Annotated in this window: 57 protein-coding genes and 1 pseudogene (2 of these 58 cut by a window edge); 29 read left to right on the top strand and 29 right to left on the bottom strand. The window is 39.7% G+C overall.

Annotation, left to right across the window (positions count from 1 at the left end):
• Window positions 1–528, top strand: partial view of a shufflon system plasmid conjugative transfer pilus tip adhesin PilV gene (pilV, locus tag ABJD64_RS03980; protein WP_348177642.1) — the 3' portion only. The gene continues 1,128 nt to the left of window position 1, outside the view; 528 of the gene's 1,656 nt are visible here — the last part of the coding sequence; its start codon lies off the left edge, out of view; it ends in the stop codon at window positions 526–528.
• Window positions 529–553: 25 nt separating this feature from the next.
• On the top strand, window positions 554–2,863 hold the full coding sequence (locus ABJD64_RS03985; RefSeq protein WP_348177644.1) for a T9SS type A sorting domain-containing protein: 2,310 nt from the start codon (window positions 554–556) through the stop codon (window positions 2,861–2,863).
• A gap of 61 nt (window positions 2,864–2,924) precedes the next feature.
• Here ABJD64_RS03985 and ade read toward each other — a convergent pair whose 3' ends face one another.
• Complete coding sequence (gene ade, locus ABJD64_RS03990; RefSeq protein ID WP_348177646.1) at window positions 2,925–4,550, bottom strand: adenine deaminase; 1,626 nt, start codon at window positions 4,548–4,550, stop codon at window positions 2,925–2,927.
• Window positions 4,551–4,793: 243 nt separating this feature from the next.
• On the opposite strand from ade, the gene nadC reads away from it, so the two are divergent.
• The 8 genes from nadC to ABJD64_RS04030 all read left to right on the top strand — a co-directional run bounded on the left by nadC (window position 4,794) and on the right by ABJD64_RS04030 (window position 12,133).
• Window positions 4,794–5,654 carry a carboxylating nicotinate-nucleotide diphosphorylase gene (gene nadC / locus ABJD64_RS03995; protein WP_348177648.1) on the top strand — a complete coding sequence of 287 codons (861 nt, stop codon included), beginning with the start codon at window positions 4,794–4,796 and terminating at the stop codon, window positions 5,652–5,654.
• 7 nt (window positions 5,655–5,661) lie between these two features.
• Window positions 5,662–6,138, top strand: coding sequence for a YcxB family protein (locus tag ABJD64_RS04000; protein ID WP_348177650.1), 477 nt, complete (start codon window positions 5,662–5,664; stop codon window positions 6,136–6,138).
• 105 nt (window positions 6,139–6,243) lie between these two features.
• The gene (locus ABJD64_RS04005; RefSeq protein ID WP_348177652.1) at window positions 6,244–6,726 is read left to right on the top strand and encodes a regulatory protein RecX; all 483 of its coding nucleotides are present in this window, start codon (window positions 6,244–6,246) and stop codon (window positions 6,724–6,726) included.
• Between the two features lie 96 nt (window positions 6,727–6,822).
• Window positions 6,823–7,341, top strand: a complete 519-nt coding sequence (locus ABJD64_RS04010) for a DinB family protein (RefSeq protein WP_348177654.1) — start codon at window positions 6,823–6,825, stop codon at window positions 7,339–7,341.
• 9 nt (window positions 7,342–7,350) lie between these two features.
• The gene (locus tag ABJD64_RS04015; RefSeq protein WP_348177656.1) at window positions 7,351–8,460 is read left to right on the top strand and encodes a hypothetical protein; all 1,110 of its coding nucleotides are present in this window, start codon (window positions 7,351–7,353) and stop codon (window positions 8,458–8,460) included.
• The gene (locus ABJD64_RS04020) at window positions 8,457–9,059 is read left to right on the top strand and encodes a LysE family transporter (RefSeq protein WP_348177658.1); all 603 of its coding nucleotides are present in this window, start codon (window positions 8,457–8,459) and stop codon (window positions 9,057–9,059) included. The genes ABJD64_RS04015 and ABJD64_RS04020 overlap by 4 nt, the downstream gene beginning before the upstream one ends.
• A gap of 114 nt (window positions 9,060–9,173) precedes the next feature.
• On the top strand, window positions 9,174–9,512 hold the full coding sequence (locus ABJD64_RS04025) for a PadR family transcriptional regulator (protein WP_348177660.1): 339 nt from the start codon (window positions 9,174–9,176) through the stop codon (window positions 9,510–9,512).
• Complete coding sequence (locus tag ABJD64_RS04030; protein ID WP_348177662.1) at window positions 9,509–12,133, top strand: ABC transporter permease; 2,625 nt, start codon at window positions 9,509–9,511, stop codon at window positions 12,131–12,133. The genes ABJD64_RS04025 and ABJD64_RS04030 overlap by 4 nt, the downstream gene beginning before the upstream one ends.
• A 23-nt stretch (window positions 12,134–12,156) precedes the next feature.
• On the opposite strand, the gene ABJD64_RS04035 is transcribed toward ABJD64_RS04030, so the two are convergent.
• A complete protein-coding gene (locus tag ABJD64_RS04035; protein ID WP_348177664.1) occupies window positions 12,157–12,495 on the bottom strand; it encodes a hypothetical protein in 339 nt (112 codons plus the stop codon).
• A 74-nt stretch (window positions 12,496–12,569) separates the two neighbouring features.
• A complete protein-coding gene (locus tag ABJD64_RS04040; protein ID WP_348177666.1) occupies window positions 12,570–13,769 on the bottom strand; it encodes a DUF4105 domain-containing protein in 1,200 nt (399 codons plus the stop codon).
• A 99-nt stretch (window positions 13,770–13,868) separates the two neighbouring features.
• Between ABJD64_RS04040 and ABJD64_RS04045 the strand changes: the two genes are divergently transcribed.
• The gene (locus ABJD64_RS04045) at window positions 13,869–14,894 is read left to right on the top strand and encodes a radical SAM/SPASM domain-containing protein (protein ID WP_348177668.1); all 1,026 of its coding nucleotides are present in this window, start codon (window positions 13,869–13,871) and stop codon (window positions 14,892–14,894) included.
• On the top strand, window positions 14,887–15,432 hold the full coding sequence (locus ABJD64_RS04050) for a 2'-5' RNA ligase family protein (RefSeq protein ID WP_348177670.1): 546 nt from the start codon (window positions 14,887–14,889) through the stop codon (window positions 15,430–15,432). The genes ABJD64_RS04045 and ABJD64_RS04050 overlap by 8 nt, the downstream gene beginning before the upstream one ends.
• Here the strand turns inward: ABJD64_RS04050 and ABJD64_RS04055 are convergent.
• Window positions 15,429–15,920 carry a DUF6702 family protein gene (locus ABJD64_RS04055; protein WP_348177672.1) on the bottom strand — a complete coding sequence of 164 codons (492 nt, stop codon included), beginning with the start codon at window positions 15,918–15,920 and terminating at the stop codon, window positions 15,429–15,431. The genes ABJD64_RS04050 and ABJD64_RS04055 overlap by 4 nt on opposite strands.
• 115 nt (window positions 15,921–16,035) lie before the next feature.
• On the opposite strand from ABJD64_RS04055, the gene ABJD64_RS04060 reads away from it, so the two are divergent.
• The 6 genes from ABJD64_RS04060 (at window position 16,036) to ABJD64_RS04085 (ending at window position 23,046) form a co-directional block, all read left to right on the top strand.
• A complete protein-coding gene (locus ABJD64_RS04060; RefSeq protein ID WP_348177674.1) occupies window positions 16,036–16,620 on the top strand; it encodes a HupE/UreJ family protein in 585 nt (194 codons plus the stop codon).
• A gap of 17 nt (window positions 16,621–16,637) precedes the next feature.
• A complete protein-coding gene (locus tag ABJD64_RS04065) occupies window positions 16,638–18,869 on the top strand; it encodes a M1 family metallopeptidase (RefSeq protein ID WP_348177676.1) in 2,232 nt (743 codons plus the stop codon).
• A 120-nt stretch (window positions 18,870–18,989) separates the two neighbouring features.
• Complete coding sequence (locus ABJD64_RS04070) at window positions 18,990–19,694, top strand: response regulator transcription factor (protein WP_348177678.1); 705 nt, start codon at window positions 18,990–18,992, stop codon at window positions 19,692–19,694.
• Between the two features lie 17 nt (window positions 19,695–19,711).
• The gene (locus tag ABJD64_RS04075; protein WP_348177680.1) at window positions 19,712–21,190 is read left to right on the top strand and encodes an ATP-binding protein; all 1,479 of its coding nucleotides are present in this window, start codon (window positions 19,712–19,714) and stop codon (window positions 21,188–21,190) included.
• Between the two features lie 100 nt (window positions 21,191–21,290).
• A complete protein-coding gene (locus tag ABJD64_RS04080) occupies window positions 21,291–22,184 on the top strand; it encodes an anti-sigma factor (RefSeq protein ID WP_348177682.1) in 894 nt (297 codons plus the stop codon).
• A 190-nt stretch (window positions 22,185–22,374) separates the two neighbouring features.
• Entirely contained in the window at window positions 22,375–23,046 is a 672-nt protein-coding gene (locus tag ABJD64_RS04085; RefSeq protein WP_348177684.1) for a hypothetical protein, read from the top strand.
• 15 nt (window positions 23,047–23,061) lie between these two features.
• Here ABJD64_RS04085 and ABJD64_RS04090 read toward each other — a convergent pair whose 3' ends face one another.
• The gene (locus tag ABJD64_RS04090; RefSeq protein ID WP_348177686.1) at window positions 23,062–24,168 is read right to left on the bottom strand and encodes an adenylate/guanylate cyclase domain-containing protein; all 1,107 of its coding nucleotides are present in this window, start codon (window positions 24,166–24,168) and stop codon (window positions 23,062–23,064) included.
• The gene (locus tag ABJD64_RS04095) at window positions 24,165–25,070 is read right to left on the bottom strand and encodes a pyridoxal-phosphate dependent enzyme (RefSeq protein WP_348177688.1); all 906 of its coding nucleotides are present in this window, start codon (window positions 25,068–25,070) and stop codon (window positions 24,165–24,167) included. Before ABJD64_RS04095 ends, ABJD64_RS04090 begins: the two co-directional genes overlap by 4 nt.
• A gap of 157 nt (window positions 25,071–25,227) precedes the next feature.
• On the opposite strand from ABJD64_RS04095, the gene ABJD64_RS04100 reads away from it, so the two are divergent.
• Window positions 25,228–26,154 carry a hypothetical protein gene (locus ABJD64_RS04100; RefSeq protein WP_348177690.1) on the top strand — a complete coding sequence of 309 codons (927 nt, stop codon included), beginning with the start codon at window positions 25,228–25,230 and terminating at the stop codon, window positions 26,152–26,154.
• 33 nt (window positions 26,155–26,187) lie between these two features.
• On the opposite strand, the gene ABJD64_RS04105 is transcribed toward ABJD64_RS04100, so the two are convergent.
• The 3 genes from ABJD64_RS04105 to ABJD64_RS04115 are packed head-to-tail and all read right to left on the bottom strand — an operon-like array spanning window position 26,188 to window position 28,160.
• Window positions 26,188–26,634 (bottom strand): response regulator, encoded by a 447-nt coding sequence (locus ABJD64_RS04105; RefSeq protein WP_348177692.1) that lies wholly within the window; start codon window positions 26,632–26,634, stop codon window positions 26,188–26,190.
• A 6-nt stretch (window positions 26,635–26,640) separates the two neighbouring features.
• Entirely contained in the window at window positions 26,641–27,591 is a 951-nt protein-coding gene (locus ABJD64_RS04110; protein ID WP_348177694.1) for a HAMP domain-containing sensor histidine kinase, read from the bottom strand.
• Between the two features lie 23 nt (window positions 27,592–27,614).
• Window positions 27,615–28,160 (bottom strand): hypothetical protein, encoded by a 546-nt coding sequence (locus tag ABJD64_RS04115; RefSeq protein WP_348177696.1) that lies wholly within the window; start codon window positions 28,158–28,160, stop codon window positions 27,615–27,617.
• A gap of 80 nt (window positions 28,161–28,240) precedes the next feature.
• Here ABJD64_RS04115 and ABJD64_RS04120 point away from each other — a divergent pair, with 80 nt between their 5' ends.
• Window positions 28,241–29,260 (top strand): RluA family pseudouridine synthase, encoded by a 1,020-nt coding sequence (locus ABJD64_RS04120; RefSeq protein ID WP_348177698.1) that lies wholly within the window; start codon window positions 28,241–28,243, stop codon window positions 29,258–29,260.
• On the top strand, window positions 29,261–30,493 hold the full coding sequence (locus ABJD64_RS04125) for a lysophospholipid acyltransferase family protein (protein WP_348177700.1): 1,233 nt from the start codon (window positions 29,261–29,263) through the stop codon (window positions 30,491–30,493).
• On the opposite strand, the gene prmC is transcribed toward ABJD64_RS04125, so the two are convergent.
• Complete coding sequence (gene prmC, locus ABJD64_RS04130) at window positions 30,485–31,339, bottom strand: peptide chain release factor N(5)-glutamine methyltransferase (RefSeq protein WP_348177702.1); 855 nt, start codon at window positions 31,337–31,339, stop codon at window positions 30,485–30,487. The two genes, ABJD64_RS04125 and prmC, sit on opposite strands and share 9 nt — an antisense overlap.
• Before the next feature lie 104 nt (window positions 31,340–31,443).
• Here prmC and ribD point away from each other — a divergent pair, with 104 nt between their 5' ends.
• Window positions 31,444–32,475, top strand: coding sequence for a bifunctional diaminohydroxyphosphoribosylaminopyrimidine deaminase/5-amino-6-(5-phosphoribosylamino)uracil reductase RibD (ribD, locus tag ABJD64_RS04135; RefSeq protein WP_348177704.1), 1,032 nt, complete (start codon window positions 31,444–31,446; stop codon window positions 32,473–32,475).
• Between the two features lie 35 nt (window positions 32,476–32,510).
• Here ribD and ABJD64_RS04140 read toward each other — a convergent pair whose 3' ends face one another.
• The 3 genes from ABJD64_RS04140 to ABJD64_RS04150 all read right to left on the bottom strand — a co-directional run bounded on the left by ABJD64_RS04140 (window position 32,511) and on the right by ABJD64_RS04150 (window position 36,794).
• Entirely contained in the window at window positions 32,511–33,209 is a 699-nt protein-coding gene (locus ABJD64_RS04140) for a hypothetical protein (protein ID WP_348177706.1), read from the bottom strand.
• Between the two features lie 206 nt (window positions 33,210–33,415).
• A complete protein-coding gene (locus ABJD64_RS04145; protein ID WP_348177708.1) occupies window positions 33,416–35,761 on the bottom strand; it encodes a ribonucleoside-diphosphate reductase subunit alpha in 2,346 nt (781 codons plus the stop codon).
• 43 nt (window positions 35,762–35,804) lie between these two features.
• Window positions 35,805–36,794 carry a ribonucleoside-diphosphate reductase small subunit gene (locus tag ABJD64_RS04150; protein ID WP_348177710.1) on the bottom strand — a complete coding sequence of 330 codons (990 nt, stop codon included), beginning with the start codon at window positions 36,792–36,794 and terminating at the stop codon, window positions 35,805–35,807.
• A gap of 459 nt (window positions 36,795–37,253) precedes the next feature.
• On the opposite strand from ABJD64_RS04150, the gene rplU reads away from it, so the two are divergent.
• Window positions 37,254–37,562 carry a 50S ribosomal protein L21 gene (gene rplU / locus ABJD64_RS04155; RefSeq protein ID WP_348118801.1) on the top strand — a complete coding sequence of 103 codons (309 nt, stop codon included), beginning with the start codon at window positions 37,254–37,256 and terminating at the stop codon, window positions 37,560–37,562.
• A gap of 9 nt (window positions 37,563–37,571) precedes the next feature.
• Window positions 37,572–37,838 carry a 50S ribosomal protein L27 gene (rpmA, locus tag ABJD64_RS04160; RefSeq protein WP_348177712.1) on the top strand — a complete coding sequence of 89 codons (267 nt, stop codon included), beginning with the start codon at window positions 37,572–37,574 and terminating at the stop codon, window positions 37,836–37,838.
• Between the two features lie 77 nt (window positions 37,839–37,915).
• On the opposite strand, the gene ABJD64_RS04165 is transcribed toward rpmA, so the two are convergent.
• Window positions 37,916–38,845, bottom strand: a complete 930-nt coding sequence (locus ABJD64_RS04165; protein ID WP_348177714.1) for a hypothetical protein — start codon at window positions 38,843–38,845, stop codon at window positions 37,916–37,918.
• Window positions 38,846–39,257: 412 nt separating this feature from the next.
• Here ABJD64_RS04165 and ABJD64_RS04170 point away from each other — a divergent pair, with 412 nt between their 5' ends.
• Complete coding sequence (locus ABJD64_RS04170) at window positions 39,258–40,265, top strand: tetratricopeptide repeat protein (RefSeq protein ID WP_348177716.1); 1,008 nt, start codon at window positions 39,258–39,260, stop codon at window positions 40,263–40,265.
• Here ABJD64_RS04170 and ABJD64_RS04175 read toward each other — a convergent pair.
• The 4 genes from ABJD64_RS04175 to ABJD64_RS04190 form a co-directional block, all read right to left on the bottom strand.
• Window positions 40,262–41,359 carry a ferredoxin--NADP reductase gene (locus ABJD64_RS04175; protein ID WP_348177718.1) on the bottom strand — a complete coding sequence of 366 codons (1,098 nt, stop codon included), beginning with the start codon at window positions 41,357–41,359 and terminating at the stop codon, window positions 40,262–40,264. The genes ABJD64_RS04170 and ABJD64_RS04175 overlap by 4 nt on opposite strands.
• A gap of 277 nt (window positions 41,360–41,636) precedes the next feature.
• Complete coding sequence (locus ABJD64_RS04180; protein WP_348177720.1) at window positions 41,637–42,422, bottom strand: inositol monophosphatase family protein; 786 nt, start codon at window positions 42,420–42,422, stop codon at window positions 41,637–41,639.
• The gene (gene rsmI / locus ABJD64_RS04185) at window positions 42,419–43,096 is read right to left on the bottom strand and encodes a 16S rRNA (cytidine(1402)-2'-O)-methyltransferase (protein ID WP_348177722.1); all 678 of its coding nucleotides are present in this window, start codon (window positions 43,094–43,096) and stop codon (window positions 42,419–42,421) included. Before rsmI ends, ABJD64_RS04180 begins: the two co-directional genes overlap by 4 nt.
• Entirely contained in the window at window positions 43,096–43,329 is a 234-nt protein-coding gene (locus ABJD64_RS04190) for a 4a-hydroxytetrahydrobiopterin dehydratase (protein ID WP_348177987.1), read from the bottom strand. The genes rsmI and ABJD64_RS04190 overlap by 1 nt, the downstream gene beginning before the upstream one ends.
• A 100-nt stretch (window positions 43,330–43,429) precedes the next feature.
• Here ABJD64_RS04190 and ABJD64_RS04195 point away from each other — a divergent pair, with 100 nt between their 5' ends.
• Window positions 43,430–44,107 (top strand): hypothetical protein, encoded by a 678-nt coding sequence (locus ABJD64_RS04195; protein ID WP_348177724.1) that lies wholly within the window; start codon window positions 43,430–43,432, stop codon window positions 44,105–44,107.
• Here ABJD64_RS04195 and ABJD64_RS04200 read toward each other — a convergent pair.
• The 4 genes from ABJD64_RS04200 to ABJD64_RS04215 form a co-directional block, all read right to left on the bottom strand.
• Window positions 44,104–45,426, bottom strand: a complete 1,323-nt coding sequence (locus ABJD64_RS04200; protein ID WP_348177726.1) for a TRAP transporter large permease subunit — start codon at window positions 45,424–45,426, stop codon at window positions 44,104–44,106. The genes ABJD64_RS04195 and ABJD64_RS04200 overlap by 4 nt on opposite strands.
• Window positions 45,423–45,929 carry a TRAP transporter small permease subunit gene (locus tag ABJD64_RS04205; protein WP_348177728.1) on the bottom strand — a complete coding sequence of 169 codons (507 nt, stop codon included), beginning with the start codon at window positions 45,927–45,929 and terminating at the stop codon, window positions 45,423–45,425. Before ABJD64_RS04205 ends, ABJD64_RS04200 begins: the two co-directional genes overlap by 4 nt.
• 168 nt (window positions 45,930–46,097) lie before the next feature.
• Window positions 46,098–47,234, bottom strand: coding sequence for an FtsX-like permease family protein (locus ABJD64_RS04210; protein ID WP_348195263.1), 1,137 nt, complete (start codon window positions 47,232–47,234; stop codon window positions 46,098–46,100).
• An 87-nt stretch (window positions 47,235–47,321) separates the two neighbouring features.
• On the bottom strand, window positions 47,322–47,702 hold the full coding sequence (locus ABJD64_RS04215) for a ribosome-binding factor A (RefSeq protein ID WP_348177732.1): 381 nt from the start codon (window positions 47,700–47,702) through the stop codon (window positions 47,322–47,324).
• Window positions 47,703–47,838: 136 nt separating this feature from the next.
• Between ABJD64_RS04215 and ABJD64_RS04220 the strand changes: the two genes are divergently transcribed.
• A complete protein-coding gene (locus ABJD64_RS04220) occupies window positions 47,839–49,254 on the top strand; it encodes a hypothetical protein (protein WP_348177734.1) in 1,416 nt (471 codons plus the stop codon).
• Window positions 49,255–49,334: 80 nt separating this feature from the next.
• Here the strand turns inward: ABJD64_RS04220 and rpiB are convergent, their stop codons facing one another.
• Genes rpiB through glyA form a run of 3 tightly spaced genes read right to left on the bottom strand, consistent with a single transcriptional unit; the run spans window position 49,335 to window position 51,927 of the window.
• Window positions 49,335–49,763, bottom strand: coding sequence for a ribose 5-phosphate isomerase B (rpiB, locus tag ABJD64_RS04225; RefSeq protein ID WP_348177736.1), 429 nt, complete (start codon window positions 49,761–49,763; stop codon window positions 49,335–49,337).
• A 31-nt stretch (window positions 49,764–49,794) separates the two neighbouring features.
• Complete coding sequence (tatC, locus tag ABJD64_RS04230) at window positions 49,795–50,631, bottom strand: twin-arginine translocase subunit TatC (RefSeq protein ID WP_348177738.1); 837 nt, start codon at window positions 50,629–50,631, stop codon at window positions 49,795–49,797.
• 6 nt (window positions 50,632–50,637) lie between these two features.
• A complete protein-coding gene (gene glyA, locus ABJD64_RS04235; protein WP_348177740.1) occupies window positions 50,638–51,927 on the bottom strand; it encodes a serine hydroxymethyltransferase in 1,290 nt (429 codons plus the stop codon).
• 276 nt (window positions 51,928–52,203) lie between these two features.
• Between glyA and ABJD64_RS04240 the strand changes: the two genes are divergently transcribed.
• Both ABJD64_RS04240 and ABJD64_RS04245 read left to right on the top strand, forming a co-directional pair.
• Complete coding sequence (locus ABJD64_RS04240; protein WP_348177741.1) at window positions 52,204–54,537, top strand: PAS domain S-box protein; 2,334 nt, start codon at window positions 52,204–52,206, stop codon at window positions 54,535–54,537.
• Window positions 54,538–54,593: 56 nt separating this feature from the next.
• Entirely contained in the window at window positions 54,594–54,995 is a 402-nt protein-coding gene (locus ABJD64_RS04245) for a response regulator (protein ID WP_348177742.1), read from the top strand.
• Between the two features lie 53 nt (window positions 54,996–55,048).
• Here the strand turns inward: ABJD64_RS04245 and ABJD64_RS04250 are convergent, their stop codons facing one another.
• The 4 genes and pseudogenes from ABJD64_RS04250 to ABJD64_RS04265 form a co-directional block, all read right to left on the bottom strand.
• The gene (locus tag ABJD64_RS04250; RefSeq protein ID WP_348177744.1) at window positions 55,049–56,077 is read right to left on the bottom strand and encodes a nucleoid-associated protein; all 1,029 of its coding nucleotides are present in this window, start codon (window positions 56,075–56,077) and stop codon (window positions 55,049–55,051) included.
• 79 nt (window positions 56,078–56,156) lie between these two features.
• Window positions 56,157–56,629, bottom strand: a pseudogene (locus ABJD64_RS04255) (GDP-mannose 4,6-dehydratase).
• An 18-nt stretch (window positions 56,630–56,647) separates the two neighbouring features.
• A complete protein-coding gene (galE, locus tag ABJD64_RS04260) occupies window positions 56,648–57,661 on the bottom strand; it encodes a UDP-glucose 4-epimerase GalE (protein WP_348177745.1) in 1,014 nt (337 codons plus the stop codon).
• Window position 57,662: 1 nt separating this feature from the next.
• A protein-coding gene (locus ABJD64_RS04265; protein ID WP_348177747.1) for a UDP-glucose/GDP-mannose dehydrogenase family protein crosses the window boundary here: on the bottom strand, window positions 57,663–57,671 show its 3' portion. 1,305 nt of this gene lie beyond the right edge of the window; only the last 9 of its 1,314 coding nucleotides appear in the window; its start codon lies beyond the right edge, outside the window; its stop codon occupies window positions 57,663–57,665.

Below are 57,671 nucleotides of genomic sequence, written 5' to 3' on the forward strand. Positions count from 1 at the left end.
GGATATTTAATTTCAGAAACAGACGACCAAACAGCCGTCGAAGTAACTTATGACAATACTACCTCAGGTTTAACAGCTGCAAACACGCAAGACGCAGTTGATGAGGTGGTTAATTTGATCAACTCCAAACAAGGTAGCCGGTGGACAGAAACCAATGGAAATATTTCTTATGCGGATAGTGTGAGCATTGGTACGACAGATGTGGCGAAAGGCTATCTGCTTTCTGTTGCTGGTAATGCCATCATGGAAGAGGTTAACGTAAAACTAAAGATAGAATGGCCAGATTATGTATTCGAAGAGAGCTATGAACTTCAATCTCTGGAAGAAACAGAAAATTACATCTCAAAAAATAAGCATCTTCCCAATGTCCCATCCGCACAAGAAGTAGAGGATGAAGGAATCAACCTGGGTGCTATGAACGCTGCTTTGCTTAAAAAAGTGGAAGAGTTAACGCTTCACCTCATCGATCAGAATAAGAAAATTGAAACATTGCTGGAGCGTGTGGATGAGCTGGAAGCCGGAAATTAATTGATCATTTCTAAACCTTAGAAAAATGAAAAAGATACAATTAATTCTAGTCCTTAGTTTGCTCTATGCAGTGGGTTTCGGACAAATCGTGGAAACTCACCTGTCAGGAGATAAAAGTGCTTATGAAGGCAAGTCCTATGATGTTGTGCATGACTTGAAGTTGCTTCCAGGTTTCCAGGCTCGGGCAGCCATCGAGGGTGATTTTAGGGCGAGGTATCATGACTATTACGTAAACCCCGAGCCAGGAGAAACAGTAGATATAAATGCCTCTAACATTACTATTACCTTGAAGGATATTGCGGATGTAACCACAGTTCCGGATGGGATTACCATAATAGGGAGTGTCTCTGGAGCGATATCTGGAACCTGGAGTCAGGTTGGAAGAACCTTGACTTTTACAGCAGATAGCTATTATGCCTCAGGAGAGCAGATTAGCGTTACTGTGAACGGTCAGCTTCTTAATCTGGTCGGACAGACTATTCATTCAGGTTTCAGCACACAGTTTGATATTCATCGTGTAACCTATGTGCCAGATGATAATTTCGAATTGGCACTGGCAGCCTACGATAATTTTCCTCTTGAGAATTATGTGTATACATCTGATATTGAATCAGAAGCAACACTAGATGTACGATCAAAAGGTATTCAGGATCTTCGGGGTATTGAAGGGTTTAGTAATTTACAAATACTAAGATGCTCTAATAATTCACTAACAAATTTGGACTTAACGTCTAATTTAAATTTGATAAAATTGGAATGTGAACAAAATCAGCTCACAGATATTAATCTATCTACTAATGCGGTGTTGAATGAGTTAAATTGTTCGGATAATCAATTGTCCAATATAGATTTAACCATCAACACGGATTTAACAAGACTTGTCTGTAGTCAAAATCAATTGACGAATTTGAATTTGTCACTCAACACAGCGTTAAATTATATTAGATGTCAGAATAACTTAATAACTACTCTGGATCTATCTAATATTTCTGACCTCACCTCACTGTATGGGGATTATAACCTAAATTTAGGCTGTATTCAAGTCAGTGCTGCACAACTCGCCAGTATTCCAACAGGCTGGAGAAAAGATGACGGTGTAATTTATAACTTGGACTGCAACGGCCTTGCCAAAACCTATATCCCTGATGATAACTTTGAGCAGTACTTTATTGATCTAAATCTGGATAGGTCATTGGATGACTCTATATACACTGTCAATATTCAGGATTTTACTACGCTTGATATTAGAAATGCCAATATTGCAGATTTAACAGGAATTGAAGACTTTGTCTCATTAAAAAATCTGGATTGCGCGAGTAACCAATTAGCGAGTTTAGATGTTTCATTTAACACAGCTTTGGAAGACCTTGATTGCGCTTATAACAATGGTTTGACGAGCTTGAATTTATCAAACAATTTGGCCCTAACTACGATGAATGCAATCGGGAGCAATTTGAGTTGCATTGAGGTAACCCCAGCTCATTTAGCAGCAATTCCTTTAGGTTGGAATAAGGACCCCGGAACAATCTATAGTTCAGATTGTAATGGCATAGCCAGAACTTATGTGCCGGATGATAACTTTGAGTTGAGATTGATAGAGTTGGGATACGATTGGGGCTTGGATGATTATGTGATTACGCAAAACGTAAGCAATATTACAAGCTTTGCTGTTTCGAATAGAAATGTTCAGAGTCTTACTGGAATTGAAGACTTCATGGCCTTAACATATTTGTATTGTGGAGGTAATCAAATAACACATCTGGATCTCTCCTCCAACGTAAATTTGGATACTTTATACAGTCAGGGGAATCAATTAACTAGTCTTGATCTGTCAGCTAATTTAGCCTTGGAAACACTATATTGTAACGCTAATGATTTAACTAGCCTGACTTTATCCAACAACGCCAATTTGACAAGAGTGAGATGTGATAACAATACCAACCTTCTATGCATAGAAGTAAATCAGGATCAGCTTAATGATGCTCCTACTAATACATATTGGCAGAAGGATGCCGGAGCCTCTTACAATTTAGATTGTAGTACACCATCTGCTAGATTAGGAGAAGACCGGGAGGAATCAGAAGAAGTTGAAATCTTTAAGACTAATATTGCCCTCTATCCCAACCCCGCTCAGGACTATTTTATCCTGGACATGGGTGAATTGGGGTACTCTCAGCTAGAAATTTTTGACCTGATAGGCAACAGAATCATGAAGCCTATAAAACTAACGGCTGGTGAAAATATGATTATGACCGAAAAGCTACCAACCGGATTTGTATTACTAAGAGTAAGTGGTCAGGATCATACGCAAACGATCAAACTTCTCGTTGAATGATCAATTAAGAATAGATTATAGATTATGTGAAAGGCATCTACTGATAAAGGGATGCCTTTTTTTATTCCCCAAACACCTCCAAAAATTTGAATTCCTCCCCATCAAAAAAGCCCAGGTCGCTCATTTTGGCTTTTGGGATCACGAGCAAAGCCATAAAGGATAAAGTCATAAATGGTGAATTCAGAGGCGACCCAAGAGATTTAGCAAAAGCGTCAATAGTAGAATATTCCTCTGCGACTTCGTATCCATCCTTCTCGGACATGATGCCTGCCACGGGTAATTCGAGCAGCATTTCTTTATCGTTTCCAACAGCCGAAACCCCTCCTTTGGCTTCAATGATCAGATTGACCGCTTTGGCAATAGATTCATCATCTACACCCACAGCGATGATGTTGTGTGAGTCATGGCCAACTGAAGAGGCAATCGCGCCGGATTGAAGTCCAATATTCTGGATGAACCCGACGGCAGGTGCGGCCTCCAGATAGCGATTAACGACAGTGATTTTTAGAATGTCCTGGTCAATGTTGGTTTGATTGGAATTGTCAATCAAAGCAGCGTCAAAAGACAGCAGGTTTGTGATCAATTGGCCATCCAGTGCTTCCATCACTTTCATTTTTTGCCCGGCAATAGCTACTTTGAACTGCTCTGTCGTTTTAGGGTTGCAATCGAAGTTATTGACAATCTTATTTTCGCTACTATGAATTTTGGTTTCTCCTTTTTCAGCCACAAGTTCTCCATTGATTCGGGTTTGAAGAATATTGAACTCTTCCAGATTATCGATTACAATAAAATCAGCCGGATCACCTTCTTGAAGGAGTCCTACATTCATGCTGTAGTGTTTAACCGGATTGATGCAAGCAGCTTGCAACACTTTGTACAAATCATTACCCTTGGCTAAAGCTCGTTTGACGAGTAGATTGATATGTCCATCTACCAGATTATCCGGATGCTTGTCGTCCGAGCAAAACATGATGTTTTCGAAATACTCATCGAGCAGGAGAATCAAAGCTTCAAAATTTTTGGCGGCACTCCCTTCTCTGATCAATATTTTCATGCCGCACTTCAATTTGTCCAACGCTTCTTCTGAAGTGAAACATTCGTGATCCGTACTGATACCGGCGGCAACGTAAGTTTTTGCCTGTTCCCCTTTCAGCCCGGGCGCATGACCATCAACTGGCTTACCTTGAGCCTTGGCCTTTGCTATTTTGGCGAATACAGTTTCATCATTAAATAAAACACCAGGCCAGTTCATCATTTCGGCCAAATAATTGATTTCGGGCTTTTTAAGTAAATATTCTACGTCATCGACATCGATTTCCGCACCAGCGGTCTCGAAAGTAGTTGCAGGCACACATGATGGGGCCCCAAAATGAAATTTGAAATTGACCTGCTTGCCGTTGTCTATCATGTATTCAACACCTTCTACTCCCAAAACATTGCCAATTTCATGAGGATCAGAGATAGTACCGACCGTACCGTGAACTACCGCCAATCGAGCAAATTCGGAAGGTACAAGCATGGAGCTTTCTACATGCACATGTGCATCTACAAATCCTGGCAAGATATATTGATCCGGGGCTGACACAACCTTTTCTATTTTATTAACAATGCCGTTTTCAAAATGGATAGTGGCAGGATAAATCTCTTGATTGAGTATGTCTATATACTGTCCGGATACCTGGGTCATTTTTTAGTTTTATTTTTCAAGAATGAAGTCAATTCACCATTAACTCATTGAACCAATGAATCATTGAATCATTGAATCCTTAAATTAAGGAAACAATGAGTCAATAAATGGATATCTGCCTAATTGATTGATTCCTTAATTCATTAAACCACTAATTCATTGTCTCAATAAGTCTCAGTTGTATATTTTTGCGGCAAGTTTGCTGCCGGCTATAAGCACAGACCGCTGAAAACGTAAAAACAGATGAAAATTAAGTATCTGACAAAACAGGCTATTTTAAAATTTATTGATGCCGCACTGAAGGAGGACATCGGGGATGGGGATCATAGTACATTAGCGGCGATCCCGGAAGAGTTGCAACAGGAAGCGAAGCTTTTGATCAAGAGTGATGGAGTGATTGCTGGATTGCAACTGGCAGAATGGATTTTCAAAAGATTTGATGCTGAGTTAGAAGTGGATTTGCTCAAAGAAGACGGAGACATAGTTTCAGAAGGAGAAATTGGACTTATAGTCAAAGGAAAGGCCAGGTCAATTCTTTCTACAGAGCGGTTGGTACTCAACTGTATGCAGCGAATGAGTGGCATAGCTACCTATACCCGAGATTTAGCTGATATGATCAAACATACGCATGCCAAATTACTCGATACGCGAAAGACAGGACCTAACTTCAGAATTTGCGAGAAGTGGGCTGTGAGTATTGGAGGAGGTGAGAACCATCGATTTGGATTGTACGATATGGTGATGTTGAAGGATAATCATGTAGACTATGCCGGAGGAATCAAAGAGGCCGTAAAACGAACAAAAAAGTATCTGGCCGAAAAGGACAAAGACCTGAAAATAGAAGTAGAAACGAGAAACCTTGACGAAGTGAAGGACGCATTAGAGGCTGGTGGAGTAGATGTGATTATGCTGGACAATATGCTGCCGTCCGCCATGCGAGAAGCAATTCAGCTGATCGGTGGTAAATGTAAGACAGAGGCTTCGGGAGGGATCACGGAAAAGAATATTAAGGAGATGGCAGAGACGGGAGTAGATTACATTTCGGTAGGGGCCCTCACCCACTCCTATACCAGTTTAGATATTAGTTTGAAAGCAGTAAAGTAGAATAGGAATGAACGTTAAGACTAAGAAGTATCAAATGACCACCGGGACTTATGTAAAGTTGGCATTTGGCAATTTGATTAAAGACCAGTGGTGGGTTCTATTGATTTATTTGGCGATTTGTGCAGGTTATTTTTGGATACCTAATCATTGGTGGATTACAGGAGCGAGTATTGCTTTGACTTTGTATATTTTGTTTTGGCTGATCCAATTTGCCGGTATTTCTCAATTAGAACAAGGTAAGTTTATGTTTGAGAAACTGAGCTATGAAATCAATAGTCAACAGATTCTGATCAAACTCAATAGCAAACAAGGTATGCCGATGAAGTGGGACACCATAAAAAGAGCCAAGGCAGCCAAGGACTATTTTCTGTTCACAGTCAACAAGGCGCAACATATTCATCTTCCACACCGAATCTTTAATTCAAATAACGAAATCAAATTCGTAGAGACCATCTTGAAAAGAAAAGGGTATATCAAGGAGTAATTCGGATACGAAGGAATAAGAAACCACATTAGCTACCTAATGTGGTTTTTTTGTGGTAAGGAAATCAATTCAGTATTTTTTAATTTCACTTCAAAGAAATACTCTTTGCAAGAACATAAAAAACCAAAGCGTCATACCCCAAAAGAAGCCAAACTAAAGGCTGCGAATTTCTGTGCCTACCAGGAACGGTCCCAAAAAGAAGTACGAAACAAACTTTATGATCTGGGCCTATACCCAAACGAGGTAGAAGAGGTTTTGTCCGAGCTAATTACTGATAACTTCATCAATGAAGAGAGATTTGCCAAGGCCTATGTTGGGGGGAAATTTCGTGTAAAGAAGTGGGGCCGAAAAAAAATACTAATCGGGCTTGGGCCGCATCAATTATCACCTTATTGCATTAAAAAGGGCCTGGCCGAAATAGATGAAGAAGAGTATATCCAAACACTAGAAGAGCTAATTACCAAAAAGGCTGAATCGCTGCGTGAATCGGATAGTTTTAAAAAGAGGAACAAAGTAGCCTCACACGCTATGTACAAAGGCTTTGAGGCTGATTTGGTTTGGGATGTCGTGAAGCGAATTGTGGACTGAACTTTTAGGACAAAAATAAAGTTTACACAAAAAGCACATCATCCAATTGTTGACTATTTACTATCTTAACACGCCAAATTAGAAGTCTAAATTTTAATGGATATAAAACCAGCAGTTCTTCAGATTTTTGATCAATTGACCTTAGTCCTTGAAAACCTGAGCAACGACGAATATAGCAAAGCCTCCGAAGTGCTTCATGACAATTCCATCGGTCAGCATATGCGTCACACCTTAGAATTCTTCACCTGTTTATTCAAGGGATTGTCAACGGGCGTGGTCAACTATGACCGCAGAGAACGTGATGTTTTTCTGGAGAATAATACGCTTGAAGCCGTTCGGGCAATCAAAAGTCTTGGCGAACTATTGGAACACCTGAATGAAAATCAGCCATTGAAATTGGTTCGCAATGCCTACGATCAATCCTCAGACCTCACGATGGAGGTATCTACAAATTTATATCGAGAATTGATCTACAACGTAGAACATGCTGTCCATCACATGGCTCTTATTAAGATTGGTTTAAAAGAAATCAAACCGGAACTTGTTCTACCAGTCGATTTTGGAGTAGCCAGTTCTACCATGAAGCATCGTCAAGCGCAGCAGGCCAACGCTTAAAATTAAGATATGAATATTGCCGTCGAATCCAGCAATAAGGTCCGGGAGCAATCGGCTCAGGGGGAAACACTCTATGGGAAGTTGAGCACAAGCGTAGTTTGGGCAAAAATTTCTCGTTGGGAATTCTGGCCATTTTCGGTTTTCTACTTTCCAGTCATGTTTTATTGGGCCTGGCTTTCATTGAGGGCGAGATCTTTCTTCTTTTTTACGGCATCTAATCCGACCATTGAGTTTGGTGGTATGCTTGGTGAATCTAAAGACAAGATATTTAAGCTCATACCCAATCAGTACATTCCAAAGACCTATCTCTTAGATTGCGCCGTCGACCAGGCAAGTTTCCTTGAAAGGTTGCAAATTGAGGGACTTGATTTTCCATTTATACTGAAGCCGGATATAGGAGAGAGAGGCTGGATGGTAGAGCTGATAAAAGATCAAGAGGAACTGAGCGATTATTTAGCACGTATCAAGGTTGATTTTCTAGTTCAGGAATATGTGCCCTATGAAGTAGAACTAGGAGTGTTTTATTATCGCTATCCGAATTGCGATCACGGCACTGTAAGTTCCATTGTGTTGAAAGATATGCTCAGCGTAATCGGAGACGGGCGTCGAAACATCGAGGCACTGATGGACGATGATGTAAGAGCAAAAATGCATATCGAAAACCTGAAAAGGAAAAATCCCGAATTGCTGGCGGAGGTACCCAGCCGCGGAGAAAAGGTCGAGCTCAATTCGATTGGCAACCATTGCCTTGGTACCACATTTCTCAATGGCAACCACCTCATCAATGATCGATTGATCCAATTATTTGACAAAGTAAGCAATCAAATCGATGGGTTTTATTTTGGACGCTATGACTTGCGCTGCAAGTCGATAGAGGATTTGTACAACGGAAAACATTTTAAAATACTTGAACTTAATGGAGCCGGAGCCGAGCCTGCTCACATTTACCATCCGGGCTTTTCATTGATTCAGGCATATAAGGATATTATACATCACCTAAAAGTTCTGGCAGATATAAGCATACTCAATCGAAAAAAAGGTAATCCCTATTACAGTTTTCAAGAAGGCATTAGGGAAATTATAAAAATTAAAAAATACAATCAGCAAAAGGTGTCATGAGTTTGATGATCCTTTTTGGCATTGCTTTCTTCTTTAGTTTTATTGGGTCCATTCCTCCCGGTAGTATTAACATCACCACGCTGCAATACGCTCTGCAAGGGAAAAAAAAAGCTGCACTCTCGTTTGCGTTTGCCTCGGGACTAACAGAATATCTTTATGCGGGTATCGCGGTACGGTTCCAGATTTATCTCACCACAGACACGAACATTTCTCAATACTTTCAAATCATTTCGGGCTCTGTTTTGCTAATCTTGGGCGTTATCAACCTGCTAAAAAAACAAAAGGAAGTCAAACAGACTCAAATTGGAGAAAAAAGACACGCATTTAAAAAAGGTGTGCTTTTGAGTCTGGCTAATCCTCTGGCCATTCCCTTCTGGCTAATGGTGACCACCTATTTACAAAGCATGGGCTGGGTCGCGTTGACGAATCAAAACTTTTGGATTTATGTAGCAGGTGTGTCTTTCGGTACATTTGGGTTGCTAGCAGTAGTCATCCAACTTGGCAGCCGGTTTACAGCTTTTCAGGGCAACGCCTTCCTTATTTATCGTGTACCAGGTATTGTTTTCATTGGTATGGGTCTTTGGAGTTTTATCGCTTAGCCGACATTTTTAATCACTCACTATGCAACCTTGTTTCTTGAAACTTGTCAATACTACATTTAGGTATTGATTTTATAGCCTATAATTGCAATACTACATTTAGGATATTAGAAAATGAAGAAGTATCAGTTAGGCGAATTTGAAGAAATTGTTCTGTTAACTGTAGGCGTGCTACACGGCAACGCTTATGGAGTGGCCATCAAAGAGGAGATTGAAAAACGACTAGAACGAAAGGTAAGTGTTGGGGCTTTGCAGTCGGCCTTACGCAGAATGGAAAATAAGGGATTTCTCGAATCAGAGGTTGGAGAAACTACTGCAAAACGTGGAGGTAAACCCAAAAGGTATTTCAAGATGACCAGTTATGGTAGAGCGGCACTTGAGTACAACCGTGACATTAGGGCGGAACTCTGGAATGCTATTCCGGATGTAGCACTTGAGGCCAAATTTGTATGATTAAGAAAACAGCAGATCGAATATTTAAGTGGTATTGCAATCCGGATTACTATCCAGACATCAAAGGAGATCTGGAGGAAATATATCAGGACAAAATCGTAGCGTTTCCCAAAACAGCGCAACTCAAATATTTGGTCGAAGTACTTCGATTGTGTAGGCCAGCTCTTATTAGGCCAATTTTCAAAAACTCACTATTTAACTCAACAGGCATGTTCAAAAATTATTTCAAAATCAGTGTACGAAATTTAGTAAAGCAGAAGGTGTTTTCTGCCATCAACATAGTTGGCCTGGCCATTGGTCTGGCTGCCTTTTTATTGATTAATCAGTATGTGGCCTTTGAAAAAAGTTACGACAAATTTTTCTCAGACTCAGATCGACTCTATAGGTTGACGACTGACCAGGTATTGGATGGAGTCATTGGGACAAGGGATGCCATGTCATTTGCACCCTCGGGACCGGCGTTGGTCGAGGCGGTACCAGAAATCACTCATTCAACACTCACCTACCAGTTCAACGAATTGGTGCTCAGAAAAAACGAACAGTCTATAAGAGAAAAAAAGGCGATTGCAGCCGATTCAAACTACTTCGATCTGTTCGACTATAAAGTGACCAGCGGAGACCCTCAGACCATGCTAAATGAGCCCTTTTCCATGGTACTTACGGAATCCAGAGCCTATGATTATTTCGGAAATCAGAATCCCGTAGGTCAAACCATCAAGGTGCTAAGCGGGTTCGACAAAAGTTTTAAGGTAACAGGAGTTATCCAAGACGTACCCGAAAATACCCATTATAAATTTGATGTACTTGTATCCATCAATAGTTTCCAAAAAGACGTTGACGAAGACGGTTGGAATTCTTTCAACTACTACACCTATTTGAAATTGGATTCACATGCAGACATAGAAAAAGTGAGGAAGAAGCTTCCTCCAATGTCCGAATTCGACGAAGAGACCAATCTTGAATTTAATCTGCAAGCGGTAGAAGATATTCATCTATATTCAGATTACACCTATGAGCCCGAAACACACGGCAGTGCTAATACAGTCATATTCCTGAATATCATTTCCATACTGATTATAATTATTGCCTGGGTCAACTATATCAATTTATCAACCGCGAAGGCGATCGACCGGGCACGTGAAGTAGGCGTGAGAAAGGCCATTGGTGCACACAAATTACAATTGGTTTCACAATTTTTATTTGAATCCTTCATGCTTAATATGCTGGCCGCAGTATGCGCTATTCTCTTGGCTCAATTGCTGTATCCTAGTTTCAATCAACTGGTTGGAAAGGATGTAATAGATGGTATTTGGGGCAACAAGTTGTTTCTGAGCAAAATTTTTGGTTTTGCTGCCTTGGGAGCTATTGTTTCAGGATTGTACCCGGCTTTTGTCCTCTCCAATTTCCGGACAGTGGTCGTGCTTAAAGGAAAGTTTAGAAGCTCTGCAAAGGGAACCATTTTACGCAAAGGATTGGTAATTGTCCAATTCACTGTTTCGTTGACACTCCTGGTCGCGACTTTTGTAATCAACCAGCAGGTGAAATATATGCAGTCAGTGGATAAGGGCATTGATATGGATTATGTGGTTGGATTTCGAAGACCGATGTTTACAAATGAGAACAGGGAGGGACTGAAAGAAAAGCTTAAACAGTTCAAACAAAGTCTGTCGAATCATCATGCGATTGAGAATGTGGGATTTGCAGATGCCCTACCGGGTGGTGAAGGATCTGACATCAGCTCCACTACAGGTGAGGTTCAGATTCCCGGGAAGACAAATATTATGGAAGGTACCACCTATATGCAATGGTGCGACGAGGGCTATTTTGCTGCTGCAGGTATTAGGTTATTGGCAGGGCGAAATTTTGATTCAAAAATCTCTACCGATACTTCTGCAATAATCGTTAATGAGTCTTTTTTGAAGAGATTGGGTGTTCAGGATATCAATTCCGTCATCAACGAGAATATTCAATACGGTGATGATGAAGAGGGACATAAGTATAGATTAATTGGGGTGATGAAAGATTACAATCGAACTTCACTGAAAAGTAAGGTAGAACCCACTGCCACCTTTTATCATACTTACGCGAGCAACTCAGTGATCAGGTTAAACAAAAGCAACTATAGAGAAGGGATTACTCATTTGGAGAAGACATTTGAGGGCTACTTCCCAAATACGCCCTTGTCCTATTCATTTTTAGACGAAAGATTCAGTGCGCTGTTTCAAGAAGATAGGCAGTTTGGACAAGTGATTGCCACCTTTTCAGCACTTGCTGTGATTGTAGCCTCATTGGGATTGTTCGGTCTATCAGCCTTTATGGCCATTAATCGAGCAAAGGAAGTGGGTATCAGGAAGGTCTTGGGAGCCTCCATTCCACAGATTTTAATTATTTTCTATCGCGAGTTTGTGCTGCTGATTGGCTTATCGTCTCTTATTGGGATTCCACTGGTTTATTATGGAATGGACGGATGGCTAAACAATTACGCGTACCGAGTTGATTTTCCTTGGGTTTTTGTGGTCATTGCTCTTTTGGTAGTAGCTGCTTCTGCGCTACTCACCGTTGGTTATCAGACGATACGAGTAGCAGTCAAAAATCCAAGCCAGACTTTGAGGTATGAATAGCCTTTATCTTAGACCAACAGCGGTCAATTCACGAAAAAACTAATTAATGAAAGGACTACGTCGATGGCAACCATGAGGCCACCCAAGGCGATGAATAAGATTCCCCAATATTGCATTTTTATAAAGAACAATGAGTGATTGGGTTTGTATTCTGTTCGTTGACCGGTGGTTTCATCTACGATGACCCTGCCTTCTTTGTTGTTCCACTTGTTGCCTAAACGCCAATTGGCTGTTCCAGCAGCTATGAAAGCGAATGGTAATAAAAAACTGGCTACTTCTTTTGAAGGAATGGCTGCTGTTAAGATAATAGCCACCGCAAGAATAAGTGGTGTAAGAATTCCTCTGCCTGTCCAGATGATCATGTCTGCAATTTATGTGTTAGCACCTACTTCGATTTGAGTGTCGTTCGGTAAATTCCCACTTGATTTATACCAAACTAATAACTTTCTGTTCGTTTTTTTAGCATGAAGGCCAAATAAAACGATCTCAACGCCAAAGCCAGAATCAAAGGAATCAGAGCGAAATGGATTTGCTGTGGTAGTAATTCTCTGAAAACAATCAGAATCACCTGAAGTATGCCAAACCCGAGGAAATAAAACCTCAGCCAGTCAGGTCTTGACTTTTTCAAAAGAAAAACCAGCCCAACTAAATTCAGAGGCATGGCCCAGATCAGATTGTAATTGTATTTAGATAGATGATCGGTGCCAAACCAAAGGAATAGTAGAGAGCATCCAAGCAATCCCGTTGCCCCAAATAAGATCACGTCAATAAATCGATAGTTCACGTTATACTTCAATCCTCGGTGAGTGATCAATCCAACAATAAAAAAGAATATCACAAAGAGATGAATGGGTTTAAAGCCTCCTTCTTTTGGCTGTTCTGAACTTCTGTTGATGGTGGATGAAGAAGCAACCAATGGGACAGTAGTGCTATCTGAATTCAGGGTTGCTCCCAACATTGCCTTTTCCAAAAAGAGTGGCATATACTGATAATGAAACCCATTGGCTGTAGCATCAATCTCCGCTCCCAAACAAATATCGATTCCCAAATCACCCCAAGGCTGATAGGTTAGGTACTTATCCATCAAATCTCTGAAACTTAGCGAATCACGGGCATAGCTGTAGTCGTATTTGATTTTGTCACCAAAAGTTAGATCCATCACATCCCTCATACGAGTAGCACAATTGTCGTAGCAGTAGTTGTAGTAATAATTGGCATTTTCGGGTTGAGCATTTGTCATCAAAAAATCAAAAATTGCTTGCTTGTCTTTTTGGTCAATATTCAAAACATGCTCACGCCAGGATCTATCTTCTTGAAAGTAAAAGTTTTTGTAAGCCGGATACGAGCCTGTCCCTAGTTTATAATAAAGCTTGCCCTTTGTGAAATTCAAATAGAAATTTGGCTGATCAAAATCAAAGATGCCATAGTTGAACACGATATCAATTCTATTTTTAGGATCGCTTACCCGAAAGGCGCTGTGCCCAAAGGCAGAATAAAGCTCGACCTGTGTAGGGTCAAGAATCAACACAATGATCTCGGCTTCTTCCGAAAGCTCAATTTTAGAGGCATCCGACTCGTGGACTCCGGAAAGGAAGAATAAAGTGAATAGGATAGCGACCTTAAATTTCAATAGCATAAATCGGGCGGTTTAAATTTGAGGTAAAGAAAGGTTGACCTTACTTTGATTCAAAATTTGTATCCACTAAAATACGTTAAGATTTAGAACAACCGATAGGTGCATTTTTACGATAGCTATAACATATTGAGCAAGCTTACTCCTGCCAAGGTGTGGAATAGCATTGGTGTACTAAATAGCTATTATCAGTCTAAGCATCTGGGTCGATTTGTGAATCCGGCTTTACCCTTGAGTATGGCTTTCGAACCCACCACGTCTTGCAACCTGCGGTGCCCGGAGTGCCCGAGTGGATTACGGTCGTTCACAAGACCTACGGGTATGCTAGACGTTGATTTCTTCAAAGAAAAAATCTTGGAGGTCAAATCTCATTTGGCATATCTCACCTTTTATTTTCAGGGAGAACCCTATCTTCATCCTGGCTTTTTAGATATGGTAAGCCATGCGGCCAAAAACAAAATTTATACGGTCACCAGCACGAATGCTCACTATCTGGACGTGGAAAAAGCGGAAGCAACCGTGAAGTCCGGTCTGGATCGCTTGATCATCTCTATTGATGGAACTACGCAAGATACCTATGAGCAATATCGTGTGGGCGGCCAACTCGAAAAGGTTCTGGAGGGAACAAGAAACATGGTACATTGGAAAAGGAAAATCAAGTCCAAAACGCCGCACTTGATCTTTCAGTTTTTGGTGGTAGCACCCAACGAGCACCAAATTGAAGAAGCCCGCCTGCTGGCCAGAGAAATCGGGGTAGATGAGATTCAATTCAAAACTGCCCAGGTTTATGACTACGAAAACGGATCCGAGCTGATCCCTCAAAATCAGCAGTATTCCAGATATATCCAGGGAGAAAATGGTAAGTATAAACTCAAAAATGAGCTTCACAATCAATGTTGGAAAATGTGGCAAAGCTGCGTAGTCACCTGGGATGGCAAAGTAGTGCCCTGCTGCTTCGATAAAGATGCCAAATACGTTATGGGGGATTGGAATAAACAATCTTTTGGCGAGATCTGGCAGAGCGAAGGCTATGAAAAGTTTCGCAGAAGCATATTGACTTCTCGTGCGTCTATAGACATTTGCAAGAACTGTTCTGAGGGACTAAATGTGTCTTTGAGCGATGGCTAAACCAGAACAATCTTTATACTTTTTAGCGCTGGTTCCCGATCAGGAGATCTATGCTGAGGTGATGACCTTCAAAGAAGAAGTTGCGAAAAAATTCAATTCTAAAGGTGCACTTCGTTCGCCACCGCATATCACTCTGCACATGCCTTTCAAGTGGAGGAGTGACAAGGAAGAAGAATTAATCGAAAGACTATCGCAATTCAAATTTGAGCATTACCCGATTACCGTTGAGTTAGATGGTTTTGATTTCTTCGAGCCACGTGTGGTTTTTGTTCATGTGATAAAAAGTGAATGGCTGGCTTTGCTGCAAAAGGAGCTGACTACTTTTGTTAGAAGGGAATTGAAATTCTTCAATGCCGACTACAAAGACAGAGGATTTCATCCCCATATGACGATTGGCTTCCGTGATTTGAAAAAGGCTGTTTTTCCTGAAGTAAAAACTTACTACAAGGATCAATCTTATCAAAGACAGTTCAATGTCTCAAACATTTGTTTGCTTAAACATGATGGAAAGAGGTGGGAAGAGTGGAAATGGCTTTAATCGAAAATGAGTTCTCCCGAGAATTCTCCCTTAGTCAACTTCAAGCTCTTCGTTTCACCAGATCTGTCAACATGTATCACGTTTGATTGGTCGTCGAAGGTTTCCATAAGCAAAGTATTACTGACTTTTAGAGATTTGAGTTTTTTTACATCCGAAATGACCTGATAGCAGAACATCACACCATCTTCTTTTTCTGATCCTAAATAGTTGGCCTGAAAAGTTTTTTTGTTGAGCGTGTAAGAAGTTTTTTCACTCAGATATTTTCCAATGAGCTGATCCAGTCTCTTTCGATCGGAGGGATTTAGGATGTCAATCTTCTCACCAGACCAGTTTGTGAGGCTCACTTCCAAATCATCGAGGAATATCCTGTGCGTGATCTCCAGCTGCCTTTTGCCCTCATCAAATTCGATTTCACATACGGAGACATGAAAAGCATGAAGTGGCATACCGCTCATATAATTTATCAGCAAAATAAATAAATAGGTCATGATGTACTCGTTTTCCGTCGTAAGTTTACAGCCATTAGACAGTAACAGAAAACAAAAATAGGTATTCTTTATTGTGGCTTCGGCTATTTTATTCAAGTGGTAATTTTCAACCGGTATGTCTGATTTTCAACTATTTTTTTCTCTGGGTAGAGAGCACATTTTGGATGTCAACGGCTACGATCACGTGCTTTTTGTGATAGCACTAAGCGCGGTCTTTATGGCTTCAGATTGGAAGAAAGTATTGGTGCTGGTAACTGCATTTACCATTGGCCATTCAGTCACACTTGCGCTCGTGGCGCTCGACGTATTCAGTGTAAATGCCAGCCTCATCGAGTTTTTAATACCTGTTACTATTTTCATTACTGCTGCTTGTAATATCTGGCGTCGAGAGCAATATCTCTCAGAAGAGATGAGCAAACTCAACTACTATCTGGCACTTTTTTTTGGCTTGATACATGGCATGGGATTTTCAAATTATCTAAAGGGATTACTGGGTAAGGAAACTTCTATACTTCAAGAGTTGTTTGCATTCAATCTTGGATTGGAGTTGGGACAAATAATTATTGTAGTTGCTTTTATGGGCATAGGATATTTAACAGATAAATACTTAAGTGTATCCAGGAAAGACTGGATACTGGCCATCTCATCTGCTGTGGCAGGTGTGGCCATTACACTTATGATAGATACGAAATTTTGGTGATTTTTAAATCTAAAATAATGAAGAGAATACTGATAGGGTTACTCATTTTAAGTCCGATGTTCGCATCCGCGCAAGGGGAATGGAACCAGAAGTTTGAACAACTTGGTACCCAGTTACCTACGGCAAATAATTATAGAAACGCCTCAGGGGCTCCAGGTAAAGATTACTGGCAGCAGCGGGCAGATTATGTAATTGACGCAGAACTCAACGATGAGAATCAGTCGTTGACAGGACGAGAGACCATCACGTATTTCAACAATTCTCCAGATCAGCTGAGCTACTTATGGTTGCAGTTAGATCAAAACATGAGAAGCAAAGCTTCCGACACGCCATTGATTACAGAGAATGTAGTGACTAAGGCCATGTCTGGTCGGGACATTCAAAAAATCTCACGAGAATATGATTTCGATGGAGGGTTCAAGGTCGGTGAGGTTTCAGATGTTTCGGGCAGACCGCTAAAATATATCATCAATAAGACCATGATGCGAGTGGATTTACCTAAGCCATTGGCTTCAGGAGAGCAAGTATCCTTCAACGTCGCCTGGTCATACAATATTCAAGATAGAATGCCACTGGGTGGTCGTTCTGGGTATGAATATTTTCCCAAAGATGGCAACTATCTGTACACCATTGCACAATGGTTTCCGAGAATGGCAGTCTATGACGACGTAGAAGGTTGGCAGCATAAGCAGTTCTTAGGTAGGGGAGAGTTTGCCCTTGAGTTTGGTAATTATAAGGTAAAACTAACCGTGCCGGCCGATTTTGTCGTTGGGTCCACAGGAGAGTTGCAAAATGCGAGTCAGGTATTGACCAAAGCTCAACTTGAAAAATTAGCTCAAGCCAGAAAGACTTTTGACAAACCTGTAATTATTGTATCAGAAGAAGAGGCCAGAAAAGCTGAAAAAAATAAATCTTCTGCTAAAAAAACCTGGGAGTATCATGCCAGTGATGTCAGAGATTTTGCGTTTGCGGCCTCAAGAAAATTTATATGGGACGCACAGGCGGTGCAATTGGACACCAAAACACCTCTGGCCATGTCCTACTATCCCAAAGAAGGCAACCCACTTTGGGAAAAAGAATCAACTAAAGCGGTGGCCAACACATTGAGAACCTATTCAAAACATACTGTTGAATATCCCTATCCCGTGGCCATTTCTGTTCACTCAGCGTCAATAGGGATGGAGTATCCGATGATATGTTTCAATTTCGGTCGCCCAGCCGAAGATGGCAGCTATACCGATGCCGTCAAATGGGGAATGATTGGTGTAATTATCCACGAAGTAGGACACAACTTCTTTCCGATGATCATCAATTCTGACGAGCGCCAATGGAGTTGGATGGACGAAGGGTTGGATACGTTTGTTCAGTCATTGACAGAAAAAGAACACTATCCAACTAAGCCACTTAAGAGAGGTGAAGCGAGATTGATCGTGGACTACATGAAAGGAGACAAGGAAGGGATCAGGCCCATAATGACCAACTCAGAGCAAATTTTACAATTCGGCGACAATGCCTATGGAAAGCCGGCAGCAGCACTGAGTATTTTGAGAGAGACCATTATGGGACCAGAGCTATTTGACTATGCCTTTAAGACCTATTCGGAAAGATGGGCATTCAAACGTCCGAGCCCGGCAGATTTCTTTCGCACCATGGAAGACGCGTCAGCGGTGGACCTGGATTGGTTTTGGAAGGGATGGTTTTATACCACCGATCACGTAGACTTGTCCTTGTCAAAAGTGAAGTGGTACAAGATGGATATTCCGGAAAATGAAGTTGAAAATAAGGCCAAGAAATCTAAGAAAGCAAAAATATCCTCTGGTGAAAGTTCACAAAGTTTGATGGATTTTGGAGATGAGGCCGAAACTTTTACATTTACAGACACAGACCCTGCAGCTGTGAGTGAGCGATTTGCGGAGTTTATGAATGTGACAGATGACAAGTCCATCATGAAAGCCAATGCTGATCGCAACTTTTATGAATTGACATTTGAAAATAAAGGAGGGTTGGTGATGCCAATCATCATCGAATGGACTTACGAAGATGGTTCAGTCGAACGTCAATATCTGCCAGCAGAGATTTGGAAAAAAAATGAAAATGTTGTGACTAAAGTATTTGCTAAAGACAAGAAAGTCACCAATATTGTCATTGATCCGAATAAAGAGACCGCAGATGTGGCCACAGAAAACAATGTATTTCCAAGAATGGAGAACAATTCACGTTTTGATCTTTTCCAAAGCGGAGGAGAATAACAAAGAAATTTACGATTAGGTTAGGTTGGGTCGCACTTTCGGGTGCGGCCTTTTTTTGTGATCATTTCGTGATCTTTTTATGGTTGATTTGTGTTGAAGTGCAAAGAAGACGCAAGCTAAATGAGTAAGAAAGTACTGATAATTGAAGACGACGAAAGTATTTCTGAGCTACTGACTATTCACCTCAAGGATATGGACTGCCAGACAGAAAGCGAAAAGGATGGTAAAATTGGCTATGAAACAGCTTCCACAGGAGATTTTGATTTAATCATCCTGGATATCAATTTGCCACATAAAGATGGCTTAGATATCTGCAGAGACCTGCGGGCAAACAAAATAAATACTCCAATTCTTATGCTTACAGCACGGTCAGAAGAGATCGACAAAATTCTTGGCCTGGAGACAGGTGCGGATGATTATCTAACCAAGCCGTTCAGTGTAAGAGAGTTCACCGCTCGAGTAAAGGCCATTTTCAGGAGGATAGAAATGCTCAAAACACCAAGTGATGATGCGGAAGAGATTATCGCCAAAGGCAACATTGAGATAGACCAGAAAAAAAGAAAGGTGCTCAAGTCTGGCGAAAGAGTGGATCTCACCCCTAAGGAATATGACCTACTCAACTTGCTGGCCAAAAACCCGGGTAGAAGCTATACCAGGGAAAGGCTGCTGTCACTCATTTGGGGTTATGAATTTAGTGGATACGAGCACACAGTCAATTCACACATCAATAGGCTTCGAGCCAAAATAGAAGATGATCTTAACCAACCAACTTATATACTCACTACTTGGGGAGTGGGTTATAGATTCAGTGATGAAATAAACTAATACTTAAGAAATTTGCCATGAACGAATCATTTGTAAATTCCGGGAATCTTTTTCTAAAACTGTCCCTGATCTTTCTGATCCTACTTTTGTCCGTTTCAGGAATCTATTTTTACTCTTCCTTTCAGATTGCTGAAAAGCACTTTCAGGAAAAAAATCAGAAGTTGAACGCCGACATAGCAAGCCATATAGCTTCCGAATTGAAGCCGTTTCTGAATGGTACCCTGAAGGAAGAAGCAGCAGACGAAATTATGCACAGCATGATGGCTGTCAATCCCTCGATTGAAGTCTATTTACTGGACGCTGAAGGAAAGATATTGAACTATGTGGCACCCTATAAAAAAGTGGTCTTGGACAAGGTAAGTCTGGAACCAATAGAAAACTTTATTGCTAATTATCAGGACGAAACTATCCTGGGAGATGATCCCCGCAAAGAAGGAAGGCAAAAGGTATTTTCAGCTAAGAAGGTAGAAGAAGATGGAAAGACCCTCGGCTATATCTATGTGATACTGGCCAGTGAAGAGTATGATTCAGCCAATGATCAGTTATTTGGTAGTTACATTCTACAACTGGGTTCAGTATACGGCCTGGTTACAATCATAGCAGCCATGCTCATTGGCGTTTTAGCTATTTGGCTAATTACAAAAAACTTGAACAAAATCATTCAGACGGTCAAGAAGTTTCAGCAAGGAGAAATGAGTGCCAGGATTAAAGTCGGAAGCGGTGGTGAAATCAACAAACTGGCTGAGGCCTTCAACGAGATGGCCGACACCATTGTCGGGAATATCGAAAATCTGAAGTCGATGGAAAATTTACGGCGGGAACTTGTAGGGAATGTATCTCACGATTTGAGGACACCCTTGGCCGTTATTCATGGTTTCATAGAGACACTTATCATCAAACAAAGCCAACTGACAGATGAGGACAAGCAGAAGTACTTATCTCGTGCACTGACTGGGACAGAACGATTGAAAAAACTGGTAGAGGAGTTATTTGAATTGTCTAAACTTGAAGCCAAGCAGATCAAACCGATCAAAGAAGCTTTCTTTATCAATGAGCTCATGGATGATATCGCTCAGAAGTATAAGATCTTGGTGGAAGAGAAGAAAATTCAGATATCTGCCGAAGGTCACGAGAAACCATTCATGGTTTTTGCAGACATCAGCCTGATAGAGCGTGTACTTCAAAACCTGATTGACAATGCGATTAAATTCACTCCGGAAAATGGCCAAATCAAATTGCAAATCAACGAAAAGGCCCAGGAGGTAGAAATTCAAGTAACCGATACAGGCAACGGGATTCCACAAGACCAAGTACCTTTCGTTTTCGACCGCTATCACATCGGTGATAAGCGTGTTTCACTGGATACCAACAGCACCGGACTTGGATTGGCCATAGTGAAAAGAATTTTGGAAATACATAACACATCTATCGATCTGAAAAGCAAAATAGGTGAAGGCACTACATTCTCCTTCATTTTACCACAGTATTCTGTTTAATAGACCAAATCAGTATACTTCTTTTATATCGCTGTGACATTCTCGTGATACTCTCTTTCAACCTTTGTTTTAGAAAATTTTAAAACTAAGGTTTAAAGAAATGAAAAAGATATTATTCACATTATTAGCCGTCACCGTAGCATTTTATTCATGCGACGATGATGATGAAAACACAGGAAATTTGACACTAGACATTTCAGGATTGAGCAATCTGGGAGATGGTTATCTATATGAAGGATGGGTGATTGTAGATGGATCACCAGTATCTACAGGTACCTTTTCGGTAAACGACGAAGGGGTACTTTCTGCCACTTCATTCGAAATGGATGCAGCCATGCTTGCTGCTGCTACTACATTTGTATTAAGTATTGAGCCAAGTCCGGACACTGACGCTTCTCCAAGCGCTACTAAAATTTTAGGTGGTGATTTTTCCGGTACCTCCGCTTCAGCATCTATCATGCATGCTGCAGCTTTTGGTACGGGCTTCAGTGGGGTAACGGGCGGATATATTCTGGCCACTCCTACTACTACCGTAGATACTGATGAAGCCAGCGGTGTTTGGTTTCTCGACAACTCCTCAGGATCTCCAGCTATCGGACTGACAAACTTGCCTGATCTAAGCAATCAAACGGGCTGGACCTACGAAGGGTGGGCCGTAATGGGCGGGACACCTGTTTCAACTGGTACCTTCAATACTGCAGCTGGCTTTGATGACAATGCTACTACAACATCTTTCAAGGGAGATGACGGTGACGGTCCTGCATTTCCAGGAGAAGATTTTATACAAAATGCCCCAACAGGCATGACGTTCCCAACTGATTTAAAAGGAGCGACAATCGTTGTGAGTATAGAACCTGTACCAGACAACAGCACTTCTCCTTTTGTTTTAAAGCCTTTGGCTGGAGAGGTGCCTGCCGCATTAGCGAACCATACTTTCCAGACCATGGATAACATAGCCAGCAGCACGTACCCATCTGGAACTGTTACAAGATAAAGCACACAATCTACGTTAAAAAAAACCCGCAGACGGCGGGTTTTTTTATGCCCTTTTCAGTACATGGCTGTTTATATACTGACGCATCTCGTTAAATCCTTATGGTAGGTCATAAAAGGACAGCTATTCGAGTTAAAAGTTGGCGTAAATATGTTATTATTAATTGCACGATATGCCCTAAATTGAATGGATGAATCACTTTCTTGCCAATAATATCAAGTTTTTTCAGATGAATAAGGCCGTCCATTTTGCCTTTATTCTTTTGTTTTTCATCAGCTGCTCAGAAGAAGAGCACGGCGAACAAGTTAGAAATTGGGAAATATTAGCATTAGAAAAACATGTTGATGATCTAAACAATCAGAATAAGGCACTTTCCATTATTCTTTGGAAAATGAACTCCAACCACAAGTCGGTTCGATTATTTACGAATGATTTGATCACAGATATTGAGAGGGTCAAAATGAGTATTATTGAATATGCAATTAATGGCTCTGAGCTCGTGGCACAGCAAATCGTGTCGACCCGGGTAAGAGGGACATATTACCCAAGGACATTCAAATTTGAACACAAACAAATCCCTGAGAAATTAACTCGGTTTGTCGTAAAAAGCTTGACCGCGTTTGATAGGCATCCCAGCACCAAAGGGAATTCACTGAAATCATTTCTAACAGAAATGGGCCATGACGATTCCAATTCTTTAATTAGACATAAAATGTTTGACGGATTGAATGTAGGTCAGGCAGTTCAATTGCTTGAATTGGTCCAGATTAGAATATTGATGGAAGAAAATAAATATCAAACCAGCCAGTTTAATCATGCTATAAATCGCATGATTGCATTCCCGCAGAACCTTAAGAACTAATGGTACAGTAAAATTTTAGGCTAAGCTATCTATTGCGTAAATATTGACTGCTTGTTGTTTGCCTTTCAGCAAAATCTCTCCCATGAGCTCCTGCTTTATTTTGGAAAAGTTTTTTGTCTGGTTAGCAAATAATTCTGAGACCAAAAGGCTCTTGCCAAATTGATTACACATGGATTGGATGCGTGCTCCAGTATTCAATACGTCGCCATGATATGCAATCTCACGTTTGATATAACCAACCTCTGCTACGGTCACTGGCCCCTCATTGATTCCAGCTTTGAATTCAGGAACGAAACCGAATTCTTTTTCAAATTTTTCTGATTTTGATTCCAGTTTTTCTCTAAAGGCAAAAAACAACTCCATGCAGAGTCTTGCAGCATCCGGATCGTCCGAATCCCAGGTCAAAACTGCTTCGTCCCCAACATACTGATAAATCTGAGCCTTATGTCTGAAAACAATTTCATTGAGGTACAGAAAACACCTCTGGATCAAATTAGAATACTTAATATGCCCAAGCTTCTCGGCATAGGCCGTCGAGTCTTTGAGGTCGAGAAACATAAAAATTCTGTCTTCAATGATCGGTTTGTGGTATTTCCCGGTGAACATATCCCATAGATTACCTGGGCCAAATTTTTTACTTACCTCAAGTATAAAATTGACAATTATGGAATAGAGGATAATGAATGAGGCAATGGCAATATAGAATTGATTGTCAAGAAAAAGCAGGACAAATTTATCGGTCTCTTTGATGGGAGAAATGTTCAAAAATCTCAAGATCAAAAAGACGGTCAAAAATACAAATACAAATCCAACTGTATAGAGACCTGTTTTGATGAGCATAATCTTCCCAAAAGATTGATTCCTCAACCTCGTGTTTTCAGATAACCAATAGATAAGAAAGAAAACAGTCCCAAAAAGGAAACCAAAAAGAGCACCTTCCAAATACTGAAAACCTGAATTAATGTATTCTAGAAAAGGTCCATTGACGTGTGAAATATCGATTTCCAATAACTTCAGAATGAGTTGTTGGAAAAAGATGCCAGTGGCAGTCACGCTTATTGAGGCAACGGTCCAAACGCCGACGATGAATAACCAATCCTTAAGGTTCTTTTTCCAGTTCATGTATTGAGTATGTAATTGTTTTGCTCATTGAAGCCAGCAATTCCTTGCAGGCCTCCCGTATGTACGCAAATGATCCGGTTCCCACTGTCAAACTTACCTTTTTTAATCTGATCAAAAATGCTGTACATCATTTTGCCAGTATAAACAGGGTCTAGTTGGATTCCGCTCACTTTTTTAAAGTGATTAATAAATTCAATAAGAAGACTATCAAATTTAGCATATCCCCCAAAATGATAGTCATGAAAGATCTGCCATGGTTTTGCCGGGCCCGCTAAGTCTTGTACTATGTTCTCCAGATAATGCTCTCCTTTTAGACAACTGACTCCCAAGGCAGTTTGATTTCCGCTAAGTTGACTAGCCAGACCAGCCAATGTTCCCCCGGTTCCAACAGGGCAAGCGATGAAGTCAAAATCTATTTCTATTTCATCGATTATTTCAGCCACACCTTTCAGTGCGAGTTGATTTGATCCTCCTTCAGGAATTATGAAGGCCTGGTATTCTTCCCTTAGTAATTCAAGCCAGTCCTTTTGGTTTCTTTTTTGATAATCAGGTCTGGAGATAAACTGCAGATTCATCCCATCTACTTTTGCTTTCTGCAGCGTTGGATTTGAGTTTGAATCAAGCTCGTCGCCTCTGATGATACCTATGGATTGGAACCCAAAACGTTTGCAAGCTGCCGCAGTAGCAGCAATATGATTTGAAAAAGCACCCCCAAAAGTCAGGATTGATTGATAGCCCTGGGCTTTGGCTTCAAGTAAGTTGTATTTTAATTTACGCCATTTATTACCTGAAATTTCCGCGTCTATCTGATCTTCTCGCTTGATAAACACCTCTATCCCCTTTTTCGACAAAATTGGGTCAAAAAGCTGCTGGAGCTGGGTCGGTTTGGGGGACTCAAACATGTCTCAAATGTAATAAGCAAAGAGGAAAGCAGTAGAGCTTAGGTGGAAGGGATAATATTTTTTATTAATTTGTAGAGTCAATAGAAATATAGGAATGTTGGCAATACATGAACCCGGGTTGGGGGTTCTTTTTAATTAACTCATCATAATTTAAGAAATGGCTGAAAATCTGACTCGATCGATAGAATCTAAGGTAGAACATACCAAAAGCGAACGCCGAAAAAATAGATTGAATGCCTATGAACTAGGAACAGAACTTCTCTTCAAGACGAAAAAGGAGTTGGATAGCCTGCAGGGAATGATAGGTGCACAAGACCCGCGTTATCAGTCTGTTTGCAATCTGCTAGCTACAGAAGTATTGCAATGTGGCATTGATTATTTCAAAGCCATAAAGGATAATTCTGATTTTTCGGAGGCAAATTCCTTAGAGATTTTGAATAGCGCCAAAGAGATTTCTGCAGATGCTCAAATTCAGAAAAGGATAGAAGACAATGTCGAAGGTATTCGTGATTGGGTAAGCAACCAGGCACTACGAGATAGTCAAAATAACATTTATGACTTCAATAAAATATTGTTGAAAACGGCATTTTCCTTCATGACCTGTGATGGGCATATCGCACCCAATGAGGTAGCTTTAATTAGAAAAATGGCTGAGGAGGATAAGGCTTTTGGAGACATAGACATTGATACCGAGCTGGACTTTCTTATAGAAGTGATCAATACGATGGGTATGGGTTTCTTAAAAGATTATCTAAAAGTATTGAAGAATGCAGGGCTTAAGCAGGAACAAGAGCTTAAGTTGATTGATATGGCTGTCAAAACCCTTTATGCTGACGGCAAAGTAGATTACAATGAGGTGAAATTTTTCAGAATATTCCGTTCACTTCTTAGCGTATCAGACAAACAAATTGAGACACAAAACCCTCACCTTCCAGACCAATTTTTGGAAAGTGACATATTCAGTCATGCATACCTAGGCCAATTATTTGATGATTATTTTGAAAAGGTCGAGATACCGACTTTTGAAAAAGTATCAGAGCAAAAGCGTACAGCCTACGTGGACCCCGAAAAGTATAAAGAATAAGGACAACCCTACAAGAGTTACAAAACTACTTGCCTAAGAATTCGCTCGTTCCCCGAAATGCTTCTCAACAATACCAAGGAGTTGCTCTTTTGTAATTGGTTTGGTGATAAAGTCTGAGACATCTTGGTATTTTTTTGCCTTGTCCCGGTCAAGTTTATTAAGTGAACTGGTTAGCATTGAGATCACTATGCCGCCTTTAAGTTCTTTTGGCAATAGCACATACCGATCGAGAAATTCAAAGCCATTCATGACAGGCATATTGATATCTAATAATATTAAATCTGGCTTGGGATAACTTGTGCCATTCTCTTTAAACTCTCCCTTATTTTCTAAATAATCCAAGGCCACCTTTCCGTTGTGGCAAGCATGTATTTTACCTGTATAGTTGCACACATCGGTTAGTAAATGCTGCTGTAAGAAAATCGAAGTTTGATCATCGTCGACCAAAAGGATATTTGATATTATGTTGATGTCTATCATTGTTACTTAGGAAGTAATAGGTAAATGGATGGTGAATATTGTGCCTTCGCCAGGCTTACTTTGGGCCATTATCGACCCATTATTTTTTTCAATTTGATCTTTTACTAGGTATAATCCAATACCTGATCCTTGGATTTCCGGTTTTTCACCAAAACGTTCAAAAAGAGTAAAAAGCTTATCTCCATATTTGTCCAGGTCAATACCGGAGCCATTATCGGAGAATATTATTTTTACCATGCCATCATCATCAAACGATGAAATGTTAATTTCAGGTTCGCGTTCTGCATGTCGATATTTTATGGCATTGGTTATTAAATTCTTCAAAATACTATTCAGGTAAATTTCCGAAACGAAAACAAATGGGCCTTTGGTAAAATCAGTTTTGATTTTAGCTCCGGATTCTTGAATATCGTAATCTAGCACTTGTATTAGATCTGATACAGTATCCTGCAATGAACACTTTTTTTGCTCTAAAGCACCCGATTTTTCATGTCTGAGTAATGACATGAAGTCTTCAAATGTCAGCAGCCAGCTGGCAACTGACTCATTAATCTTGTCAATCAGCTCTTCTTTTTTGGTATCCGACAAAGTCGCATTTGAGGTACTCAAAATCTCTGTAAGCGCTTTTATATTCAGAGCAGGGCCGCGTAGGTCATGAGTGATTTTGTAGGTAAGCGTGTCTAAGGATTTATTAATTATTCTAAGTTGTCGATTGCTGTCATTCTTTTTTTGATGTGTCAAACCGAGAAGAAAGCCCGCTGCACCCAGTACGATTGGAGCTGTGTCTACTACATAATGAATTACGTTCCTTTGGTGAATAATAATTATGCTGGCCCAATTAAAATCAAGATCATTGAGTAGGCAATCTATAAACTGAGAAAAGATAGGAAACGAAAGTCCGAACAGAATACCTCCAAGAGTATATTTTGTGTGGACACTGATCGCTTTCTTTTCCATTAGTTTAGGGAGATTGATACTCGCTATTCAGATGATCCGGTACCAAAATCTACAGAATCTGAAATGTCTTGTACCTGGGAGAGATCGAATGTAGGAAGTGTTTTTTGCTTAAAATAGTTGCTATAGAGTTCCTTAATGTAGATATCCGTCAGTGCATCCTTATGAATAAAATCCTTTCCAATCTTTGGAAACTTATCTAGTATTTTTTGATCAGGGGATTTCAATGCGGTACGAAGAATTTTAAGAAAGTAGATTTCTTCTTTTTTCACCTTATCATCGGCTGTAATAGTCTGAATGGCCGATTCGAGCAGCAATATTTCTTGTTCTTCTGTAAGCGTGGCACTTTTCACTTTTTTAAAGTAATCATCAAAAAAATCCAGGCCTTTTAGATTGATCAGATCAATCATCTGATTCAGTTCCTGATCAATATCGAGACTGGCTAGGTCCTTTTTTTCATTGGCCATTTTCTTAATAAAGCTTACTTCTTTTGGGGATATATGACCGTCACAGGTCATAAAAGAGAAAACCGTCTTAAGGAGCAATCTGGAGAATTCTGATTGATTTGTCATTTGTGTCATGTTAATATATCGCTGCTTTGTTGCTTTAAGATAATCAAAATATCTAAAACTAATACTTACCTTTGCCCACTATGCAAGAGGAACCTTTGGAAGAAGAATTATACGAACATCACCGAATCGTTGCGGACCCAAAGCAAGAAATTTTACGGCTAGATAAATTTCTGATGGATCGCTTGCCCAACGTAACACGCAATAAGCTTCAGGCTGGTATTAAGGACGGTTTTATCAAAGTCAATGACGAGGAAATAAAGCCAAATTATAAGGTTCATCCGGGTGATGTTGTAATTGTCGCCTTACCAGAACCTCCTAAGGATACCGACATAATTCCGGAAGATATTAAATTGAATATTGCCTACGAAGATGACGACCTTCTCGTAGTCAACAAAGAGCCGGGAATGGTAGTACATCCCGCTTATCAAAATTGGTCCGGAACTTTGGTCAATGCCTTAGCCTTTCATTTTAAGAACCTTCCTACCATGCCCAATAATGACGGGCGACCTGGTCTCGTACACCGAATAGATAAAGACACATCAGGTTTGTTGGTAATAGCTAAAAGTGAGAAAGCAATGACAAGCCTGGCTAAACAATTCTTTGATCATAGCATTGAACGAACCTATCTGGCGCTTGTGTGGGGTGAACCCAACGAGGATAGCGGAACAATCGATGTGAACTTAGGAAGAAGCCTTAAGGACCGAAGAGTGACTGCAGCTTTCCCGGAAGGCGATTTGGGTAGGAGAGCTGTTACGCATTACGAGGTAATCAAAAGACTTAGATATGTTTCCCTTATCAAATGTAATCTGGAAACCGGCAGGACACATCAGATCAGGGCGCATATGAAACACATTGGACATCCATTGTTCAACGACGTAACTTATGGGGGAGATAAAATTATAAAAGGGACCACCTTTACAAAATACAAACAGTTTGTTGAAAATTGTTTTAAGCTGATACCCAGACAAGCGCTGCACGCCAAATCGTTAGGATTTATTCACCCAACTACTGAAAAATTTGTTCAATTCGACTCTGAGCTGCCACAAGACTTGCAGGATGTGATAGAGAAGTGGGAGCATTATGTCAATCACATAGATTAAATGATTGTAATTAAATACCTCTGGTACTATACCATGTGGACCTTAGTCAGGATAGGGCTTCACCTTTATTTTTCAAAAATCAAAGTCACGGGAAGACACAATATCCCCAAAAACACACCAATAATTTTTGGGTCTAATCATGAAAATGCTTTCATAGACGCACTTCTGATAACGACAAGCAATACTCGTTTCGATCATTATCTGGTACGCGCAGGTGTGTTTGGAAACCCAATCGCTAAGGCCCTCCTTAATTCACTCAATTTGATGCCAGTATATCGAGCGCAGGATGGTGTCAATCCACTAGAAGCCAATAAGCAAATTTTTCGAGCTTGTTTTGAGGCTTTGGCAAAAAAGTATTCAGTCATGCTTTTCCCAGAAGGTGAACATAATATGAGGCGGCACAGGAGGGTACTGAAGAAGGGTATCACCCGGATAGCTTTAGGTGCGGTAAACTTTGAAGGAGGCACCAAAGAAGTATCCGTCGTACCTGTGGGTGTAAACTACTCAGATCATACAGGGTTTAGATCAACCGTTCATATTGTATTCGGTGAGCCCATTGTTGTGAAAGAACAAGAAGAGAACGCTAAGAATTACAACAAGTTGACTTCTGAGATCACAGAAGGACTGAGTCTGGTGCATGTCTCATTGGATAGGAACGCTTATCTTGGTTTGGACGCTATTTTTTTTCATGATCTAGATTCTCATCAATTGATAGAGCCGGAAAAAATAAACCATAAATCTGCTGCCCTGGAAAATCGATTGGATGAAGTGAATGAAGTTTACGATGAAAAGAAAGAATTGGAAGAAGCCGGTTTGTCGTTCCCATTTCGGTCTATAAGTAATGGTGGTAAGTTAAAAATGCTTTTGCTCGTGCCTTTGGCATTGATTGGTCTACTCATCAATTTGCCGGTCTTACTACCTGTTCATTGGTTTGTAAAAACAAAAATTAAAGAAGTTGAATTTGTAGCATCGCTAAAATTTGGATTTGCGCTGCTTGGATTTTGTGTTTGGTGGTGGCTGTTGGCTTCCTGGATTTGGGACTATTCTTCTCGGTGGGAACTGGTGATAATAGGAACCCTTCTGCCATTTATATCTTTGGTATCACTCAATGGATTTCTTCGAAAATGGAAAAGGTTTCAGACGACCCGTATGCTATCCAATGAAAATCTTCAACCGAAATACGATGCGTTCGTAGAACGAGTAAACCTTATAAGAAATAGCATTTCATTCTAGTACGGCAGAAGCGAATCGCTGTTTGTCATTGAGATCCTTGTATACTTTGGCTTGGGAATAGCCATAATGCTGAAAAAGCAATAGGGTCTGCTCGCCAAATTGCTCATTAATCTCAAAGAACAGTGCACCACCCTTTTTTAAAGAAATCTTGGCCTTTTTCATAATTGCTTTATAAAAGAGTAGAGGATCATCATCGGGAACGAACAAGGCTAAGGCAGGTTCAAATTCGAGCACATTCTTTTTCATTTCCTGCTTCTCCTGGTCCATGACATAAGGAGGATTGCTTACGATCAGATCAAGTTCTTCAGGCGGGAGATTTTGTTTTACAATGTCCAAAGTAGAAAAGGCAGCGTTTGCTCCTAGCCTGGCAGCATTGTATTGTGCAATTTTGAGTGCATTTGGACTAATATCATAACCCACCAATTGTGCGTCTTCAATACTCAAGGCTAGAGAACATGCAATACATCCGGAACCGGTTCCTATGTCGGCCATCTTGGGTTTATTCCAACTTCTGAAATTGCTGATAATCTGAATAAGAAGTTCTGTTTCCTGCCTTGGGATTAAAACATTTTTATCTACATAAAACCGATAACCATAAAATTCTGCCTCCTTGAAAATATACTGAATGGGTTCATTGTCGATCAAGCGCTTAACCAGCAGGTTGTATTTCTTTTTTTGGAGGCTATCCGGGAAAAACTGACGGTTGACTATTATATCAGTTCTGGATATGCTGAAAATTTTGTCAAGTATAATATAAGCAAGAGCCTGGCTTTCCTGGAGTCCCAATTCTGGATTGAGCAGCGCTACGGTATCTTGAAATGTATTCCTGGGAAAGTATTCCTCCATGTCGCAAAAATAATTAAACGGTGTAAATTTGAGTACGCTCGTCGTGTCAAAGGGAACTAATAAATGATAGGATTAGATCAAGTAGGAATCATAATAGCAAACCAGTGAGTAAAGAAAAAGATAAAAAATATATGCAGAGAGCACTAGAGTTGGCTAAAAAAGGGTTTGGAATAGTAAGTCCAAATCCGATGGTCGGCTGTGTTATTGTGCATGATGATATAATCATTGGAGAGGGTTGGCATGAAAAATATGGAGAAGCACATGCCGAGGTCAATGCGATTAAAAATGTAAAAAATTTGACTTTCCTGAAAGAGGCCACCGCATATGTGACATTAGAACCCTGTTCACACTTTGGTAAAACTCCTCCATGTGCTGATTTATTGATTAAACACCGGCTCAAGCGTGTTGTAATTGCCAATCAGGATAGTTTTCCACTGGTAGATGGTGGAGGGATAAAAAAACTCAGGGAAGCGGGTATTGAAGTGGATGTGGGTGTCTTATCAAAGGAAGGAAGAAATTTGAATAAGAGATTTTTCACCAGAGTAGAAAAAAAACGACCTTATGTGATCTTGAAATGGGCTCAAACGGCTGATGGATTTATAGCGCGTGAGAATTATGACTCGAAATGGATCAGCAATGAAAAATCCAGAAAATTGGTGCATAAGTGGCGAGTTGAGGAAGATGCCATTTGGGTAGGAACGAACACGGCCAAATATGATAACCCTAGACTCAATGTTAGAGATTGGGAGGGCAGTGACCCTATTCGAATTGTCATTGACAAAGATTTATCATTAGATGCCGGTCTCAATTTGTTTGATCAAGAGATTCCCACTATTTGTTATAATCTAAATAGGAATAGAAAAGAGGAAAATCTGGAATGGGTCAAAGTGAATAAGGAGAAAATCCTAGAGGATATTTTCTTTGATTTAAGGCAGCGAGGTATCCAATCTGTATTGGTGGAAGGAGGAGCCTGCTTAATAGAGTCTCTGATTGAAAATAACTATTGGGATGAAGCTCGTGTGTTTACTGCGGGAAATAAGTTTGAAAAGGGGATTAAGGGACCTGCTTTTCGTGCTGCTGTTGAGAGGTCGCATCAAGTTGATAATGATCGACTCGACATTTATTACAATACATAAGGTAGTCCTACAACTATTACGTTGAAATTAATAAATCATTTTTGTCTTTTTTTGAAGTATTGGAAACTTAGGCCAGTATTGAATGGGCTAATACCTCCTTGTTGTTGATCGGTCCCGTTATTGATAATGTAAGAGCTGGTGAGAGCAAGTCTACCAGTTTTGTTTTTAAATATTATTGAAATTGAAGGTTCGATAAATAGAGCGCTTAGCTCACGGTCTTCATCAATCACATATTCTACCCAATCACCATCGGCCCCTGTTTCTTTTCTGTAGTAGTAAAAATCTTGATTGATTTTTCCAAATTTTGAGGACAAAACAAAATCAACCTTTTTGGTATGTATAGTCCATTGAGGCCTTAAATAGTATAACCGGCTGGTTCCGTTTATTTCAAAGTCATCATAGAGAATTGAATATTTGTTTTTCCCTGACCCTCCCGAGGCTCCCGCAAAGAGACCTAATCTGCTTCTCTTGCCTATATTTTTTGATCCACCAATACTACCATCTAGCATAAAATTTTCCTTTGCATAAAACCTGGCGGCTAGTTGCAGTGATAGGTTATCCGTTGCTGCTACTGCAAAATTAGTTTGTAGACCTAAGGCAACAGGCCCTGTTAGACCAATATCTATTTGTGTATCTCCAGCATCTTCTACTAGTACAGGTGGAGCAACATGTGGCGAATAAATAGCGCAACTAGTACTGAAAAACAATAAGAGGTATAGGAATTGGCGAAGCATTTTATTTTTACAATGAGATGATATGAGAAAGGCATTATTTATGGCTAAACCCCCTAAGCAGAATATTTACATGGTTTTCATAACCATAAATTTTCCAATTGTCCGGGTCTGCCACATACTTATGATCCGTTGAGATTTGGGGCAAAAAAAACTCCTCGCTGATAATTATCAACGAGGAGTTTTTTTCAGTAATATATTGTTTCGAATCAACTACCGCATCCTACACATTCGAACTGTGAGTTGGCTTCGCCTTCTTTGTCGTTAGCAGGAATGAAGTTTTTGTTCTCTTCTTTTGATACTGTAAACTTAATCGCATCAGCTGCAGCCTTAGTTCTGAGGTAGTACATACCAGTTTTCAAACCTTTTTCCCAAGCATAGAAATGCATGGAAGTCATCTTACCAAAGTTAGGCTCTTGTAAGTGAATGTTTAAGCTTTGGCTTTGGCATATATAAGCACCTCTATCAGCCGACATATCAATAATCGCTTTTTGCGAGATTTCCCAAACGGTTTTGTACAAGTCTTTGATGTTTTGAGGGATCTCAGGAATATTCTGAATAGATCCATTGGCCTGCATGATTCTGTTTTTCATGCTATCATCCCAAAGATTGATAGCAATCAAGTCTTTCATCAGGTGTTTGTTTACTACGATGAACTCACCGGACAAAACTCTTCTGGTATAGATGTTAGAAGTGTATGGCTCAAAACATTCGTTGTTGCCCAGAATCTGTGATGTAGAAGCCGTAGGCATAGGAGCTAATAACAAAGAATTTCTCACACCGTGTTTTTTTACATCTTGCTTCAACTTTGTCCAGTCCCATCTTTCACTAGGAGTGACATTCCACATATCATATTGGAAGATACCTTTAGATACTGGTGAGCCTTTGAATGTCTCATATGCGCCGTCAACCTTCGCCAAATCTTTAGAAGCGGTCATAGAAGCGAAATAGATCGTTTCGAAAATTTCGCTATTCAATTGTCTTGATTCTTTTGAATCAAAAGCCATTTTCATTTTAATGAAAGTATCAGCCAACCCTTGCACTCCTATTCCAATAGGACGGTGTTTCAAATTTGAGTTTCGTGCCTCTGGTACTGGATAATAGTTAACATCAATTACCTTGTTCAGATTTTTGGTAATCACATAAGTGATATCATAAAGTCTCTGATGATCAAACATGCCGTCCTCGGTCACGTACATTGGAAGTGCGATGGAAGCCAGGTTACAAACAGCAACTTCATCGGGAGAAGTATATTCCATTATTTCGGTACAAAGGTTACTAGACTTGATTGTACCTAAATTTTTCTGATTTGATTTTTTATTAGCGGCATCTTTAAACAGCATATACGGAGTACCGGTCTCGATTTGAGATTCTAAAACTTCGAACCAAAGATCCTGGGCTTTGATGGTCTTACGGCCTTTTCCTTCGGCTTCGTATCTTTCATATAGTTTCTCAAATTCGTCTCCATAGGCATCAGCGAGCCCTGGGCACTCGTTGGGACACATCAGTGTCCAATCGCCATTTTCTTTTACTCGTTTCATAAACAAGTCCGGCACCCAAAGAGCATAGAACAAATCTCTTGCTCTCATTTCCTCTTTACCGTGATTTTTCTTTAGGTCAAGGAATTCAAAAATGTCGGCGTGCCAAGGCTCAAGATAGATTGCAAAACTTCCTTTGCGCTTTCCACCTCCCTGATCTACGTATCTAGCTGTCATGTCAAAGTTTCTTAGCATCGGAACGATACCATTCGATACGCCGTTGGTTCCTTTGATGTAAGATCCTGTAGCTCTTACATTATGAATACTTAATCCGATTCCACCGGCAGATTGAGAGATCTTAGCCGTTTGTTTCAAAGTATCGTATATCCCGTCGATACTGTCATCCTTCATGGTAAGAAGGAAGCATGAAGACAATTGTGGTTTAGGTGTACCTGCATTAAATAGTGTAGGAGTAGCATGTGTAAACCATTTTTCAGAGAGTAGGTTGTAGGTTTCGATGGCTGCTTCTATATCTTCTTTATGTATCCCGATCGCTACACGCATGAGCATGTGCTGAGGTCTTTCTACGATTTGTCCATCCAGTTTCATCAAATATGATCTTTCGAGTGTTTTGAACCCGAAATAGTCATAACTGAAGTCTCTGTCATAGATAATTGAAGAATCAAGCAGCGCAGCATTTTTCTTTATGATTCCATATACATCCGTCGCAAGAAGTGAAGCATTCTCCCCTGTTTTTGGATCTATATAAGTGTACATCCTTTTCATAGTGTTTGAAAAAGACTTACTAGTTGTTTTGTGTAGGTTGGAAATAGCTATTCTGGCGGCCAGCTTAGCAAAGTCAGGGTGGACCGTGGTAAGTGAGGCGGCAGTTTCAGCAGCCAGATTATCTAATTCTACAGTTGTTACACCATCATAAATACCTGAGATCACTTTTTTAGCGATGTCTACAGGTTCAATGAACTTGGTGTTCAGTCCGTAGCAGAGTTTTTCAATTCTGGCAGTGACTTTGTCGAATTTGACGGATTCTCTCCTTCCGTCTCTTTTTAGTACTAGCATAAGGTAAACAGGTTAACAGCTATGGGATATATACGTATGTTTTTTAAAAATCTTCGTTCAAACTAAATTTTGGTGAGTCATCACTGGCCTCTTTCATCACTCCGGCTTTCTGATACTCTGCCACTCTTTTTTCAAAGAAATTTGTTTTCCCTTGTAGAGAAATCATTTCCATAAAATCAAATGGATTAGTCGCATTGTATTGTTTGGAACATCCAAGCTCTAATAACAATCTATCTGCAACAAATTCAATATATTGACACATGAGTTCTGCATTCATTCCAATCAATTTTACCGGAATGGCGTCAGTGACAAATTCCTTTTCAATCTCTACGGCGTCTATGATGATTTTTTCTACGGTTTCAGTAGGAAGCTTATTAATCAAGTGGTCATTGTATAATAAACACGCAAAATCACAGTGTAGTCCTTCGTCCCTTGAAATAAGTTCATTGGAAAAAGTCAGACCTGGCATCAAGCCTCTTTTTTTCAACCAGAAGATTGAGCAGAAACTTCCTGAAAAGAAAATACCTTCCACTGCGGCAAAAGCAATCAATCTTTCTGCAAATGAGCCATTGTCGATCCACCTCAAAGCCCAGTCTGCTTTTTTCTTCACGCACGGGATGGTTTCTACCGCATGAAACAGCTTATCTTTTTCCTTATTGTCTTTTACGTAAGTATCAATAAGTAAGGAATATGTTTCTGAGTGAATGTTTTCGATAGCAATCTGAAAGCCGTAGAAAAATTTGGCTTCAGTATATTGAACTTCGGACACGAAGTTCTCAGCAAGATTTTCATTTACAATTCCATCACTAGCCGCAAAGAAGGCCAGTACGTGAGTAATAAAGTGGCGCTCGCCATCATTCAGATTTTCCCAATCTTTCAAGTCCTGGCTGAGATCAATTTCTTCAGCGGTCCAAAAGCTGGCCTCAGCTTTTTTATAAAATTGCCAGATGTCATCTTTTTCGATGGGAAAGAGTACAAACCTATCCTTATTCTCTTTGAGTATAGGTTCGTCTTGCCGGGTGTCTTTTGCCATTTTGCTTTTACTTCATTTCTTTTAAAAAAGGACAAATAATAGTCGTGACTAATGATACTGAAGCCAGTCATTATTCTCCTTTTTCGTGTCTCACACGAGGTGAGACGGTGGTGTTCATTTTTCTATAGGATTACTTGTTCGTTAGTGTGTCGAGTCCTTTGAACAAGCAGTACAAATATGAAAAAAAGAAGGTAAAAAGACAAGGCGAGAATGGTGGCGAAATGGTGTTTTAGACAACTTAGAAAAAAAGATTTAAATAATTGAAAACTAGCACGTTGGAAGCCTTCATTTTAAATAATAACTTGTATTAAAATGAGCTTGAATCGAGGGTTAAAAAAAGTTGAATTTTTTTTTATTTTTTTATGTCAGCTAAAATGCTAGTGAAAGGGTTTGAAAAGTGCAGGATAAACTTTACTTTTGCAGACCAATTTTAAAAACTGGATTTATTACAAATTATTTATGTACGCAATAGTTGATATAGCCGGTAAGCAGTTCAAAGTAACGCAAGATCAGTATGTTTACACTCCTCGTTTGGAGGGTGAAGCTGGCGCTTCCGTAGAATTTGACCGAGTATTGTTGATAGACAATGACGGGAAGGTCAAAGTAGGTGCCCCTACAGTAAAGGGTGCTAAAGTTTCAGGTAAAATCCTTGCTCAGGAGAAAGACGATAAAGTGATTGTCTTTAAGAAAAAGAGAAGAAAAGGATACAAGGTAAAAAATGGTCATAGACAGCCATTGACTAAAGTTTTAATCGAAAATATTAAATAATATAATACCATGGCACATAAGAAAGGAGCAGGTAGTTCGAAAAACGGAAGAGAGTCCCATAGTAAACGATTGGGAGTAAAGATATTTGGCGGACAAGATATTATCGCTGGAAACATCATCGTAAGACAAAGAGGAACTAAGCATCATCCGGGAGCTAACGTAGGTATTGGTAAAGACCATACCCTATTTGCGTTGACCGATGGCGTTGTAGAGTTCAAAAAAGGAAGACAAAACAGATCTTTTGTTTCAGTAGTTACACCTGAAGCTAAGTCTTAAATTAGTCTACAGAAAATATAAAGAAAGCCATCTCGATCTGTCGGGATGGCTTTTCTTGTTTTGGGTCATTTGATATCCTATTGGTCGGCCTCTTCTTCTAGCTTACTTATGTCAAACTCTTTGAGAAATTTCTGTGCTTCATTCATATTCTGAAATTCATAGTTTTGGATACGCCCACCAGAGATGTGGATGTCCATCTTTAACAACACAATCTTAGGTCCAGAATTCAATGGGTCTTCAACAAATTGGGTGGATTCTGTTACTTTGAAATCACTCGCAGATTTCTCATGAGACAAGTTCACTGTTTTCCTTTTGATCCTTTTACAATAGGTGCACTTATAATGTTTAATAAGTTCACCATCCTCATGTTCAGTGACTTCTTTTGTGATCTCTTCCTTTTCAAGTTTTAATGTTTGGAACCCACATCGGTCACATTCCATGGCATGGAGTCTGCCTTCGTATTTTTCAATATGCGTATCGCCGGTATCTATATCTATCCATACATCGTAATCTACTGAAAACACATCTTCTTCTGCCTGCATACCCTCGTCAAGGTAGGCATCTTCCTCCTCCTCACTTAAGAGTTTCATTTTATTCCCTGTCTTAGGGTTTATCCTAGGCTCATATCTGTAAGCTTTCAGACGCTTCGCTTGCTGAGTAGGATAATAGAAGTTGAGCATGAGTAATGCTACGTAGCCATAAAGCACGCCAATACAAAGCGAAATAAAGAGCCTGATCCAAAACCACATAAATGAGTGGGTAAGTCCTGAGGCCTCGTAGGTATTACAAATAAAAAATATTGCAGAAGCTATGGCAATATGAGCAGTTAATAGGTATTTGTATTCGTGCTTACTTACCAGATCATATTTGTCTTTGTAGATCTTGGTGGTGGCCAGTTTAACTTTGTAGAAAATAAATATAAAGATTCCAATACCTGCGAACACAGGAGTAAGAATCAACATAGCAGAACTCCAGTTGTTCAAAAAGTTAAGGGTTGATTCATTCATTATAATTGATGTATTAATTGGTTTAAGAAAAAAGGCATCTCTTGGAATCAATTATTTCAGATAGATATTTCATTGTCCAGAGGAACCTAAAGATAGAAAAAATTATATATCGTAATGTTTTACTCGACAGGATTTTAACACCGTTAATACAATTTACCTGTATTCCAACAATAATTTATTTGGTATAATGATGGGATGGCCGTTTTAAGTTGTTAAATAAAATAGATACCCCTTGGACTAGACAATCTTATGAATCACCTTTCATAAACACATAATTGAAGAAAACCACCGTGTTATTTTTAACATTATAATAATGTTGAGTTAGATTTGATACTAAGAAATTTAAATGTCCAAAATTAGAATAATAGTTAGTAAAAATTGGATTATTTCTTGAATACAAAGAATATAAACAGTGAAGCAAAGAATTATTGGTTTTGCATTAATACTAGTCTTGGGTGGCTGCATTCAAATAGAAAATACTAATGACACGCAAGTAAAGAAATCTATTGTGTCAGATGTTTCTAATGTAGGAGCAGAGGTCGTGGATGAAAGCGAGCACGAAGCCGTGTCCTTGCTTGGTGTGAAATTATTTCCGCCAGAATTACCACAAAAGGTGCTTGATAAAAGAAAGAAGGAGCTTGAAGAGGCAGAAGCGAACTTCAATAATAACCCTGACAGTCTGGAAAGTATCATATGGTATGGTCGTAGACTTGCGTACCTCTATCAATACAAGTATGCTATTCAGATATTCACTCTTGGTCTGAGCAAATTTCCAGAGTCTTATAAACTATACAGACATAGAGGACACAGGTATCTCACTATTCGTCAGTTTGACAAAGCCATTCAGGATTTGGAAAAAGCAGTATTCTATTCAAGAACAGCACCAGTAGAAATGGAAGAAGATGGCCTGCCCAACCGAAGAAATATTCCTCGAAACTCTATTCAGTACAATATTTGGTATCATCTGGGTCTGGCATACTATATGAAAGGCAACTACGACAAGTCAGTATCCGCTTATAAAAAGTGCATAGCCATTTCTGACAATGATGATATGTTGGTAGCGGCAACAGATTGGCTATATATGACCTACAGAAAGACGGGCAACTTAGCTGCTGCAGAAGCACTACTAGAACCTATAAAAAGCAGGATGAATGTAATTGAAAATTATGCTTATCACAATAGACTTTTGATGTATAAGGGTATCAAGAGACCCGAACAATTGTTCAATCCAAATAAAAGCCAAAAAATGGCCATTGATGACATGACAATGGGGTATGGAGTTGGCAACTGGTATTACTACAATGGAGATGCCGAAAAAGCTAAAGCTATTTTTGGCCAAATGATGGACAGCCCTTATTGGCAAGCCTTCGGTTTTATGGCAGCTGAGGTTGAACTATCCAATTTGAAAGTAGGCTCTTAGCCTATTTCCACTTTCACATCATCACTTTCCGGGTGACCTACGCAGAGCAGTACGTATCCCTCAGCTTTTTCTTCATCAGATAGTCCATCGTCTTCATCCATTTTAATGCTTCCTTGAAGGCACTTGCCCCGACAGGCCGTGCACAGTCCACTTTGGCAAGAATAGGGCATGTCAATGTTCCTGTCCAGTCCAGCTTCCAAAATAGTTTTGTTAGCTGGTACTTCATAGGTATACTCCTCTCCTTCAAGCAAAATAGTAACCTCATGTGCTCCGTTCGCATCTGCTATTATGGCACTCGGGGAGGTGTTGCCGGCCACGAAGCTTTCTTTAAATTTCTTGTCTTCTGGTATTTTGAGCTCTTCGAGCGATTTCCAAACGATATTCATAAGCGGCTCGGGGCCGCAAGTCATAAAGGAAAAGTCCGAATAACTGCCATCTTTTAGGTCGGTAATAATTTTGATTACCTTTTCCCTTGTCATATAGCCTACCTCGCCTGTCCAATCTGTAGGTGGTGTTTCTAGAAAATGTACTACATCAAGTCTTGCTTCATATTCTTTTTGAAGACCTTCGATTACTTCTTTGAAAATAATCGAATCTATATCCCGATTAGCATATACCAGTGATACCTTACTTTCTGGCTCTTGGCTAAGGACTGATTTTGCTATGGACATGAGAGGAGTTACGCCACTTCCACCTCCAAATAGAAAGACCTGCCTTTTATTTGATGCCTTAATATCCAGAACAAAAGAACCCATAGGCTCCATGATTTGGATTGTGTCTCCCGACTTAACCTCGTTGTTGATATAATTAGACATGATGCCTCCGACTACGGCTTTGACCGTGACGGCAGGGAATTCACCTAGAGATGGCGTACTGCATAGCGAATAGGCCCTCCGGACCTTCTTCCCTTCTATGGTTAGAATAAGTGTAATAAACTGGCCTGGTTCATAATTTAAATCCCCACTCGATGGTTGCTCGAATACCAAGGTAACAGCATCATTCGTTTCCTTCACTACCTCCTTTACCGTCAGGTCAATGTATCTTGAATCGGTATTTTCTTTCTTCTTTTTCTTCTTAAAAAAACTAAAGGCCATTGTTTATATTTTTTTGAACGAGCAATTGCTCGGTGTTTCTAATCTCAGAATTTCAGGTTGCAAAATTACGAGCTATTTGGCTGCTGCCAAAATCATTTGATAGACTTAATTGATGTGCTCATTTGAATTGTTTTTTGATCCGCTATTTCGCAATTCCCACATCCTTTTGGGCAGTTGTTTTTTGAGCTGAAATCTAAATAGATCTTTCTAGCAACAAAAAAGGAAGCAAAACCAAATATTGTCCAGATAAGAATTTCTTGTATCATTGAATGCAAAATTACCAGTGCTTTTTGATAATCGCCAGCATTTCGGCATGTATTGTATTGGCCGCGAGTATTTCCCGGCCGAACAAGTAATTATTTCCACCGGAGAAGTCGGATACCTTCCCTCCAGCTTCTTCAACTATTAGTGCTCCGGCAGCAATGTCCCAGGGATTGAGATTATATTCGAAATAGCCTTCATACCTGCCTAAACCTACATACACCAAATCAATAGCTGCACTTCCAAGCCTGCGCAGTCCATGTGCATTTTGCATGAGTTCGTTGAGAATCGCTTGATATTCGGGCATTCTATCAAAGTCATAGTAGGGGAAACCTGTCGCGAGTAAGCTATCCCCTAAGGTAGGTAGTTTGGAGACTTTAATGGATTTGCCATTGCATTGTGCTCCTCCTTCCTTATAGGCATGAAAACAATCGTCTCGGCCGATATCGTAGACGACTCCTGATACAATTTCCTTATCTTTTACTAGTGCAATGCTGGTTGAGTAAATAGGTAATCCATGGATGAAATTAGTAGTGCCGTCAAGGGGATCGATGATCCATTTATATGAGGCTTCTGATTCTATTTCGGTACCCTCTTCAGTAATGAATCCGGCTTCTGGTAGAATGACCTTCAGCCTTTCAACCATCATTTTTTCAGCCTCCTTGTCTACATAAGAAACCAGATCATTTTTACCTTTAATCTCTACCTGATCATAGTTAAAGGTCTCTGCTTCTTTTTTGATAAAGGCTCCGCATTCAAGTGATAGATCAACTACTTTTTGTGTGATGTCTTTTAAGTTCATTTTCCAGCTATTATCACTACTATTTCTCCCTTTATTTTTTGATCTCCAAAGTGGTTGATGATTTCTTGTATACTGCCATTAATGGTTTCTTCGTATAATTTAGTTAATTCACGAGAAACAGATGCCTGTCTGTCATACCCTAACGTTTCGCCCAACTGATTTAGTGCCTTTATCAATCTGTGAGGAGATTCATAAAAAATCATCGTTCGGGTTTCTTCTATCAAAGAGCGAAGTCTAGTCTGTCTTCCTTTTTTTTGTGGCAAAAAGCCTTCAAATACAAATCGGTCACTAGGCAGGCCTGAAGCAACGAGTGCTGGTACGAATGCCGTTGCACCAGGTAGACATTCCAGTCTTACACCGGTCTTCAGACACTCTCTTACTAGTAAAAATCCCGGGTCACTGATGGCGGGAGTGCCTGCGTCGGAAACAAGAGCCATCTTTTTGCCTGCCTTGAATTCTTCTATAAGTTTTTCAACTTGTTTGTGCTCATTGAAAATATGATAACTCTTGAGCTGACTCCTAATGTCATAATGTTTTAACAATGTACCCGTAGTGCGCGTATCTTCGGCCAATATGATATCCACAGATTTAAGTACTTCTAACGCGCGAAGTGTAATATCAGCCAGGTTTCCAATAGGTGTAGGTACCAAGTAAAGAGAAGCATTGTATTCCATCAGCTGATAAGTGAGTCAATGACTTCTGCCAGTCTTCGATCTTTATCGGTCACTATGTCTCCGGCATCATGGGTACATAAGGTAATGATCACCTTATTGTAAACATTAGACCAGTTGGGATGATGATCCATTTTTTCTGCTTCAATGGCCACTTGTGTCATAAAACCAAATGCTTCAATAAAGTTTTTGAATGTAAAGGTCTTTGTGAGGGTGTCGTTTTGCTCTTGCCACATATTAGTAAAAATAAGAAGATACTTTACCAAAGTTATAAACTTTGGTAAAGTTCATTGGCCTGGAGGAAAGAAGTCTTTCAAGCTTTATTATCATTGCGCGATGCAAGTACCTACTATAGAATTGTTTGACCTTCAGGTGACGGAGCCTATGACGTGGATTACCAATTGGGTCGTGGCCATTGCCTGTTTTATTTTTGGTCATAGATTATTTTATGATGAACGTGCGGACATTTCACAAAAATTTTGGGCATTATTTTTTCTATTCATTGGATTAGCTTCAGTTACTGGGGGCACCGCACACGGGTTTATCAATTATGTAGGTCATAAATTTCACCATGCGGCTTGGCTATTAAGTGGTATTTCTATTTTTTGTGCGCAGCTGGCTGTTTTACCTCTCATACAAAGGGTAAAGGTTCGTTCATTCGTTCGAATTTTCAGTTATACTCAGCTCATGGTCATGTCTGCGTCCGTTTTGATATTTCAGCACTTTTCGAGTGTGCTTATTGATTCCGTTGTAGGATTGATAGGAGTGGTTATTCCAGTATCGTTTGCCAATTATGCTAAATACAAGGATAAAAGGTCAGCTTTGATAGTGGCAGGGGTACTCACTAATTTAATTCCAGCAATTATTCATTTACTTAAAATTTCTATAAATGAATGGTTCAACTTCAACGACATTAGCCATGTAGTAATGGTTGGTTGTTTCTATATAATGTATAAAGGGGCTGGAGCTAGAGGTACATCGGAAGTGAGCCAGAATATAGTCAGTACAACCTAGTTTTTTAGTAAGTCGGGTAACCAACTCACTAATTCCGGAAACACGATTACAGCTACCAATAACACGAGTTGTATAATTACAAACGGAACTATTCCGCGATATAAATGACTGGTCTTGATTTCGGGAGGAGCAACTCCTTTCAAATAGAACAGTGAAAATCCAAACGGTGGGGTGAGAAAGCTGGTTTGAAGATTCAGCGCAATCAGGATTCCTATCCAAATCAGATCAATGCCCATGGCGGAGAAAATAGGAGCCGCTACTGGGATGATTATAAAAATGATCTCAATAAAGTCAATGAAAAAACCGGCTACAAAAACTACCAGGAGTACAACGGCCAAAAAGAGATGAGGAGAAAGCCCTCCTTGAGTAATTAAATCGGCTAATAATCGATCTCCACCCATGGCGCGAAAAACAAGAGAAAAGGATGTAGCGCCTACCAAGATCATAAAAACCATACAGGTCAGAAATGTAGTATCCCGCATGACTTCCTTCAAGATTTTAAGGGTTAATTTTTTCTGAATGGCTGTAAGAATGATGGCGCCAAGAGCTCCAACCGCTGCAGCTTCAGTTGGAGATGCGATACCTGCGAATATTGACCCCAGTACCAATAGAATCAGCATAAATGGCAGGATGAAGGCAACCAGAACTTTTTTGAAGGCACCCTCTTTCCAAAAATCTTGATGCTCTTTGGATGAAATGCTTGGAGCCGCATCTGGCTTCATATATGAAACGGCAATGATATAAATAATGTATAGCCCGACGAGCAAAATGCCAGGAAGAATAGCTGCTGTAAATAAGTCTCCTACTGAAACATTCAGTACAGTACCTAAAAGAACAAGCACTACCGATGGTGGAATGATTTGGCCGAGTGTACCGGAGGATGCAATCGTACCTGTAGCCAAAGTGGGAGAATAGCCACGTTTAAGCATGGTTGGTAGACTGATCATGCCCATGGTAATTACAGTGGCACCTACTATTCCTGTTGATGCAGCTAGCATGCCCCCAACAATTACAACCGAAACGGCCAAGCCACCTTTCATCCGACCAAAAAGGCTGGCCATGGTTTCCAATAAGCTTTCCGCAAGTCCTGATTTTTCCAGCATGATTCCCATAAAGACAAACAAGGGCACAGCGATCAGAACAAAATTGTGCATCGTTCCATAGATGCGTAGCGACAGCAAATAGAAAAAGTCAATATCATAAATAAGTACTCCCGCTAAAATCGATAGCCCTCCAAGAGTAAAGGCGACAGGGTAGCCAAATAATATCAATACAAATACTAGCGCAAAGAGCAGGAGAGGTAAGTATTCTGAGATCATTTGGTCTTATTGTCGAGGATGGAAGAAAGAGCAGATAACCCTTGTGAGATAGCCTGAATGAATAGTAATATGGCGCCCGCAGGAATAGTTGATTTAATGATAAACCTATGAGGTAATCCACCAGGTTCCGGGCTTGACTCAGATATTTTCCAAGCATCTATTACAAAAGGAATCGAGGTTTTGATCACTACAAGACAAAAAGGAATTAAAAAGATCGTAGTTCCGATCAGATTAACCCATGACCTATTTGATTCACTGAAATGGGAATAGAAAACATCTACACGCACATGCTTATCATGTTTAAGTGTGTAGGCTGATCCCAATAAAAATAAAGTTGCGAAGAGATGCCATTCTAATTCTTGGTTGGCAGAGCTACTCCAATTGAATGCGTAGCGCAGTACAACGTCCAGGCCAATTAGGACAACCAAAACAATGCTTAGCCATGATACCCATTGGCCAGTTTTCTCTGTGAACTGATTGATATATTTAACTAGTCTATCCATTGAAATTGAGCTCGCAAAATAGCTAGTTTTCTTATTTAATTGGCACAATGTTTTTGATAACTATAACGAAAGAGGGGTAATTGGCTGTTCAATTTTGAGATGTTCATTTAAGACTAGAAATTATTAATAGTATAAATGTAAGTCTAAACGTTTTATAGCCAATATGACTTAGACTCTCTGTACACCTTGATTGGAAGCTCTGATTGCTGGCTGTATTGATGCCATAAAAGTAATGAAGATGATGGTAATAGCAGTAAATAGAAAATCAGTGGGTATAATTTCTACGGGGTAGGCTTGAGTCACTGATGAAGCAACTCCCATGGATACAATGCCATAAGTTTGCTGAAGCCATGAGAAAGCAAAACCAAGAACAAGGCCACTGCCAGCTCCAATAAAGGCTATAATGGCTCCTTCAAGTAAAAATATTTTTCTAACTAGTTTTTTAGGAGCTCCCATGGCAAATAGACTTCCAATATCAGGTTTCTTTTCAATCACTAGCATGGAGAGGGAGAAGAAAATATTGATTGATGCAATTCCTACAATCATTGAGAAAATGATAAATACAAACAGTTTTTCAATTTTCAAAACTTTGTACAAATCAGCGTGCTGTTGGTCACTATTGAGTACCACGAACTTTTTGCCCAAAATTTCGGCAAGATTGTCTTGAATCGTTAGTAGATCTTGCTCGGGGTCTACCATTAATTCCAAGGAGGTACGCTTACCTCTGTAATCCAACAATTTCTCTGTAAATGAAAGCGGTACAAAAACATAGTTGTCATCATACTGTTGTTCTAATGCAAACACGCCCCCGGGCATGATATTAGCACGACTGTAATACTGATAGGGATCAATTGCACCTGGTTTAACATTCTTGGGATAAAAAAACTGCAAGGCCAAAAAATCATTTCGAAGAGAGACACCCAAATTGAATTGAATCCCACGACCAATAATGGCGTATGCAGTGTTATTGTCCAGGAATTTGAGCTCACCCTGGCGAACGGCATTTTTCATCCTACCCTGTTCAATAAAATTGTCACTCATTCCCTTGATCTTTACTATCATCTGAGCATCATTGTATTTGATCAGGGCATTGTCCTCGATAACCTCCGTGATATCCAATATACCATCAATGCTTCGAACTTTTTCTCTAAGATCGGTGGTAAAAACGAATGATTTACCTTCAGCAGGCAAGACTTGAAGAGGCGCATCAAATGTTCCGTATATAGACCGCAATAGACCCTCCATGCCATTAAATACGGACAATACAATAATCAATGCAGCTGTACCTATGGAGACTACAAGCATCGAAATAATAGCGATGATATTGATGAAATTTTTCTTCTTCTTGGAGAAGAAATAGCGTTTCGATATGAAAAATGGGAGATTCAAATGCTAGTCTTCACTTTCGTCTTCTTCAGGTGCTGGTGGAATATTGAGGCCGGAAAGTATATCTTCAATCTTTTGTGCATTTTCTTGCGTGTCGTCAATGTAGAAATTAAGATCGGGCACAATTCTAACTTGCTTGCCTATTTTAAGTCCCAAAGCTTTTCTGATTTCACTTTTTTTAGATTTAACTAATTCTAAAAAGGCATTCTCATCATCGACCATCATAAGGCTAAGGTAAATCTTAGCAAAACTGAGATCAGGACTTACATCTACATCTGTAATTGTAATGAAGGCATTGCCAAACCAATGCCTGGAATCTCTTTGGAATAACTCACTTAGGTCTTTTTGAATCAACCCTGCGTACTTCAGTTGTCTAGTGCTACTCATACTCACTGCAAATATCCCGATTAATTTATATTATATTTTAATAAAACCGTAATTTCGTCCGAATCGTGAAGATAACTGCTATCATAATTAGATTCTAGCGAGCAGATAAGTTTTACCTAATCAAACATATTTACAGTTGCTAACATTCTTCAAAACCAATGATCCATACCGTTTAGTAGGAGTCTTTTTATTGCTTCTGGTTATTCGTGTTCCAATGTTTGTTTCTGGAGTGCCTCTGATTTTGCCTGAGTTGAAGTGGGTGCTAATTGGCGAGCGATTAGGGTCCGGAGATTTTATTATGTATCAGGACGTGTGGGATTATACAGCACCACTATCGGTACTGGTATACAAGTGGTTATTTATCATTTTCGGTAAATCAAGAATACCTTATTTTATTTTTTCATTGATTCTTGTACTAATACAAGCTGGCATCTTCAATAACGTCATGTTACGCAACAAAGCTTACAACAGCAGCAGCTATGTTCCAGCATTAATCTATATGGTTTTAATGAATGCGTATTTTGACTTTCTGACATTATCACCAGTCCTAATGAGTATGACATTTGTGCTCTTGGCCATGAATAATTTGTTCAAGAGAATGGATAATCAGACAAAGGACGAGTTGTTCATATTTACCGGAGTTTATCTCGGGATAGCTGCACTCTTTTATCTGCCCTCAATACTATATTTTGTGGTTACAATTATTTCTCTAATCCTTTACACAGGTTCGATCCTTCGTCGAATGATGTTGTTGGTTTATGGGTTTGCACTGATTGTTGGTTTGGCTAGTTTGTATTTTTATTGGTTTGATAATTATTTGATATTTCAGCACCATGTCGTTCAGTCACTTTGGGTAATCGAGACTGTCAATTATTTGAATTGGACTTCGCTGGCAATTATTGCACTTGTACCTTGTGTTTTGTTAGTTTTCTCATTTTATAAGGTTCGACAATTAGGTAAATACATCAACTTTCAGGAAAAAATACAACAGGTAATGCTGATGTTTATGTTGTCTGGTTTTTTTGCGTTGACAATGTCTAGAGAAATTTCCACGTTTCAATTGATCTTTTTTGTTCCGACAGTTGCTTTTTTTGTGACTCACTATTTGCTACTGGTTCGACACTGGCTTATTGCTGAACTCAATACCGGATTGGTCATTGTTTTAATATTGTTCAATCACCTCTTATTTTCGAATCACTGGTTCGGGATGGAACAGATAATCAGTTACGAGCCGTTGCTTGTTAAAGAAAGTAGTCATGCCAAACTAACAGCAGACAAGAAAATTTTTGTGACTGGAGAGGGATTGCACTATTATCAAAATGCATCACTCGCGACACCATACCTTAATTGGCAACTCTCTCGAGTCCAATTAGAAAGCCTAAATTATTACGATAATAGTGCTGAGGCTTTTTTAAATTTCAGTACTGATTTGCCAGAGCTAATTATTGATCAGGAAGGCGTTGTTCCAGAATTGTTTGGCATTATGCCAACTATCGCGTCGGAATACATTCGTCATGAGATGTACCCAGAAATTTATATACTTAAAGAATAAAGCGATTGGCAGTTGGGGCGGCCTACATGAAAATTCAGATTCATATTGATTAACCGTAACCTAACAATAACTGGCTTATATCAGCAAGATATTTTGTCTACTCTATTTTGATGTCTGCCGCCTTCGAAGTCGGTTGAGACGAATGCAGAAACCATAGTTTTTGCAATGTCCAAAGAAACGAATCTGGCTGGTATCGCTATTACATTTGCATCGTTATGCTGACGAGCCAACTCGGCAAGATCTTCCGTCCAGCAGAGGGCTGCCCGGATTCCCTGGTGCTTGTTTGCTGTCATCGCTACACCATTTCCACTACCACAGATAAGAATACCTAATTCGCAATCAGCCTGCTCTACTGAATTGGCCAGTGGGTGAACATGATCAGGGTAGTCCACCGAATCTGTAGAATTAGGGCCAAAATCCTCAACTTGATGACCTTCGGATTGAAGTAGGCTTATTATTTCTTTTTTGTATTCGTATCCAGCGTGATCTCCTCCTATAGCAATTTTCATTAGTGTTTTGTTTGGGGTTCGTGATACAAAACTAATCTAAATCTCTCGAAATTTTCTTAAAGGTTCTGCTCGATACTGTGATGCTAAATTGATACAAACCTATTAGTGGGATGGCTATCAAAATCTGACTGAACGGATCTGGTGGCGTGAGCATCGCTCCTAATAGGAAAATAACTACAATGCCATGTTTCCTATATGATCTCATAATATCTGGAGTCAATAAACCTGCTTTTGTCAGAAAGTAAACCACCATTGGCAATTGGAACAAGAGTCCACAGGCTAATACCAATGTAGTTACAGTTGAGACGTAGGACACAATGTCGAACTCGTTGAGTATCGAAGGGTCGATCTGATAATTAGCCAAAAAATTGACTGAAAGCGGCGTGAGAATCAAGTACCCAAATAGGACGCCAATCAAAAAGAGTAGACTAACATAAAAAACAGCACCTCGAGCAATTTTTCTCTCTTTGATATATAGTCCAGGACTGATAAATCTCCAGATTTCCCAAAAGGCATATGGAAAGGCTGCAATTATACCTACGGCAAAAGACGAGGTAATATGCATGGTGAACTGTCCTGTCATTTGCCGACTCTGAATAATGAAGGGTAGTTTATCAATACAAAGCGCTTGCACACCTATGACGTTGGCAAGATCACACAGCTGTTTATAAGTCCAAAAATCTGTTTTGGAGGGTCCTAGTATTAATGTTCCAAAAACAAATTCTTTAGATAAGAACGCCGCTACCGTAAATACGGTAATAGCCATGAAGGCCCGGATGACATGCCATCTGAGTTCTTCCAGATGATCCAGAAAGGACATCTCTTGTTGGTCTGTGGCATGTATTTGATCAGGGGGCAGTTCTTGCATCTATTTTTATACCAGTGAATCTAAATGTGTGTATAACGGGAAGTCAGCCATCCAGTTGTTGACTTGACCTCTTACCGTAGCAAGATTCTCCTCACTTTCAGGATTCATAAGCGTGGTGTCTATCAGTTCCACTATTTTAGCCATGTCTATTTCATTCATGCCTCTGGTAGTAACAGCAGCAGAACCTATTCGAATGCCTGAAGTCACAAATGGAGATTTGTCATCAAAGGGAACCATGTTTTTATTGACTGTGATATCAGCTTTTACCAACGAATTCTCCGCCAATTTGCCCGTAAGATTTTTAGATCTTAGATCAATTAATACACAATGGTTGTCTGTGCCCCCAGAGATAACATCGTAACCTTTGCCCATGAATGCTTCCGCTAAAGCATGGCCATTTTTTTGCACTTGTACCACATAATTCATGTAATCATCAGATAGCGCTTCGCCAAAAGCAATTGCTTTAGCCGCTATAATATGCTCAAGTGGGCCACCTTGTGTTCCTGGGAATACGCCAGAATCCAGTAGCGCGGTCATTTTTCTTAGTTCTCCCTTTGGGCTTTTCAGGCCGAACGGGTTCTCAAAATCTTCTCTCATCAAGATCATACCTCCTCTTGGACCTCTTAGCGTTTTGTGAGTAGTGGTTGTAATGATATGACAATACTCAAGTGGGTCGTTCAAAAGACCTCTGGCGATTAATCCGGCGGGATGAGAAACATCTGCCAAAAGTATCGCTCCAACTTCGTCAGCAACCTCCCGAAATTTAGCGTAATCCCAGTCTCTGCTATAGGCAGAAGCACCACAGATAATCATCTTTGGCTTTTCTTTTTTGGCTACTTCCTCAAGCTGGTCGTAATCAATTCTACCTGTTTCTTTGTTTACGCCATAGAAATGGGGTTCATACAATTTTCCGGAAAAATTAACCGGGGAGCCATGTGTGAGGTGACCGCCATGCGAAAGGTCGAAACCCAATATTTTGTCACCGGCCTTTAGACAAGCAAGCATCACTGCTGAGTTGGCTTGAGCGCCAGAGTGTGGTTGCACATTTACCCAGGTAGCACCAAATAGTTCTTTTGCTCTTTCGATTGCAATATTTTCGGTTTGATCAACGACTTCACATCCGCCATAATATCTTTTAGCAGGCAATCCTTCTGCATATTTGTTAGTTAATACGCTACCTGCGGCTTCCATTACCTGGGCAGATACGAAATTTTCTGAAGCGATCAGTTCAAGGCCATTTTCCTGGCGTTGTCTTTCTTTTTCGATTAAGTCAAAAACTTGTTGGTCTCTCTGCATGATTTATGAATTTCTATAAGGCGCAAAAATACGAGATGGGTTCGTGTAAACAAAGAAAAGTACTGTAGTGAATGAGAATTTTACGAGATTGGAAAAATTTGGATTGGAAAATGAGAATATCGTATGATTACCACGTTTTAAGAGTCTTTTATTGCTATTTATTAGTTATATTTTCCCTCCCAAAATGCCTTACCTATATTATTCATTAAAATAGCGCGGTTCATAATTATATAAAACCTAACATAGGTCGGTCGAAATGTCGCTAGATGAGAGCCAATGAGTGAAATAGATGTCAAGCAAAGCTTGCTAAGTGTAGTTAAACACCCAATTTTCAGAATTGATAAAATTGGACAGATACTCGAATGTCATATCCATCAAGGATTTGATGCAATTCCATATAAAGGAAATTTGGTCGGCAGAAATATTGATGAATTTGATTATCTACCAAACGGAATTGACGTGGTGCGTTATTGCATCGATAACAATAAATCTGAAGTCACCTATTTTTCAGTTCCGGCTGAGGATGGTTCAGAAAAATATTTTGAGGTTGAAATAGAGCCATCTGGGTCGGATGAGGTGCTTGCAATAGTGAGGGAAATTACCAATAGAAAGCGACAAGAAGCAGAGCTCATTCAATACTACAACTTAATTCAAAACATCTATCAAGGGACGGCTTCCTCAACCGGAAGGACTTTTTTGGACGACCTTACCCTTCAATTGTGCAAGGCATTTAATGGTGATTATGCATTTATTGGTTTGTTTGAAGACGGTCAGCTGAATACTGTCTCCCGTGCTACATACAACAAAATGTTGGAAAATGAATGGTATGATGTAAAAGAGTCGCCCTTTGAATCCTTGCATAGACATGATATCATAAACATACCGGCTGATTGTAGTTTACTTTACCCTGATCATTCTCTTTTTCGATCCGGTGAAATTCAAGGATTAATTGGAATCCCTCTGTTTTACGCTGAACATGAGGAAAAACCGGCAGGGATTATGTGTGTGATGTTTCAGAAATATTATCACACCTTTCAACATTACGACAAAATTCTTCAGATTTTCTCAACTCGGGCCGCCACTGAGTTAGATCGGGTGAGAAGAACTCGATTGTTAGAAGCCAGCGAAGAGAAATTCAAGGCACTTTATCTCAATACTCCAGCATTATTCAATTCTATAGATGCCGAAGGAAGGATTACCGAAGCAGGGGAGTATTTTTTGGAAACGACTGGATATTCCAGAGAAGAAGTTATTGGTAAAATGGCATTTGATTTACTTACGCCTGAGTCCAAGACATATGGAATGAGCAAAGTTTTCCCCAAGTATGTGCAAACGGGGTATTGCAAAAATGTACCGTTTCAGTTGTTGAAGAAAAATGGAGAGATATTGGATGTTTTATTTTCGTCTGTAGTAGTAAAAGATGAAAACGGCAAATTCCAAAAATCACTGACAAGTCTTCAGGATGTCACTGATATCAATAAGCGAAGAAGAGAAATCATAAAGAGTGAATCCAGGGTTTCGGAGGATGCTCAGCGGCTGCAATCATTGTTTGACCATTCGCCTGTGGGCATCATTATACATTCGCAAGGTATAATAAAGAAGGTAAATGCAGAGGCCGTGAGATTGACCAAGGCTAAATCTGCTAAAGAAATATTGGGTAAAAGCCCAATGGATTTTATTCATCCTGATTCTCAAGACGTTGCCAAACAGAGAATTCATAATATTTACACAAAAAAAACTGCTCATAGGAATGAACAAAAATTCAATTGCTTAGATGGCAGTGTTATATGGATAGAAGCGATGGGAACCTTGATATCTTATGAGGGAGAACCAGCTGTGCAAATTGCCATTTATGACATTACCGATAGGAAGATAGCACAAGAGAAAATTCTTGAAGATGAAGCGAAATTAAAGCAGTTGAATGAACACCTCAAACGACAAAATAATCAGCTCGAAGAGTTTGCTCATATTGCTTCGCACAATTTGAGAGCACCCATCACCAATATGATGTCGCTCATTCAGATCAAAGAAAGTGATCAGGACGCAGCAACCGAATTTTTCGTTTGGGAAAATTTAAAGAAAGGAGTCGCCGATCTGGATGAAACCATTGTGGAACTCAATGAAGTAGTGAAAACTTCCTGGGAGCTGGACAAGAGAAAGAAGAAAATAAGTTTGCAAGCGGTACTTAAAAAAATATTAGGCAGCGTTAAAAGTGAGCTCATTGAGATGGAAGGAAAGATAACTAGTGATTTTTCTGAGTTTGATGCTATTATTTATCCAAAAGTATATTTAGAAAGTATACTAATTAATCTGATAACTAATGCATTGAAATATGCCGATCCTAAACGGCCGCCTATAATTCTTATTAAAACCTATATTCAAAATGGTGTCAAGAGTATGGAGGTAAAAGACAATGGTTTAGGAATCGATCTAAGTAAATTTGGAAAGAAAATATTTGGGTTGAGAAAGACCTTTCATAATAATCAAGACGCAAGAGGAGTAGGGTTGTTTATCACCAAAGCCCAAGTGGAATCGATGGGAGGAACCATCAGAGTTGAGAGCGAAATAGGGAAAGGATCAAATTTTATTATTAATTTTGGAGAAGTGTAGTATAATGCACTTATAATCAGCTAAAAGGTAGCGCTTGGTTTTAGGAATTATTGTAAATGAGCGAGAAGAAGAAAATTGCGGTAATTGATGATGATGAGGTTTTTCAACTTATCATTAAAAAGCAGATAGAGATGAAGAATATCGAGTGTGATATTTTGAATTTTTATAACGGGCAAGAAGCGATCGATTTTTTCAGGAGCTTAGAAGGTGGGAGTGGTAATGGTAGTATACCGGACCTTGTTATGCTTGATGTAAACATGCCCGTAAAAGACGGCTGGGGCTTTTTGGAGGATTATGCCCATATATCTGCGGAGATAAAGAATAAGATTAGTTTATATATGGTGACATCATCTGTAATTCAGTCAGATATTGATAGAGCCGGAGACAATGATGACATCGTTGGATTTGTTAGTAAGCCACTTACTAATGAAAAGCTTGAAGAGATATTTAATTCCTGATTTTTAGGCCAATCAGTTTTTATTTTAGCTAAAATGCTATTTTTCTAATCTGATTACTCTTCTCTCTCAAAATACAAGGTATAGAAGTTCTGTTTTCTATTTTCATCAAAGCCTCTTTCTATATTCTGCCGATTGCCATGAACATATACATGAAAGTTTTTATCCAGCTTGATGACGGATCGAATGAATCGCTTGGTATTTTTGATAGCAGGCTTTGAAATGTCGAAATTTTCAACATTCATCTCAGGCTGCTCTATTTGTTTCTTCTCCTGAAAGTTTTCAAAGTGCTCAATCAACTCAGGTGCTTGTAAAACTGTCTCCTGATAATCTGTCTGGTCAAATTGATTATTAGATTTCATATAGTCTATGGACTCATTCACAAAAGCAATTTTTTCGGTTTTCGTTTGCCCCGCAAAGGCTTCTTGCGCAAATTCCTGCAAATTGTTAATAATATTTTGTGTCTGAAAATATTCATCAGTAAAGGGCTCGACGCCCAAAAAGTCGTTTTGCCAGTACTGTGCATTTCCAGCCTTGTTGGTTTTGTCCACTAACATGGTTTGATAACCGGTTTCCTTATCAGTATTGAAAATAATTAGCCCCTTGTCTAGTTTATTGATGCTAATGCCTTCTTCACTGCTAATGTCAAAAACTCCTGCATGCCCCATAATTTTTATATAAGTGTCCCTGTTTTCAACCTTAAATATGCCGACGGCATCTGTGACCTCATCTCCCAACACACAATCTTCGAAATAAGTAACCATTACGTCACCATCTTTAATATTTTGATTTCTAGAATGTGCATACAGATGTTTGGCTATTTCCACTGATTTCTCATGAAGCTTGCTTGGTGACTCGAATATGTCTCTCACGAAGCAATAGACCTCATTGTAATCGAGAGAAGTCTCATGAAAGAATCGATAGCGTTCCTCTATTCTGAACGCCTTGAAGAAATATTTGACCAATAATTGATTCAGATCCTGATCTTCAATGGTTAATGCTTGCGACGAATTGACAAGGCCGTCTTCCTCTGTAATCTTATGAATTGAAAGTGATTTGAGAACAACTTCAGATGAAATTTCCATGTCTTATTATTTGGTCAAAAACGCAAACTCAAAATACAGTGTATTTTGATCTAATTCCAAACCAACAATAGGTATTGAGTTATTTTTTCAGATAAGCTCCTGATTTGATATTCACCAGCCACTGCTGGTTCCCGAGATACCAATCTACCGTTTTTTCAGGTTCGTCTTCGAATTGCAAAGAAGGCTTCCTGCCCAGCCCCTTAGATTTTTTGTTGAGTCTATGGCATAGCGTTGATCGTGGCGGCACGATCTGTTACATAAGTGATAAGAGCTTCACAGCTACCTGTTTCCCTACCTAGTTCTTGCCCATGATTCTTCAGTCAGGTGAATGACACTGTCAAACTGTTTTTTTATAAAAAATTTGCGAATAAGGGACTCATCACAAATATCACCTTTAATAAATGCATGATTGTTAGCATCTAGGATCTCCTTCAAGTTTTCCAAATTACCGGCATAGGTCAATTTGTCGAGATAGAAAATTTGATACTTCGGATAGTTATGGACGAAATGTTTAACAACATGTGAACCTATAAAATCCGCCTCACCTGTGATTAATTTTTTTGTCCATTTTTATTTTTCAAGTGTCTTTTGCCAATTCCAGGCGTCTCGTAAGGATTGTTCCAAACTAATTTTTGCCTGCCATTCGAGAAGATCTTGAGATTTTTTGGCATCTGCATATACGGCCTCTACATCGCCTTCTCTTCTTTCACCAATAGAGTAATTGAGTCGTTGTCCGCTTACTTTTTCAAAAGTGGATATTAACTCCAAGACGGTATTCCCATTTCCGGTACCAATGTTCACCGCTTCACAAGTCCCCTCATTTTTGTCTAGCAGAAATTCAAGGGCCTTTATGTGCGCATTGGCCAAATCCGTAACGTGTATAAAATCTCTTACACAGCTGCCGTCTTTGGTATCGTAATTATTACCGAATACAGTCAGGCTCTCTCGAATGCCCACTGCCGTTTGGGTAATGAATGGGACTAGGTTACTTGGCAATCCTAAAGGAAGTTCTCCGATCAAGGATGATTCATGTGCCCCAATTGGGTTAAAATATCTTAGCAGAATCGATTTATATGAAGGAACCGATTTGACTAAGTCTTGAATGATTTTCTCGCAAATAATCTTAGTTGTGCCATATGGGGATTCAGCATCCTTGATCTGTGCGGTTTCATTTACAGGCAGACTGTCAGGAGTTCCGTATACTGTGCAAGAAGACGAAAAAACAAGGTTCGAGCAGCCATGCTTTTGTGAAACTTCTAAAATAGCTGTTAAACCGCCGAGGTTATTATCATAATACTTTAAGGGTTCATCTACAGATTCTCCAACAGCTTTGTATGCAGCAAAATGAATAATTCCACTTATTTGATTATCTGTAAATATTTGATCTAATAATCCCTTGTCCCTGCAGTCCCCTTGATAAAAAGTAACCGTTTGACCTGCAATTCTTTCAATCCTCTCTTTTATCCAGATTTCTGAATTGTCGAGGTTGTCAATTATGATTGGATTGAAATTGGAGTTTATCAACTCTACACAAGTATGAGAACCTATAAACCCCAGCCCACCAGTGACAAGGATATTTTTCATATTAATTAGA

This window comes from Reichenbachiella sp. (genome assembly GCF_039944555.1).
In the GTDB taxonomy this organism is placed as follows: domain Bacteria; phylum Bacteroidota; class Bacteroidia; order Cytophagales; family Cyclobacteriaceae; genus Reichenbachiella.

Coding starts and splice junctions, on each gene's coding strand:
- ABJD64_RS03985 (WP_348177644.1), top strand. CDS start 554: ATGAAAAAGATACAATTAATTCTAGTCCTTAGTTTGCTCTATGCAGTG.
- ade (WP_348177646.1), bottom strand. CDS start 4,550: ATGACCCAGGTATCCGGACAGTATATAGACATACTCAATCAAGAGATT.
- nadC (WP_348177648.1), top strand. CDS start 4,794: ATGAAAATTAAGTATCTGACAAAACAGGCTATTTTAAAATTTATTGAT.
- ABJD64_RS04000 (WP_348177650.1), top strand. CDS start 5,662: ATGAACGTTAAGACTAAGAAGTATCAAATGACCACCGGGACTTATGTA.
- ABJD64_RS04010 (WP_348177654.1), top strand. CDS start 6,823: ATGGATATAAAACCAGCAGTTCTTCAGATTTTTGATCAATTGACCTTA.
- ABJD64_RS04015 (WP_348177656.1), top strand. CDS start 7,351: ATGAATATTGCCGTCGAATCCAGCAATAAGGTCCGGGAGCAATCGGCT.
- ABJD64_RS04020 (WP_348177658.1), top strand. CDS start 8,457: ATGAGTTTGATGATCCTTTTTGGCATTGCTTTCTTCTTTAGTTTTATT.
- ABJD64_RS04025 (WP_348177660.1), top strand. CDS start 9,174: ATGAAGAAGTATCAGTTAGGCGAATTTGAAGAAATTGTTCTGTTAACT.
- ABJD64_RS04030 (WP_348177662.1), top strand. CDS start 9,509: ATGATTAAGAAAACAGCAGATCGAATATTTAAGTGGTATTGCAATCCG.
- ABJD64_RS04035 (WP_348177664.1), bottom strand. CDS start 12,495: ATGATCATCTGGACAGGCAGAGGAATTCTTACACCACTTATTCTTGCG.
- ABJD64_RS04040 (WP_348177666.1), bottom strand. CDS start 13,769: ATGCTATTGAAATTTAAGGTCGCTATCCTATTCACTTTATTCTTCCTT.
- ABJD64_RS04050 (WP_348177670.1), top strand. CDS start 14,887: ATGGCTAAACCAGAACAATCTTTATACTTTTTAGCGCTGGTTCCCGAT.
- ABJD64_RS04055 (WP_348177672.1), bottom strand. CDS start 15,920: ATGACCTATTTATTTATTTTGCTGATAAATTATATGAGCGGTATGCCA.
- ABJD64_RS04060 (WP_348177674.1), top strand. CDS start 16,036: ATGTCTGATTTTCAACTATTTTTTTCTCTGGGTAGAGAGCACATTTTG.
- ABJD64_RS04065 (WP_348177676.1), top strand. CDS start 16,638: ATGAAGAGAATACTGATAGGGTTACTCATTTTAAGTCCGATGTTCGCA.
- ABJD64_RS04070 (WP_348177678.1), top strand. CDS start 18,990: ATGAGTAAGAAAGTACTGATAATTGAAGACGACGAAAGTATTTCTGAG.
- ABJD64_RS04075 (WP_348177680.1), top strand. CDS start 19,712: ATGAACGAATCATTTGTAAATTCCGGGAATCTTTTTCTAAAACTGTCC.
- ABJD64_RS04080 (WP_348177682.1), top strand. CDS start 21,291: ATGAAAAAGATATTATTCACATTATTAGCCGTCACCGTAGCATTTTAT.
- ABJD64_RS04085 (WP_348177684.1), top strand. CDS start 22,375: ATGAATCACTTTCTTGCCAATAATATCAAGTTTTTTCAGATGAATAAG.
- ABJD64_RS04090 (WP_348177686.1), bottom strand. CDS start 24,168: ATGAACTGGAAAAAGAACCTTAAGGATTGGTTATTCATCGTCGGCGTT.
- ABJD64_RS04095 (WP_348177688.1), bottom strand. CDS start 25,070: ATGTTTGAGTCCCCCAAACCGACCCAGCTCCAGCAGCTTTTTGACCCA.
- ABJD64_RS04100 (WP_348177690.1), top strand. CDS start 25,228: ATGGCTGAAAATCTGACTCGATCGATAGAATCTAAGGTAGAACATACC.
- ABJD64_RS04105 (WP_348177692.1), bottom strand. CDS start 26,634: ATGATAGACATCAACATAATATCAAATATCCTTTTGGTCGACGATGAT.
- ABJD64_RS04110 (WP_348177694.1), bottom strand. CDS start 27,591: ATGGAAAAGAAAGCGATCAGTGTCCACACAAAATATACTCTTGGAGGT.
- ABJD64_RS04115 (WP_348177696.1), bottom strand. CDS start 28,160: ATGACAAATCAATCAGAATTCTCCAGATTGCTCCTTAAGACGGTTTTC.
- ABJD64_RS04120 (WP_348177698.1), top strand. CDS start 28,241: ATGCAAGAGGAACCTTTGGAAGAAGAATTATACGAACATCACCGAATC.
- ABJD64_RS04125 (WP_348177700.1), top strand. CDS start 29,261: ATGATTGTAATTAAATACCTCTGGTACTATACCATGTGGACCTTAGTC.
- prmC (WP_348177702.1), bottom strand. CDS start 31,339: ATGGAGGAATACTTTCCCAGGAATACATTTCAAGATACCGTAGCGCTG.
- ABJD64_RS04140 (WP_348177706.1), bottom strand. CDS start 33,209: ATGCTTCGCCAATTCCTATACCTCTTATTGTTTTTCAGTACTAGTTGC.
- ABJD64_RS04145 (WP_348177708.1), bottom strand. CDS start 35,761: ATGCTAGTACTAAAAAGAGACGGAAGGAGAGAATCCGTCAAATTCGAC.
- ABJD64_RS04150 (WP_348177710.1), bottom strand. CDS start 36,794: ATGGCAAAAGACACCCGGCAAGACGAACCTATACTCAAAGAGAATAAG.
- rplU (WP_348118801.1), top strand. CDS start 37,254: ATGTACGCAATAGTTGATATAGCCGGTAAGCAGTTCAAAGTAACGCAA.
- rpmA (WP_348177712.1), top strand. CDS start 37,572: ATGGCACATAAGAAAGGAGCAGGTAGTTCGAAAAACGGAAGAGAGTCC.
- ABJD64_RS04165 (WP_348177714.1), bottom strand. CDS start 38,845: ATGAATGAATCAACCCTTAACTTTTTGAACAACTGGAGTTCTGCTATG.
- ABJD64_RS04175 (WP_348177718.1), bottom strand. CDS start 41,359: ATGGCCTTTAGTTTTTTTAAGAAGAAAAAGAAGAAAGAAAATACCGAT.
- ABJD64_RS04180 (WP_348177720.1), bottom strand. CDS start 42,422: ATGAACTTAAAAGACATCACACAAAAAGTAGTTGATCTATCACTTGAA.
- rsmI (WP_348177722.1), bottom strand. CDS start 43,096: ATGGAATACAATGCTTCTCTTTACTTGGTACCTACACCTATTGGAAAC.
- ABJD64_RS04190 (WP_348177987.1), bottom strand. CDS start 43,329: ATGTGGCAAGAGCAAAACGACACCCTCACAAAGACCTTTACATTCAAA.
- ABJD64_RS04195 (WP_348177724.1), top strand. CDS start 43,430: ATGCAAGTACCTACTATAGAATTGTTTGACCTTCAGGTGACGGAGCCT.
- ABJD64_RS04200 (WP_348177726.1), bottom strand. CDS start 45,426: ATGATCTCAGAATACTTACCTCTCCTGCTCTTTGCGCTAGTATTTGTA.
- ABJD64_RS04205 (WP_348177728.1), bottom strand. CDS start 45,929: ATGGATAGACTAGTTAAATATATCAATCAGTTCACAGAGAAAACTGGC.
- ABJD64_RS04210 (WP_348195263.1), bottom strand. CDS start 47,234: ATGCTTGTAGTCTCCATAGGTACAGCTGCATTGATTATTGTATTGTCC.
- ABJD64_RS04215 (WP_348177732.1), bottom strand. CDS start 47,702: ATGAGTAGCACTAGACAACTGAAGTACGCAGGGTTGATTCAAAAAGAC.
- rpiB (WP_348177736.1), bottom strand. CDS start 49,763: ATGAAAATTGCTATAGGAGGAGATCACGCTGGATACGAATACAAAAAA.
- tatC (WP_348177738.1), bottom strand. CDS start 50,631: ATGCAAGAACTGCCCCCTGATCAAATACATGCCACAGACCAACAAGAG.
- glyA (WP_348177740.1), bottom strand. CDS start 51,927: ATGCAGAGAGACCAACAAGTTTTTGACTTAATCGAAAAAGAAAGACAA.
- ABJD64_RS04240 (WP_348177741.1), top strand. CDS start 52,204: ATGAGTGAAATAGATGTCAAGCAAAGCTTGCTAAGTGTAGTTAAACAC.
- ABJD64_RS04245 (WP_348177742.1), top strand. CDS start 54,594: ATGAGCGAGAAGAAGAAAATTGCGGTAATTGATGATGATGAGGTTTTT.
- ABJD64_RS04250 (WP_348177744.1), bottom strand. CDS start 56,077: ATGGAAATTTCATCTGAAGTTGTTCTCAAATCACTTTCAATTCATAAG.
- galE (WP_348177745.1), bottom strand. CDS start 57,661: ATGAAAAATATCCTTGTCACTGGTGGGCTGGGGTTTATAGGTTCTCAT.